Genomic DNA, 40710 nt, shown 5'->3' with positions numbered 1-40710 from the left:
GAATAACTACACTCGCTAAAATGGCGTGTCTAGCGTTCTTTGCAGAAACCCTTTATACAACAACACTTACGGCCTAGTCAAGCTATGCCGACGACCTTGACTTGGGATAGGCTTCCAGCCTGTCACCAGCCCTCCCCGCATCAATCTTCCCCCGTAGCGAAGCTCGCCAAGAGTTTCGTCCGCGCCAAGTGGGATAGGCTTCCAGCCTGTCACCAGCCCTCCCAACATCAATCTTCCCTCGTAGCGAAACTCGCCAAGAGTTTCGTCCGCACCAAGTGGGATAGGCTTCCAGCCTGTCACCAGCCCTCCCCGCATCAATCTTCCACCGTAGCGAAACTCGCCAAGAGTTTCGTCTGCACCAAGTGGGATAGGTTTCCAACCTGTCGTCAGTCCCCCTGTCATCTGCTCTCCCCCCGCCTTCCACGCCCCTTTAGCGTCAGTCCGCATCGCTTCGCCCCCTCTCCTCAAAACCGCAAAGTCTATAGGCTGCGACGGGCACGCCATTTGCTCGACGCGAATACAGCGGATGAATTTTTGATCGGATCTGGATGAATTTGTGGTGAGCCGAGCATTTTATTGCGAGCTGTCCCCGTGAAACGCGAGCTAGAGCCTCGTTCGGTGGAAGCACACCATCGCCGCTGAATTCCCGCATCGTGCTCATTAATTGAGCCTCGATGAGGCAGCGGTGGTTAATTTGCATGCAATCAGACGACTGTGAAGTTCGGGGGGGGGATACGTTCGGAATGCTGTTTACGAAAAACGCCAGATCGAATAAGACATCGGCCGATAACGTTAACATCGCGACTTTTGCAACGCGAAAGGAGCGTGTAGCGTGATTTTCGCCGAGCGAGAAGCGAAGAAACGCTACAGGTTTTTCCGGCAGCGATACGATACGAAAAAAAACATGCGGCGATCGACTTAGCAATTCCTTCCTCATTCGTCCCAAACAACGTGAGTTCAGAACACGTGCGAAAAGAGACATCCGTCATGGGCACTAACCACGGTCCTTCCTGGACGCGACGACACACGATTCCCAGCGACACGCGGGTTGGCAGCGACTTGGTCGAAGAACTGATTCAAGAGATGAGCCAGCGTGAGTGGCCTGCGACGGATCTATTTCGCGTCCAGTTGGCGTACGAAGAGGCGATCGTCAATGCGGTGCGTCACGGCAACCGCAACGCTCGCGACAAAACGGTCGAAGTCGAGATGACGTGCTGTAGCGAGCGAGTGATGATTCGGATCCGTGACCAAGGCGAAGGGTTTGACCCCGAAAAAGTCCCCGATCCACGCCAAGAGAGCCTGCTGGATGTCCCTGGCGGCCGCGGGGTACTGCTGATCAGCGAAGTGATGAGCGAGGTGTACTACAATGACATCGGCAACGAAGTGACGATGATCAAGATCAAGGGCGACAACCCGCTCGAAGACGAATCACAAGCCTAACCGCAGCTCGCCCCGTAGCGAAACTCGTCAAGAGTTTCGTCCGCACCAAGTGAGATAGGTTTCCAACCTGTCGTCAGTCCCCCTGTAAGCCGCCCACCCCGACGTCCGCAACTTTTGCATTTGTGCTATTGTCGTTTTTGCGGAAAATCATAACCCGACGCGTCAGCGGGGTGACCGAACCAAGATCCATTTTCCCTCGCATCCTCGTCGGGTTGTGAAAAACCGCAACTTCAAGACATCAGCCCCCGGCTCTCCACGCCTCTCAGAATCTCTCACTCCAGGACTCACAACCGGCGCATCCGCCCGAACCTTGCCGGGATCAGCTGGTTCCCTTGAAACGGGAAGGCTGAAACGGGAAGCCAGTGGAGTCGAATCGCCCCAAGTTGGTGTGATTTACCGCAAGAGTCGGTGTCGGGTGATTGGGGAGCAGTATTTGCGTGAATCAGATGCGACGAACCGGCGAATGAATTGCCAGAATCGGCGGCGATCATGAAAAAATCCCAGATGAATCAAAATCTGAGCTCCCCCGCCCTTGCCACGGCAGGGGAGTTTCAGTAAATTTTCGGCAAATTAAGAGAGACGACGGCAAGGAATTGCCGAGAAAGAAAGTCTAAGTGATTTGTAAAGAATCACGCTTAAAAATCCCCTGTAGCTCAGTCGGTAGAGCAGCGGACTGTTAATCCGCTTGTCACAGGTTCGAGTCCTGTCGGGGGAGCTGTTCTAAATCGTGGTTGATACTCAACTTAGAGTAACCGGCAATGTGCCGTGCAACCCGTCTCACAGAGAGTTATCCGGTAGTCCCATACCGGATAACCCAAAACGAGAGGGTTATCTTCAATGCCACGTCCCAAAAAGGCGATGCCGGATTATCGGTATCACGTCTCGGGTCAAGCCGTCGTTACACTCGATGGCAGCGACTTCTATCTAGGCGAATACGACTCCCCCGAGTCCCGCGCCAAATACTTCGCGCTGCTCTCGGAGTACAACAGCAACGGTTTGAAAGCGCCCGACAAGCCCAAGAGGCAAATCGAACAGACGCTTACGGTCCGATGCGTCACTGGTGAGTTTCGCCAGCACATGAAAACGAAGTACGCAAACAACGTTAAAGAGCTTCGGCGTTATCGCGGTCTTTGTGACCTGATTGAGCTTGAATACGGTGAAGAGCCCGCTTCCGACTTCGGACCTCGCAAGCTTTCACGTCTTCGCGAAGTCTTCATCGCGTCCGGCAACAGTCGGAACTACGTCAATCGCCAAGTTCGCAACATCGTCCTCATCTTCAAGCATGCAGTTAGCTGCGAAATTGTGAAGCCGGATCAATTGGTATCGCTCAACTCGCTTGAACCTCTCCGCTACGGCCAAACTGAGGCACCTGAACCGGATCCGGTAACGTTCGTTGAAATCGATATCGTTAAAGCCACTGCTAAACACCTCTCCCCTACTGTCAAAGCGATGGTGAGAGTGCAAGCAGCAACGGGAATGCGACCGGGTGAAGTCTGCAAGATGCGACCATGCGACATTGATCGAAGTCGTGAAGACTGGATCTATCGTCCCGCAAAGCACAAAACTGCCCATCGTGGGAAAACCAAGGCTGTGCCGATCGTCGGTGATGCGCGGGAAGCTATCGTCCCGCTCCTCTTTCGCGATCCCGAGGCTTTTTGCTTCTCGCCACAAGAGTCATCGCAGTGGTACCGTGATCAGCGCTCTGCGAATCGTGTTACGCCCGATGGGCCGGGCAGGAACAAGCCAGGAACTAACGTAAAGGCCAATCCGAAGTCACGCGCCGGTGATATGTTCAGCACTAACGGTTATCACCAAGCAATCAAACGGGCCGCGAAGAAAGCCAAAGTCGATCACTGGTTTCCCTACCAGCTGCGCCATCTTGCTGGAACTGTCGTTCGCGATGCCCTGGGTGTCGAAGCAGCACAAGCGCTTCTTGGTCATTCAAAGGCGGCAATGACCGAACATTACGCCAAGCAGACCGAAGAAAAAGCGATCCAAGCAGCCAAAGCCGGACCCTCGATAGCCTAACGTTCGTCTGACTTGCAATTGCAATTTCATGTGCAACGCTCCTCGTTGACTTGCATCCGTCGTATCGGATTGCATTAAACAACGAGGAGCATTTTTTATGTCAAAGCTGAATCTACTCACCGAAGACCTCATCACGTTGAACGAGGCCGTTAAAGAAATCCCTACTCACCCACACCTCTCCACCGTCTGGCGATGGCACAAGCGAGGAATCAACGGCATCAAGCTGGAAACGATCAAGATCGGATCGAACATCCTCACCACCAAGCAGGCCATCACGCGATTCTTTGCTGCGACTCAATGACGATTGCCGATTGCGAGACTGGAAAACGACTTGGCGGCGATCACGCGACCGTGATATGCTGCCCCCATCGCCTGCTCAGTGGCGTCGTAACTGAGACTGTGTTAGGGTAGAAACGCCTGGTCAGGGGCTTGGTTACTGACACACCGAGTAAACCAACCGGCTGGCCATGTCAGACCAATCAATCCGGCCATCGGTGCAAGTTGCCAGGTGAACGCCAGCTTGACGCAATGGATGGATCCATCGACCGGCCTCGATCATATCGAACCTGCCAAAGCGGTCTTGGTCCCAGCAGAGAATCGCCTCGAACTCCCCCGAGGCTCCCGCCCCGATCATCCGCTGAAAGTCGATACGCTTGTCCGTGTTGTCGCCACTTACGCCTAGATCCTCGTACCAGCGAATGACTTTGTAGCCGTTCTGGGCTGCGTACTTGCCGATTTCGTCTCGTTGCTGCTCTGGAGACGCCTCTTGGTCGTCCGTCGACATGCGGACGTACGCGACCGCGTTTTTGGTTGCCATGCTAGACACTCGCTTTCTCGTTAGCGGTGGGTGGATTCTCGAAAGTAAAAATCGGGCAATCAGTCGAGAAACTGACTTTCAGCTCGGGTAATTAGTCCGCACCTAGCCCGCCGTAGAATAGCACACCGGCGCCAAGAGTCGCCACCCAAATCAGATAGTGGGATGTCGCCACCGAGGTGAGACCCCGACATGCCGGATAGATCGCCCGCTCAGTGGCCTGGTAACTGAGACCTCCACGCCTACCCTAGCCCCGGCCGGTACAAAATCAGGCGTGAAATCCATCTTCGGGAATGCCCGTTCTTGCCGATTTCGGGCGATTTTGACCGAGTCGTCGGCAGCCAGAAATTGGCGAAAGTGCCGTAAATTGCGGGCTAAATCGAGGCGGATGTGTTTTCGGGAGGACAAGTTGTCCACCCGAAAATCTGGTGGCGAAAATCACCCTAGCGACTCACATCGGTCGCGACGCCCTGTAAGCAGCGTCTGGGCACCCGAGACTTTGTTCATGGTTCTGGCCAAATGGCATTTTACCGCACCTAAGAGCCAACCACGAAGTGAGTTCGCCCTTCGTAGTCTTTGCACTTTGTCGGCGAAAACGGCCCTTCACTGCCTTCACGGATCACTTTTTTCCATACGCTGTGATCATCGGACGAGTTGTTGCGGTTGCAGAACTCCAGTATTTCCTCATCCGTTGCATCGTCTACCGCGCAAACCTGCATATGGACTATCCCGAGAATCGCTTTGGTAATCCTTACCCTCTGAAGCTCTTTCATTGACTGCATTTCACTTCCTGATGGTTGTTAGCTTGGACGCACGTTTAATCATAGCGACAACTCCAAGCAGTAGTGATATAGCAATTTTGACCCCCAGTTTGAGGGCTTCGCAGCTATCCACAGCCATGAGTTTCGCCACCACGTATCTGCGAATAAGAGTGCCCTCTGATTCTTCCAGTAGCACGTCCTCTGGCATGTTCCACGCCCCGTAAGCTCGGCGCAGTTCGGTGATCAGACGGTCACGTTCGGAAGCCGGTGCGTTGCCTTTTGCCTTACCCACTTTTCCTTCTCCTAATGGCTTTCAGCTTGTTCGCGGGATTATATCACTCGCCGACAAACATTTGAATCGCAGTTAGGGCAATAACGCACACGACCGCCCCAGACGCCCCCAGGAACGCTCCGAGCACAAACGGCACTCCCCGGTCAAGAATTCTCGCCAAACGTCTCAAATCGCACGACAGGCAGCATACGCGGCCTCTATACGCTACTGACGGACTGCGGCACTCGCTGCACGCGGTGCAGGTTGTCTCGGGACACTGCACGCTCTCGCTGAGGACACCCATGATTGCTCTCATCTTTAGGTGGAAGAAACACCGAAGGCTCTCTCTTCGGATGCAATCATCATTGGTGGTCGCGAGGGCAACTTCAAATGCCGTTTTGAGTGCGCCATCGTTTCCACTGGTCACTCTGGACGGTGGTGAGTACACTGGGATGCGTGACACGAAAGTGATCACAAACAATACAGCCGAAGTTGATTCGGCGATGGCGGATTGCACCGCCCAAAGCGAGAAAAGCTGCGGACTACGAGAGCCGCGTAGCACTCGCTACTACCTTTGTTTTCAACTCAGCGACCGATGGAAATGAAGGTAGATGCAAAGGGCAGCCCTTGCCTTCCAGCAACATTTTGACCAGCTGCTTTGGATTCTTCAGCAGTTTGCAGCCATCGCCATCGCATCGGTCGCACCCAAAGTGCCCGCACCGATTCGTCCTGCAGATTGGTAAGCATTGTTTGAGATGGATCCGGTTCGGTTTGCAGATCTTGCACTCTGCTTCGCCAGTCGCCTTGTAGGTTCTCCGGCAACTGATGCACGTGAACTCGACTACGGGTGCCATAGTTCGGCCTCGGTGTCAGCGATCAATGTCGTCGCATGAGTCTTGTGAAGAGCGACGTAGTCGACATCCCAGTACGCATACATCTGGTTCCAACCAGATCGTTTCTCGATGTGGCTAAAGTGGAACGTGACAGGAAAGTAAGCAACGTCACCGATGTAATTGCTCGGATTGAAGGTCCCTCCTACGATCTCAGCGAATTGCGGTGCCGACGTGTCTACAACCACGTCACTTGGCGTGCTTCTCCACCGGGGCAGTGTGATCGGGGACCTGCCCGATGATCCAGCTAGGAATCTCACCGCCGCGAGCCTTCGATTGCTGCCGCTGTGGTAGTGCGGGTCACCTTTTTGGGATGATGGTCTTACCGTGCCCATTGTGTCGCCCGGTTGGTACGAGACCGAAACACGGAATTGCTTGTTTGTGTGGAAGTCAGAATCGACGTACACACCAGGGCTTTGGAGGACCTTATGGGTCCATGCCAGCTCCATCTGCAATTCAATCTCGTATTCAACATCCCACTCGCACGGATCGGAATCACTCGGATAGAGCCACACCGTTGCCTTTGCGTTTCGCCTTGGCTTTGGTGATGCAATCTCGGTCACGATCGGAGACCAGTTGGCCGGATCGTTGATGTCACCACCGTTAAAAACCAAGTCGAACTCGTTGTTTGCATCCTCGATCGTTCGTGTGGCTGTCAGGTGCTCTTGCGACTCCATGAACAGATAGTTGTAGGCCTGGGCACCAAGTGAATCGACTTGCCCTTTGTAGACTCGTTTCCATCTCGATGCCGGGAAGTCTCCCTGCATCAGAATGCCATCGACTGTTGAGTCATCGACCATCGTGATCGGCAACTCGATGTCATCGAACCGCCAACGAGGCATCGCGTAAAAGGGAAACGATACCGGGTGTGGCGTGATCTCTTCACACGCCGCGTTCACCTCCGGTTGATCCTCACACATCGCGTAGGGATCCTCTTCGGTGACGGTGATCGACTCTTGGTGGATTCGCCGGGCAACGAACGAAAGCTTCGGCCAATTGCTTACGCTGCCAGCTGTGGCATGAGACCATCCTGGGGTGAATCGGTAAGCGATTCGGTAGTTGGTCGCATCACCTAGGTCGCGAGTGGGAATCACGCATGATCGATAGCCAGCGTATCGGCTGTAGACGTTGAGCGTCTCCGGTTCGGCCCCAGGGTCACCAGGATCGTATGCCGGGTTCGGGTAAGTGTGCTCGATATGCTTGACGTGATCGAAATCCCCCGCGGCCGTTGCGCTGTAAAAGTCCGATGGCTTTTCGAACGTGTTCACCGACGAACTCATGCCATCATCCCAATTGATCGGCAGAATCGCCGCGGTGTCCTCGCGAACGACCAAGATATGGCCCCACGTCTCCCATCTCGCATCAACGCTTGTGTACGCCTTTTGGTTCGTGAGCGTCTTTGTCTCGCCACCGTACGTCACCTCATACGTGCGAGTCACGAGCTTGGTATAGCTACCGCTTGAGATGTCCTCGACCGAATTACTGATCGACCAGCGCAAGTAGACGTTGTCATCCTGATCCAACAACGCGTACTCAATCGCCTTGCCGTCGTAGATCAGCTCCGCTTCAAGATCGATCGCAAAATACGTCTTCGGAAGCGTCTTCTTTACCGCCCGCCATTCAGTGCTGTCACTATCGATCACGGTCTCAAACTTGGTCTCGTCATTCGGTGGATCGAATCCACCGGCCGGCCCCGTTTTTACCTCGAAGATGTCACAGCTAATGCAGCACCCACAATTGCCTCTCGGCCCGTACCATCCCATCAATTAGCTCCCGCAGTGCGCTTGGGTGATGTAATACTTGCCACCCTGCATGACCGCCAAGCCTTTGTCTCCGCTGCTTAGCTCGGTAAAGATGCCTTCGGGGTCTTCGATGCTGCCGGTCCGAATTGTGTCACCGGTCATTGTCTTGATCGTTGCGGTTGCAGCACCGCTCGTCCAACCCGATGTCATTGCGAACCGAACCAGCACTGGAACGTCCACGCCAAACACCACGATGCCGCGGCTGCTGTTCACCGTATCGATGATGCGAGCGGGCCCATAGGGCGAACTGGTCAGCCTTCGGGGCGATGATGGATCAGGGATCGCGTACTGGTGTGCCACGTTCGTAACGACCAGATTCACATGCGCCACACCGATGATGACGACGTATCCCGGTTGCCCGGCCGCGATCGGCGCCAAGCAGACGCCGAGAGTTTGCGTTTCGGATGGGTCCGGCTCTTCGATCAGAAACTCAACAGCTTGCTGCGTGTCATAGATCTTGTCGGTCGGTCCCTGGTAGTCCAACACTGCGACCACGTCAGCTTCTTCGAAGTCGTCTTCACTATCGTTCTGCACGGGAACCCAGTTGTGGCTCATCCCCCCAACGATTGCAGGCTTACCGGCCTTACTGCTGGGCAAACGATCGACGATTTGGTTGTGTAGCGCCGCCGTGATGTCGTCGCCGGGCGAGACTTTTAGATTCGCCATTGCTTACACCTCACCGATTTTCAGAACCGACAGATCGGCGAATCCATAGATGCGACCAACGTTGGCTTGCCGTACCGAGGTGATCGGCATCTTCGTTGTCGGGTGCTTCGCCCGTTTGAAGTCGTACCACAGATAGTCATGGCCAAGCTTTGTCACCCCAACGACGTCGCCGATCGTTTGGTTCGTGATGTTCTTCGACGACAAGAATGCAAAGTCGAGTGTCGGGTCTTCGCCGATGATGTCTCCAGTTGCGCCCATAAACAGCAACTCGCCCTGTGCATGCTTGAGGAACGTCCCTGATGCCATGTGGCCAGTGCAGCTTGCGATCAAAAACGCGTAGTCCATCGCGTCCTCTTCGTCGGTGTAATCGCCGGAGATGCGGGCGCGAACGTTGATCTTCAGTGCCGGGATGATGCGTTCCACGCCCTGGGGCGATCCGTCTTGGACATCGATTGCCTTGCCGTAATCGATCGCCGTCTCTCCCGTGGCGGGATAAGCCACCTGAGCCAACGCCGTTGTTTGAAGAATCGAGCCTCCCGTGGTATCGATCGATACGGTGTAGCGTCCCGGCGCTGGCGTGAAGCTGTATTTCACCGTCAGCAACCACGAGTCGTACGATTCGCCTTGCTCCCACTCGATGATGTCGCGATACATCCCGTCGAAGGTATCAATCAGCACCGGCCCATCGATCAACGCCGTTCTCGCTGCCACCGGATCGGTCGTTCCCGATGCCAAAAACGTTCGCTGGGCCGTCGCTGCACCGCTAGCCGATTCGGTACCACTTCGACCGGAAATCTCTCGAATTGAGATGCCGTTGTGGACGCCCACGCTGCCGTAGAGTCCGTTGGCGAGTTCACTCGCATGCACTAAGTCAGTAGCCATTACTTGAACTTGCCCCCTTTGTCCTTCTTCGCCTCTTTGGCGATGATTTTCGTGTGCTTGGCCACGTCTCTTGTAGCCTTCAATTGGTCACGTTCAAAGTTGTTGCCAGATCCTCCGATGATCGCCGCCGCAAATCCACTGAACGTCGCCGACGGACCAACCCGTCGCTGTTCCTGCTCAATCCCTTCGAATTGCTGATTGGCCTTCTCTTCGTTCTTGGCAGTCGCGTCGGCAAACTCGCGACGTGCTTTGTCTTCAGCCCTGAGCGCGGTCTTTTCGTCAATGAACCCACGGTCTTGTAGGTCTGTGATTCGTTTCAGCTCCGCACCTAGCTTTTCTTGTGGCGTTCTGAGAGCCTCAGCCATTGCCCGGCCTTGATCTCGTAATTGCCCCATCGCGTCGTCCAGGTTGCCGCGGGCCCGTCCTCGTGCGTCTTTGGCTTGGTCGTCGTTGATCCGTCCCGCTTTCTGGTCGGTGTCGATCTGTTTCATGACCGCCTTGAAGATCGCGTCGGGCGATGCTCCGTCCTTCCGTAGCTCATCGGCCTTCCGGAACACGGCATCAACTCGCTGTTGTCCGGCATCCTTCTCGGCTTGCTGGGCTTCTTCGAGTGCCTTCTTCTTGGCCTTCAACGCTTGGATCATCTTGATCTGGGTTGCCGTAAGCCCTTCGTCGGCAAGTCGCTTTCGCTCGGCCGCATCTTCGCCGTGTTCCAATGCAATGATTTCGAGATTGATCGCGCGAAGCTTGTCTTTGAACGCATCCGCCTCGTGGGTACTGCCTTTGGCCTGTTGATCGATTGCAGCCCGAGCCTTATCGGCTTCCTGCTTGGTCAGGGCTCCGTCTTTCTCAAGTCGATCGATCGTGGCTTTCTTCTCAGCTGCCACTTCCTCAGGGGACTTCGATTCGTCACGGATCAAATCTGCTTCCCGCTTTTTCTCCGCATCGGTCTTAGCCGCTTCGATCTTCGCCAGCAGGTCCCGTAGCTCTTGGCGGGCAGCATCTGCATTGGCTGAGATGTCGAACGAGATGCTTGAATCTGCAATCGATGCGAGTTGGCCAAACACGAGCGCCGCGGCCATCGTCGGATTCGCGATCGCCTGAGCGAGCGTCATCATCGAGCTGGCAGTGAACTCAAGCAACTTAGTGAAGAACGACTTGGTCATTTCCCACGCTTCAGAAAAGAACCACTTGAACGCCTCGATCGCTCCTTCCAGTCCCGACCAGAACGCTAGCTGAACGCCAGCCCACAATGCTTGTGCGGCCATGCCGTATTCGCCAATCGATAGAGCACCCATGATGGTCGATGAAATCAGCTTCACGATCGCAACGACCTCGCTGATGGCTCCCTTGGCTTTGGTCCACGCCCCACCGAAGTCGATTGTCGAAATCGCTAACGCTGCGAGTCCACCGGCCATGACACCGATCATCGCCACCACTGCAGCACCCGCCACGAGGAACGGGGTAATTGGGGCCAAGATAATTGCCCAAGCTGTCGACCATGCAGCACTGGCGACACCGGCCGCGGCGCTCCATGCGGTCGAAACAACGAACGATGCCGCCGTCATCAATGCCGCTGGGGTCAACGCCGATGCCAAGACGGCCGTGAATCCACTCCAGGCCAGCGATGCCAATGCCGCTGCTGCACTCCACGCTGTGGCGATGACTGCGCTCGAGATGCTGGACTCAACAGCCAATGCCGCCATGACGACACCGAGGGCACTCCACGCGGCCGAAGCGAGCCCCGCCGCTGTTACGCCTGCGAGTCCTGAGGCTGCAAACGCCCCTGTGAGTGCCGTCCACGCCGTTCCAACCAATCCCGCCCCTGCGGTCCATGCCGCCGTTGCGATCGTTGCCAAGCCAGCCAGGATGCCAGCAGGGCCACTCAGTGCGGTGAGGACAAACGACACGCCAGCCCAACCGGCCGACACCAACGCCGCTCCGGCTGCCCATGCCCCCGAAGTTGCCACCGACAACGTTGCGAGCAAGCCGCTTACCGCAGTCCAGATCGTGCCGATCGTCCCGGCCGCTCCGCCCCATGCTGCTGTAGCTGCCGCCGCGGTTGTGAGTAACACGGCATCGAGTCCGAAGATTGCTACCGCGATCGCCCCGGCGCTTGCGACCCACGCCGCTGTCGTGACCGCTGCCCCTGCGATCCAGGTCGCCGAACTGAAGGCCGTCGATAACGTGGACACCAATGCCGACCATGCACTCGATACGATTCCAGCGCTGGCCTTCCAGACCATCGAGACAACGGCCGCCCCAATGGATGCTTTGTACTGAAGGGCCGACATCACGAGTCCTACACCCGCCCACGCGGTGCCGATCACCGTCGCCCCAACCGTGGCGGCCGTTACGAACACACCAAGGCCGGTTGCCGCCAACTTGGTTGCTACTCCGAATCCAACGAGCCCCGCCCCAGCCAATCCAACCGCCACCGCTGAGGCTGTAGCAACCGTCACTAGATCGCGATTGTTCTCCACGAACGTGCGAACAGTCGATCCAGCGTTGACTGCCAGGCCAACGAACGAGGCAAAGCCATCGACCAGCGTTCCACCGACTACACCCGAAACGTCTTCGACGACTGCCCACAATCGCTTCATCTGGTTGGCGAATCCATCAGCAGTCCGAATCGCGTCGCCTTGCGCGGCTGTCGTTCCTCGCATGATGATGTTCAAACGAGCCTGGGCTTTCGTCGCGTTGTCGGCCGTCTTTGGATCCAGACCCATGTTCAGGATCTCTTGTTTGACCGCTGTTTCCGACAGGATGACGCCGTACTTCTTCATTACCTCACCCGAACCGGTCATAGCCGCCATCAGGTCAGTAAACGCTTTGTCGGTCGAAACGTTGTTGAACGACCCTAAGTCGACTGCTAGCTGGCTGAGCGTTGCCGACATGTTTGCCGCGTGATCGGGAACGACACCCATCGGCACGAGCAGGTCTTGCATGCCGCTGAGCATGTCTTCCATTTCACGCTTGGACGTTCCCAACGCATCGGCCGCGATAGTCGACCACTTACGCATCTCGCCCGACGAATCGCCGAACACTGTATCGAACTTGCTCATCGTCTCTTGTAGACGTGATGCCGCCATCACCGGCGCTGTGAGGATCGCTGCCGACGTTGCCGAGACCAACGCCCCAAGCTTCGCCGTTTGCGTGCCGATCTTGTCCAGGCTTGCCTGTACGCCTCGGGCGCCTTGATCGATCCTGTTTCGAAGGCCAATCGAGATATAGCCTTCACCCATCTGAACTGCACTAGCCATTTGTTACCACGTTTTGCCACGGGGATAGGGTGTTACCGGACTGGACCTCAGCGTTGAACGCTGGGCCAATCGCTGGACGTGCTGCCATGCGAACACGCCGCTTTCTTCTTTTCTGACCGGGTTTCGCTCTCCGACGCCGGGTTTCCGTGAACCACCGCTCGCCATCCCACGACACCTCGGGAACCGTGATCCAGCCACCGCCTTCCAAAAGCCCTGGTAGCGGTTGATCGGTTTCGACCAAAGAGCGTTGGCCGCTGAGCAGTGCCGGGCCCACATAGCCGGTCTTCTTGCGAGCGTTGTATTCAACCTGCACGTTTTGGAGAGACATTCGCCCGAATGAATGCACACTTGGTGATTCGCCTGGGCGACTCGGACGACTGCGAGCCTTGTAGTTGCCCTGGATCCGTCGCCTCATTGAATCGAGCGACTTCGGCATCGCCTTATCAATTCCCCGATCCACAGAAGCAGTCAACGCCTTACGGTCGACGACTGCTTTGCTCATATTGGCGGTGAAAGTGATCATCTGGCACGAATGAGGCTGGTGGTTACAATGTCGACATAGCCTGCTCGGTGGCTTAGTTTCCGAGACTGCAGGGACATCCGGCCGGAAAAATGCCTGCTCAGGGGCCTCGTTTCTGAGACTCCAGCGCGATAAGCCGGTCATACTCAGCCCCGGGATCATCAAGGTCGTGCTGTGGCGTTGGTGGCAACTCTCGATACGGGTGGAAGTGATCCCGCTGATACTGCTTGCCCGCGTGGATCGTCGCGTACAACGCCATCAGGTCGGCCGTATGATCCCAAGCAGCCATCTGTTTCGCCTTGGCTGCTGCAACCAACTCCCGCAGCGTTAATGGCTGCCAGTCGACTCCTGCGATGGCTGAGAGTTCGAAGACCCACTCCCAACGCTGGGCGGCAACAACGCATCCATCTCGTCTTGGGCTTTCTGAAGGAGCGAATCGAACTGCCCACTCGCAATCATCTCGTCGACTTTCGCCTTGCCCGACTTCATCGACTCGATCGATTTCCTCGCGATCGCTGCCAGGGCTTTCTGCCCTAACTTCAGGAAAAAATCCTCGGTCTCCTGAATGAACGCTAGGCTCGCCTCCGTTGAGACGCCGTCTCGTTGTGGGCTGTCGTAAAGTCGTTCCTCGAACTGATCAGCATCGACTTTCATGGCTGTCGCCTTCTCTTCACAAAGAAGGAAAACGAACGCCATGCGATCAGTCAGGCTGTTCAGAATCTGCAGGTAGTGATTCGGATTCAGCAGGTCCAGCCCCAGGGCTTCCCGCATCTTTCGAGTCTTCTGCAAGCTCAGACTCAACGTCCAGATCTCGCCCTTGTTGTCGCTGAAGGTCTTCATTCTTTTTGCTCTCTCGTTTCTTGGACTTGGTTTTGGTTTTGCTCTCTTGTTTCAAAGGCGAAATCGCTGCTTGACGACAATCAGAGAGCACTTGATTGCCGACATAAACAACATCAGTGGGCATGCCGGAATTTGCCACTGAAGCGCACCAGTCGTAGAGCTTGCCTTGCGGCAGTCGTGCGGCCAGAGCAGCGATTTCGCCGCGGGTCGTTTTCGTAGCCATGATTACGCTGGGTCCGTGCCACTGTAGGGTTCGTAGTTCACAGCACTGCCATCGGAGATTTTGTGAGCATCCGCTTTGCTGAACGGGATCGTGTCGACGACTCCATCGTTGCCGTTGGCCGAGCCCGAGGTCTCGCCAAGCAAGACGGGGCAACGCCAGCCTTTGCTTGCCGTTTCGGTGACTGGGCCATTCAAATGGCAGATGTCGACGATGTCGCCAGCATCACGAGCAGCTTCCAACGCAGCCCACACGGTGTCGGTTCCCTTCAGACGGGCATATTCAAAACTGCCCTTCATCGCGCGGTATCCGGGTACAGCTCCCGTCTCAGCTGCGCCGTGCATTTCTACGTCGCTTAGGTTCGGGCCACGGTTGCGTTGAACGTTGCGGGCGCGAGTGACTTCCACCCACGTCGGCTCGGCATAAGTGCCGCCGATGTTCACGTACAGTTTGGTTTCTTTGCCCGCGTAAGCTCCGCGTTGCAGATCACTTGGTCCAGCCATGTTTGTCGACTCCTATTCGTCGATTGAATCTCGGTAAGTAAGTTGGACGAGCAACACGAAGTTGTTGTTGTCCTTGAGTTCTTTTTCATCCAACACGAAAGGCTGAGTGATCGATACGAACCAATGCTCAGCCATGTAACAACGCGACAGGGGACCGTTGGGCGTCCAGAGTGCGATTACTTGTTCCATGAGTGCGTCCACTGCATCAAATGCGGCGACTTCCTCGACTCGGTAGGAACTTCCCGTTCCTTGGTTTGGCGGCATGACATCGACCACACCGACGTGTATCACGACGTCCCGTTCATCGGGGCCTTGATCAACACGAAGATCACGACGCGCAAACCGCACCGCGATGCGTGGACCGCTCTCAACCAGCTCCTCTTTCGTGAACCTGGGAAGAACGAACGCCTCGACTGTCTCGGTAGGCATCTGCTCTTTGATCGCTGCAATCACAGCGTCTCGAACGTCACTAGCACGACTCATTGCCGCTCCTCACTGTGTGAACCACGACGAACGTCTTGTTTGCCGCATCCGACCATTCCCAAACGGAATCGCTTGAACCCTGGCAGGTGTCGTGGATCTCTCCCGATTTACGTGTGATCTGGTCTCCTCGCTTTGGCTCCCTGATCCCGATGCGTTTGAGTTCCGACGGTTCAATGAGGAAGTCAATTGTTTTGACCTCGATCATCGCTTCGCCGTCCCCCTGCTCGAACGTAGATTCACCGACCACCGCTTTGACACGACCTCGTGTGAGACCGCTGCGATATTCGACGAACTCACCCGCCGCTCTATGCAGGGCAGCCGCGTGAATCTTCAGTCCGAGTTGCATCAAGTTCATTGGGCTTAGGCCGTGGCTGCGACGATTGCTTCAGTGCTGCTGATCTGGTCGGTGACCACGATCGGCACGTTGTGGCTTTCCGAAGGCAACGGGGCAGGTGCTCCCGTCTCATTGGTTGCCGTTCGCGACTGCTGCAATTGCTTTTGGCTTTGGCGATTCATCACCAAGTGCGTAGGACCACGACCCGCAGGGAACTTGCTGATCAACTCGATGATCAAGTCATCCGTCAAGGTCTTGCCCGATTGGGCAGTCAGGTTGACGATGCGGCCCAAATCCAAGCTGGTCGCGATTTGAACACCGCCCCAGAACAGGATCGGGGTACGCATCGCGTCGTAGGTACCGGTGGACGATCCTTCCAAGACGGTTTGGTACTCTTCACCGATCTCGATGGTCGCGCCCTTGCCGTAAACGGCCGAAACCGCTTCTTCGCCGACACGAACGGCCCAGACACTGGTTGCCGCTCCGACGCTCGTACCGGTCGCATCAACGACCATCGCGTCATCTTTCTTGTCGACCGTCGCTTCGTTGGCGAAGCCTGCGAATCCGTCCGAGTCAGCACCCGTTCCGTAGAAGACCTGTGCTTCCATGGCAGCGAATGACGCCATCAGGTGGTCCTTGGCCTCGCGACGTCGCAACGCATCGCCGCTGGGCAACATCGCCACCGCCAAGTCGATTGCGAACGACGCGTCAAACAGCTTGAGAGCCTGCGTCACCTTGGTGTACGTCGCCTTCGTGTTCTCCCGGCCGTCGTTGACAGCACGGAAGCCAGCACCCGGTGCAGCGGTCTTTTTCAGCCACTCGTGGCTGGTCTCGTGACTCGCTTCGATTGCCGAAAGCACCTTCAAGAACGGCGCTTCCTCCAACAACTCGCTAACGTCGATGTCGCTGATGTTCCCATCACCGAGTTGCAACAGTTCAGCGGTACCTACAAATGCATTAGCCATCTTTCAAACTTCCTTCTATGTTGCACCGCCATTCGGCTGATGCGGGTGATTTTGGATTATGTAAATCGCGTGCGGTTCGCAGCGATGCTTAGTTAGCTTTTTTGACCTTTGGTGTATTGCGCGAAGGTCTTCTTTTCCTTCGTGCTGTCGCTATCGCTGGCACCCGTCGAAACAGGCTCCGTTTCGCCCAGCTGCAGCGAAGAAAGCTTCTCTTCAGCTTCGGTGCGGGCTTCCTTTTCAGCGGTCAGGTCGGCACTCAGGGCTTCACAATGAAGCTCCAAAGCTTCGGCAAAACTCTTGCCTTCGGTGAACCACTTGCTGCCGTTCTCGGCACCAAACTTCGCATTGAACTTGTTCAGCTCGGCCGCGAAGTCTTCACGGGTTGGAGCCACTGTGGGCTCACTCTTTTCAGTTGCCACGGTTGGCTCCTTCGAGGTAATAGAAAGGCCGTTACTTTCAAGGAAACGACCCAGGAATTGCTTTGCGCGATCGGCATCAACACCGAACGAGGTTGTGTTTGGTTTGTCTTCGCTGAGCCCCGCCACGTAAGACAGAAACTCGCTGGCTTCTCGGGCTAAGCCCTGTCGATCGAACATGCCGTCAGGGTTTGCGGCCGGATCATCGACCACGTCGGCTGCATTCAGCTGCGACAGGCGAACGTGTGGATAGTTGTGGACGTTGTTGGGATCGGGCGACTTAAAACGCATCCCGGTGACGATGTCGCCTCGATAGTTCTCGTACGAATGCTCTTCTTGGTTTTCCTCCATGAACTTCGCTTCAGCTTCAAAGTCGTGGTGGAACACGATCGATAGCCCGGCTGCCCGGGGATCCTCTTCACAGAGGTTCATCACGTAATCAGCAAGGTCACCGTCTGGCGTGTCATGCGCAAGCTTTGCAAGGTGCAGGTCGCCCGTTGCTCGATCGTCGCTCACCTGGACGTCGTGGATGCGTCCAAGCAATCGACCCATGCCGTCTGAACTCATCCCGGGATGTGTGAAGCGGCACTTCACGCCTGCTTCGCTGTTAGCCTGCGCGAACTCAGCCACTTGGGCCAACGTGACTTCATCAATCCAGAGTTCATGACCGAGTGCTTCACCGACTGCGATCAGCGAGACGTTCTTGATCAGTCCGGCTTCAAACCGCCCGCCTTCTCGATCGACGTCCAGCTTCGAAGCATCGACGTTAGCGCGTCCAGCTCGGAACAATGTCTCTTTGACTGGCGTTTGGGGTGCTGCAGGTCGGGTTGCTGTTTGAGTCATCTTTTGAATGGTCCTATTGAGTGGTTAAGCGTCCGTGGTGGTCGCGTAGGGAAGCACAATGCCTTTGCTCTTGGCGTACTCGGCTGCTTCGGCAATGGCATCGATGTTGTCCTGGTAGACCATGCCCAGCTCGGCACAGACTCGTTGTGGCGTGTCGAGACCGGCGCCGATGGCTGCTACATGCCCCTTGGTCTCCTTACCCTTGTCCCACCACGCGTTGGTGCTGGTCGGGATCCAATCGAAATCGATGTCGCCGACCATCCAGCCACGTGGCAGAACCAGACGGCCATCACGAATCCACTGGCGAAGCTTCCACACGGTGAACTGGCGTCGCATTTCCAATTGGTCGCAACGCTTGTCCTTGCATGCTGCTACGTAATGCAGCCACTCAGCACGGCCGCCGTAGAACGTCGATGCAGAGCCATCAAACAGGCTGTAGGGGATGTCCAATGCTTTGAGCGCGAGTTGAATAACCAACACACTGAAGGCCTGGAACTCGGTGCTCGGGGTGCGAGATTCGAGAAACTCGGCTTTGTCGCCCGGCTGCAGGTTCAAGAGCATCGGATCGTTCAGATCCAACGCGTAGTTTGGATCTTCGGTTTCGTCGTCGTCCCCATGGTCCTCGGGGGCATCTCGACTGATCGCCATGGCAAACAGCTGGGCTACCTTGCTTCTCGCCTGGGCCAGAGTGATCGCGTCTTTCAAATCCCGTAGGGGATCCAGTGCTGCGGTCAGCGGTGAAACGCCCCGAACCTGATCGGCTGCGTATCGATCGCCAAAGAATCCGTAGTGAATCGCGTTTGCTGCCTTAATCCGGCGATGCTCGACCGTTCCGATGTAGCCTTCTCGTTTGTGGATGCCGAATTCCATCGCCCGGCCGGTGCCAGTGACACGAACGCCGTTGATCCACTCCTCATCGAGCTGCTTGTCGGCTGGGTCTTTGATCAAGTCAGCCTGAATGCCCTGCGTCCGGCCATCGTTCATCTGGACCAAGAGCGTATCGCCGTCCACAACACGACGTGCCTCGGCAATCCGAAACATCTTTTCACGGCCGAACTTGCCCGCCACGTCGAAACGTTCAGGACGAGAGTCCTCAGTCATCAGCCGCTCGATCTGGGCGTTCACTTCCGGCCGCGGTGTCCGAGTGTTGAACGAAAAGTTGGCGACGTAATCGAGATGTCGACGAACAGCCCAAGCACAGACCGCCATGTTGCGGACGAGGTCGCCTGCATTCGCCTGCAGTGCTCGATGCTTTGACCCACGTGTGTGGTTGTCCTCACGCGTGATCGTTCGAGAGACGGCTTTGCGTCGGCCCTTGGGGGTCAACGCGTCGTACGTGAACGCACTCTTCACTCGGCTGATGGCTCGATTCATCGCACCCATGCCTATACTCCCGATGTGTGGATGGGAGTGAACAGGCTGTTGCGATTGCCTCGAACCTGTTGGCGAAGCTGAGCACGCTCTTTGCGCAGAGAGTCTGCATTGATCTTCGTTGTCGTGCCTGCAGTCGTGACCGACTCGACACCCGATGCCAAGATCTCATCGATCTGCTGGATGCGAGCCCTGATCTCGTCTTGGGACGTCGTTCGTCTGTTTGCTTTAGCCATGCCCAGAAATTAGGGCTGGCTGGGACGCGTTCCAACCGAAAAGGGCCTACCTTGCGGAAACGTCCGTTTGGCTCGGTAAATCACGCACTTCGATGCGTCCTGAGCCACGTCCAGGCATCAAAATACCGGCACGCTCGTACGCTCGCTCGGTCCTTCCTTGGTTGCAGGAGAGGCATTTGGTGCGACGCCACACGATATGGTCATACGTCTGTCCGTTTCTCAGGACACCGCTGATCTGCCGTGTGATCACCCGGTGATACTTGGTTCGCTTGATGCTGAGGCATTTCGGGCATCGGGTTTGCGTTCCCTCAACATTCATCGACTTGGTCATTACTCGTCGTTTCGCCATTGCTCTGCTCTCCCCTAACAATTCAACTTGGACGTGCCGTACTTCGGCTTTTGCTTCTTCGTGGTGTCGGACTGTCCGGTGTTCGACTTCTTCGCCTTGGCAAAAACGCCAAGAGTTGACGCCAGTGCCATGCACCCTGTCATCTCGTCCCATTTTTCATTTTCACAAGGCCGGTTTCTAGCTTTCCACACGATGCATCGGTCGCCATTCTTGGCTTCTTCGAAGTAGGGTTGCTCCGCTTCGCAATGCTCACCAAGCAGTAAGTGATTCTCTTGCGTGTCGTCGAACAGGCTGATGGCCGTCTGTGACGTCATCGGTACCGATAAGCCGGATGCGAGTTGGCACTTCCAATAGTTGGTATCGACGTGTAACTCCGGAACGCCTTTGACTCCCTTTGGTGGATCCTGAAAAGCGACGTTCACCCCGCGTGTGCGTCTCACCTTGCCGCCACTTAGCTTTTGCCAGTGCCTGGTGTTGGCGCCGATGAACCGCCCCAGCATCGGGACCAAACGACTGCGATGCATATGCTCAAGTACAAACGCTCTCACATCGTTTGCCACCAACGCAAAGCGATTGTCGATCCCAAGTTTGTCGATCGAGTAAACGCGTTGATCCTGAATGAACTCACGCCCAAGCAAGTCTTCCACCAACGCATCGAGTCCGGACGTGATCAAATCAGCGAGAGGGCGTTCACCGAACTCATCAAGTAGCGAGTTAGAGATATTTCGTTTCTGGTAATAGCGGGTTGGCTGCTCAGGGAACGTTCCGTAATCGATGACATGCCCGCGGCCACCAAGATCGAACGCCATCACGGTGTACGAAAGGAAGCTTTCCTGGATGTCGATGAAGCCGGTAACGATCTCGCCACGATCGGGCATCTCGTTTCGCCCGAAAGGCCTGATCCGTCTGGCGACCTCATCAGACTGCAGATCCCACAGTTCGGTCGTTCCACCGTCCTTGTCCGATGTCGGTTTGAGTTGCAGCTCGGCATTGAACGAATCCAGATCTTTGGCCCGCTCGATCATCGCCCTGTGAAGGGCTGAAACCTCCGTTTTGCGATCGTAGTTGGCATCCCAAAACAGCTCCGCGCCTTCATGCATCGCATCGAAATTGGTCTGGACGTACTTTTTGCTGCCCGAGTGCGGTGCGTCCAACTCCAATTCGGCTTCGTACTGTTCCTGGAACTCGGCCCATAACTCCATCGCCGCTTCGCTGGGGAACTTCTTGACGCAGGGGACCTTTTCGCCCCGCCAGTACGGTGAAATCTTCCGATCGGTCAGCTGATCGGCCATGTCACCTCTGCGGATGATCGTCACCGCCGCAAACGCTGCGATGTTCACCGCCCCGCCCGCCATCTTCAAAACGTCTGCGTTCGCGATCTCTACCCGGTTTCGCGAAGCGGGCTTTGATTTGGCCGATGCTTTGGTCTGTGGGTCATCGAGCAACGCACAGTCAGGCCGGATCGTTTCACCGGTCGTCGTGATGTATTGCTGGCCTCGGACGTCACCAAGAATCGAAACGCAGCTGATGACGAATTCGGACGTCTTAACGCCTTCGATGTAGCCGGATGCGATCATCCCGGCTTCCCACAGAACACCGGTCCGAACACCTTCGACATGCTGCCCAGCTGCGAGAGTCGATCGATTCCCCAGGCTGATCATGCAATGAAGCTCGGCCGCGTAATCAGCGTGAAGCAATCGATTCGTGAGAATCGTCTTCTTCATCGCTCGCATCAGCTTGCGGGCACTCGTCGAACTTGCCGCGATCAAACACACGAACCGGCGGCGCCCGGTGATGGCTGCCCACAGAACCGCGATGCGAAGAATCGACGACTTACCCGCCCCTCGCATCAACGCGATCGCCTTTTGCCCACCGTTTTCTAGCGTGTCCTGGATCTGCTTGATCAACCGCAGATGGTCTGGAGAGAACTCCAAGCAGAACGTTTTCGCGTGGTACGTCTTCAGATGGTAGAGGAGCGACCCATCAGACTGCTTTCGACGATCGTCGTCACCGAGGCCCTCGGGGGGACGTCCGATGTCCTGGGCATCGTGCACCGCTGATCGCTGGGCCTTGGCCGATGCGGCTCGCATCTTCTCGGCGCGAGTAAGCTTTTGCTCTGGCTCGGCGTATAGAGTCTCTTCGCATTCCTGCAGCAGCTCTTCGAATGCAGCAAGGTCATCAGGATCACTGATCTCATCCAGCATGGCGAGCAGAGAGGAGCGATCAGGAACCTTGATCATCGTCGCTCCCAGTGAGTCCCTCGATCCGTCGCCTCAAATCCTTTTTCCTCTCGCTCAATTCCAGATTGAGATTCACGTTCGTTCGTGTCTTGGGCTTTTCATCCACGTTCAAACGATCGAAGGCCGCCAGTGCACGCGATGCTGCGATCTTTTCCCGGTTCTTGGCACTTGGGTCGGCAATGATCGCCACGAGCTGAGAAACGACATTGCTGCGTTGATCGTCGCTCATTTCCCACCGTTCTCGCGCGGCTTTTTCTGCGAGTTGCATGTCGGAGCGATTTACGATGTCCATCTGGTCCATTTCCTCAATATGCGTCGGTCAATCTCGTGCTCCGGCAAAATTCCCCCTACCCCCGTGCACCTGTGTAGCGCTTCGTCTGTTTAACGAGTTAGCCGTTCCTTGTGAGGGTTCGAGTTTTCAGACCTCCAGAAAGGACCCGCGTTGTTTCGATGTGATTCATTCCAGGTATTCATGGCAATAATGACTCCACGCGACGCTCCCACGCGGTTTCCTCCCTCTACTTTCTGATCTTGCCCAAGTAACTGGTTTGCGTCTTCGCTTCCTTCTCGGTCGATGGCTCTCGCTCCTCTTTGCCTTCGCTGGCGCTTGGCTCTTCTACGAATTGGATGCTGGTCATCGTGTTGGACGCGATCGTGATCACTTCACGGGCCTTTGCTAACGCTTTCATGCCCTCCACTTCGTTGCCGCTTTCGAGATATGCGTGGGCTTCGGTGACTAATGGGGCCAGGGTGGCGTAAATGGCCGCTGCGTCCATCGGCATGAATTGGACGCGTCCGATCGGTTTTGGGTCGTTTTGCATCGTTTTTGCTCTCTAAAATGGGGTAATTCGTTCTTCTTCTGCTGACGCATCGCCTACTCTTGGTGGCTCACAAGAGCCTCTGCAACCGCCTTTGCACAATCCAGCGTGACCTCCATCTCATATCCATCCTGATAAAGGATCTCCCCGCAATCGCGATGTGGCGGTCCGCCTGCAGGGTTCTTCTGGGAACATTTGACTGACCGGATGCCGTCAAGACATATGGCCCACGAAACACAGCCGCTTTTGTGCTGGACATAACGTGCTCTCGCATTCCCATGCGGCATAGCTACTGGTTGCTGCTGATTCGCTAGTTCACTCTCGTGAATCGCCATCTGATTGCTCTCTCTAACTCGGGTCTGCGTCGTCCCACTCCGCATGGGACAGGTCTCCAGCCACCACTTGCTCGATGGCGCTGAGTTTTTGGTTGGCCCAAAGAACGTACTGGGCCATCAATCGTTGATCGTCGGCCGTCCAAACATGCTCGTGGGGCGATGCGGTAATCCAATATGCCGCTGCGATGGCCTGCATCCGCTCCGCTGGATCGATGGTTACTCGTGCAACCTCGGGCGATAGATGAACGATCGGCGTGAATTCGGCGTCGTTCGTGCTGGTACCGGTGATCAAAATGGGGCGTCCGTGCTTGCGAGTTCGTGCAGGTGCCGAAGCAACCGGATTTCCTCAGTGACTTGCTCCGTTTCGACGTCGCGACCCTGGAAGTATTCAGTTTTGGGCACCAACCCCACACCGTGCTTCACTTGCAGCGATGCGGTAATCACTTGGCAGACCACATAAAGCTTCGAATGAGCTTCCTTGCTGTTGCGGGCTTCCATTTCGGCGTCCCGCTTGAAGCTTCGGCTCTTATTCTCCTCGGTATTCAAGGCCTCTTTGAGTCTCGCGATCTCGTTGTCCCGGTCGCTTAATAACTCGATCAACTCTGCTCTCGTTGTCGCCATTGGTTTGCTCTCCAAGATAGGCTGCTCTCTCACTTAAAATGCCACTACCACGAATCAATCTCATCAAGGGTGGCGGTTAACTTCTCGGGCATGGTCGCGTGTCTGCTCCAAATCAATTCACCGTCCTTCCACGCTTCGATTCGATACTCACCGACTAGAACGCCGTCCTCATCCTTGCTGTAAGGGTTTCGAAACGTGTCTGGCCTAAGCAGTTTCAACTCGCAGAATCCGTTTTCGTCGGTCGTCGCTTCGGTGACTGTCCCGCCGTAGGCCGTTCCACCGGCTGCATGATCTTTTCGAAGCAACGTTGCACTCACTTCGGCGGCCTCGATCAGCACGCCAGATGAATCCCTGATGAAGCATTGAACAGCGCAGATGCTTGGGTCGGTCTGCTCCGCCGCTACTGGCGATGCCACACTGATCGGTACCTCTACGTCCTCTCCATCGACTTCGATCTCGACCGGATTGGGAGTCAAATACATCCCGGGGGGCAATACGATGATCGAATAGGTCTCTTCATCGCTGACGTATAGCGTTGCGATGCCGTTTGTGTTGGTCGTTTCGCTTGTTGATGTGCCCGACACAGCCACACGGGCACCGGCGATCCCCAGCCCCGTGCCGGTGCCCGTAACTGTGACTGTGATCTTGATCAGCCCAACGCCACCGAGGATGCCAAGCGAGTCGGCAAGAGCCTCTCGTGACTCGTGCGCGGCCTCAAGTGAATGAACCGTTGGGTCAAACGTTCCACCGCCGGTGTTGATCTCGGCAAGTGCCGTTGCGCTGCCTGCATCGCCTCTCATCGCGATACGCAACCAGGAACTCAATAGAGAGATCCCTGCGAATACGCTCCGAATGCCGTCCAGCATGCCGCCGGGACGTTCGAAAATTGCGGCTACATCATTAGCCAGATGCTGGGCAGTCGTGTCTGCCAGAACGATCCATCCGTATTGGATCACGGATCCCGCTTGGACCACCGTGTATCGATACGTTCCAGCCAATGCCTCTGTCACAACCGCATCGAACACGCCGTTCGCGGCTGCTGTTTCGGTCAACGTGTCCCCGACGCCGTTTACGATCGTGTCACCATCGGTCGCGAACAGCTCCAGCGTCAAACCGGACTGGCCTGCATGCGTGGGAATGACAAATCGGATAGGTGTGGAGGCCATGGATACTCTCGAATGTATGGAGTAGCCACCATCGACCCGGGATTACAAATCGATGGTGGCACGTAGCGTCGCTCGCTGCGTTCCACGATCATCCGGCTGAAAAGGGCCGATTTCAACGGAACGACGTCCTGAAGCCTCTCAGGGAGCCGGAAAGTTAAGGTTTTCTATCTGCCCAGATGCTCTCGCAGCCTCGTCATACGCCCTCGCTGCGTCCTCCACAGAGGCGAAATTGCCAATGTGCTTTTTTTTGTAATTCACTCGGAACCGGGTCTGATCGTGTCGAGCAATGACACCGATGTACTGCTGTGCGATGGGGTGATTTCGTTCGTACCACTCACGCTGCAATCGCTGACGCTGATCGGCAGGCATATGAACATTGGGCAATGGATCCTGAGCATCGTCAGCGTCGTTGGCTGCATGTCGATCGGCGGCTTTCGGAAAGTTCAGCCGTCGATACGCCCCGGCCGCTCTCGCAAAATCATCATGCGCTCTCGCTGCACCGTACGGATCGCTGAATGTCCCCAATGTGCGACCTCGGAACTTCGCCACAAACTGGGGAGTGCCATCAGCCACTGCTGAAATCACGCCTATGAATTTCGCTGCGATGTGCCGGTTTGCTTCTCGGATGTCGGCCGTCCGACGGATGTCGCTGATTGCCCTTTCGGTTCGACTTTCCTTTTTTTTTTCGGTTGCGGCGATCCGTCCGCGCTCACTGCATCGGCATAGGCTCTCGCTGCCTCCTCTGGCGTTGCGAAAATGCCCAGGTGGTCCCCCTTGTAGGTCGACTGGAAGTTGCCGCCGGTGGTTCGAGCGAACACACCGGTGTATTGGGCTGCGATGAGCTTGTTCTTTTGATATAGCTCTTTGTCGAGCCTTCGTTTTTCCTCACGTTTTGCTTTCCGTTCGGCCTCATACCGCTCGTTGTCGGCCGCTACGAGCCGTAAACGCTCCTCCTCGTCCTCGATCGATGCATGATTGATGCGGTAGGCCCCCGCTGCCAACGCTGCGTTGTCATATGCGATGGCCGCATCACGCTCGTCGGAGAATCGCCCTAGAATCGTTGGTCCGAAGCTCGCTTCGAACTTTTTTGATCGCGTTTTTAATGGCGAGATTAAGCAAACGCCTCGAAATCTCGACGTCGTCTTTCGCTTAGGTTTGGGTCGCAGCTCATTTTTGAGTTCCTGGACTTCAGCGTCGGTAGGGAAGTTCAGTTTTTTTATTTTCCCAGACGCTCTCGCAGCCTCGTCATTGAGTTCCTGGACTTCAGCGTCGGTGGGGAAGTTCAGTTTTTTTATTTTCCCAGACGCTCTTGCGGCCTCGTCGTAGGCCCTCGCTGCGTCCTCTGGTTCGTCGAATGAACCTAGATGCACCCTGCGATAACTCGCGACGAATTGGCGGGCCTTGCGGTTCGCGCTTACCCCGCTGAACCCAACGGACCGATGACCAACCGCCTCGAACCACGCATCGTCCTCCCGCTTTCGCTTTGCTGCTTTTTCGAAACGCTCGGCTGCAAGCTCCTCTTTGCGTTTTACTCGCTCGGATGCGGCTATACGCAACCTCTCAGCTTTACGAGCAAGTCGTTCGTGCTTTCGCTGCTCGACTCCATGGCGATGCTCCTCCTTGGCTTTCTGACGCTCGGTTTTCGATTCCTCTGCTTGGCGTTTTCGTTGCTCTTCCTCCTCGCGACGTCGTTGCTCTTTCTCTTCCTGGACCTGCTGTAGGAGCCTCGCATTGTCCTCTCTTGCTTGCCGTTGCCCCTCCCTGAACACCGCCCGTCGGGCCTCGTAATCAATCTCATCCGGACGCTCCAGATCAGGCAGCAGATCGCTAGACCAGTCGGATTCAGCATCGTGATCATCGATATCGCCGTTCACCAGCGTGCTGCCAACGTACGATCGATCGCGGCCGACCTCGGTCAGCGATCGGTGCCACGAAAACGTAGAGAACCCCGACGAATCAACACGGTCGACCAATGCCGTGTGCTCTTTGCCTCGCAGCTCGGCGAGAGTCCACTGCAAACGCAGATAAGGTTTACTCTGCTTGGCGCTCGAAAGAACAACCTCACCCGGCCCCCGACGAAACTCATCGAGCTGTCGCATGTTGGAGGACCCGACGTCCAGCTTGATTTTTCGAAGCAAAGACGGATCAACAGACTCGTATACGCGAGTGATCTGGAGCGTCATTCGTGGCTCTCTTGTTCGGCTTTCGCTTTCGCTTCGGCCTCTTTCTTCAAGATGGCCCGCTGCGACTTCACGTAAGACTTCGACACGTGCAGTCGATCGACAATCGATTGCACCTCGGTACCGAGCCTCAGAAGGTCCCGTACTCTCTGCACCACTTCTGGCGGGTGTTTGCCTCGTAATCCACTCATGCCCGAATCTGTATCGATTTAGGACGCGTTTCAATTGAGAGGGGCCGTTCGGGGCTCGTTTGCCGTTATGAAATCGAGTGAAAACCGACTCGAAAACGTTTCGCTTTTTCGGTTGGCGCAAGAAAAAGCCGCTGACACCTGATGATGCCAGCGGCCCCAACACGTACACCGATGAGAGGTGATCATCGATTCGAGATTAATATGGTCCACGCGATGACCGGATTCAATGATCCGGCATCACACCGTCACTGTCGCGTCGCCGCTGGCTGCATCGGGGACCGTGTAGGTGATCTCTTGCTCCTCGTCGCCGAAACGAACCGTGATCACGATCGTAACGCCGCGGGCCAGCTCCAGTACCGCGATACCGTTTGCATTTGTCGTGGTCGGATCGTGAACGCCATCGAGAACGAGCGATGATTGGGCAATGGTCTTGCAATTCGCGCGTCGGGTCGTGACTCTCGCGCCTACGATCACGCTGCCGGTGATGCTGATCACCCGAAGCGACACTTTGCACTTGGTTGGATCCGTCGAAGCGGGCAACGTCGTAGCAGTAAGCACGATATCGGTCTCTGCATCGTCTCCATCGACGGTAACGGAAACCGGATCCGGCACTTCGAATCCCGTCGGGGGAATCGTCACGAGCGAGTACGTGCCGCTGTTGGCCGGGATGATCGCCACGCCACCGACTTTGCTCACTCGGCTGTAGGACGTCCCAGCGATGCCCACTCGAGCGCCCTGGATCAATTTGCCGTCTTCGTCCTTCACGGTGGCGGTGATGAGGTACAGCCCGTTGTCCTCTGTATGATCTGGCGCCCCGATCGGGTAGTCATCCGTGGCGTCATCGATCACAACAACTCGCGATCCCAGGTACCCGGCCGCGGACCCAAGAGCCACCGACCAATAGCCGGGGAAGATGTCCTCCCTGGGCACTGTAACCCAATAGGACGTAGAGCCACTGGGGCCGATCTCCGTCAATGGGTAGCCTTCCTCTTTGATGGAAAAGCCATCAGGAGGATACAAGGGCACCATCCACGCGTTGGTCTCGCCGGGGTACGACCGTACCATGATTTTGATGTTTGTCATGGCCCCAATTTGCCGGATGACCAGACGCAAAAAAAGGATCACGCTACCGCGAAGGTCCCAATCGCTTGCGAAACGTCGCGTCGTCGGCTCGCGCTGAGCCGTAATTGAAACCGCTGGATACGATCGCGCCGCTGGCGTACTGGGCCTCGCTTGCTCGATACAATCGCTGGGCCTCGCGGATCATCTCGATGGTCGACATCATCGGCGATGGCCCGTAATTGTCTTTCGGTGGGGTCGGATCAATCATGGGCATGGGTGAACGATGCAACCACGCGGCAAACCTGCTCCATCAGCACCAGAGCTGATTCGCGATTCGCGCATCGAAGGTAGATCTCGCCCGGTTCTGGCTGGTGATCTGTCGCGTGATCACTACCCGTGGGTTCGCCAATGTCGTGAGGCTCTCCCGAATCTCGGAAGATCAATCCGTGTGCACCGTCGCTGTCGGTGAATGGATCGATTGCGACTCGGCCTCGCCCGAGGTTGATCTGTATTGGTGCTGCTTGGGACGTCGTCATGGGCTCTCTCCATGGGGCTGTGGTGAAAGCCGGATCATCCATCAGATAAGGCGCGAAATCCACCGTCGCGAGAGCCCACTTTTCCGATTCTGGGCCGATTTTGACCGAGTCGTCGGCAGCCAAAAACTGGCGAAAACACCGTAAATTGCGGGCTAAATCGAGGCGGATGTGTTTTCGGGTGGTCAAGTTGACCACCCGAAACTTTTGGTTCGTGATACCGCTGTTTTTTGGCGAATGATTACCGTCACTTGATCAACCAAAACAGACGCGAAATTCATCGTCACGGGTGCCCGCTTTTCCGATTTTCGGCCAAAATCGACGCCCCCCTCTCTCGGGAGGTAAGCGTTAAAAAAGACCGTTAATTGCCGAGCGAATCGAGATGGCTAATTTTCGGGTGTTCAAGTTGAGCACCCGAAACTTTCGGGTCGAAATCACACTAACTTTTGGCGTCACTGGCGTCACTGGCGTCACTCGATTGCCCGGCCGTCTGGTCTTCGCTCTCCTCGCGGATAACGAACTTGACGTCTGCAAATTTGAGCGGTTTGTCAGCGAAATCTTTCAGCTGCGACATAAACCGAGTCATCTTATGGATCTCAGAAGCTTCGTTCTTGATGTCGCCGCCAAACAACTTTGTGTCGTGACAGATTCGGCAATTGCAGTTTGCGAATTCGAGGTTGAATTGCGAGACGTTAATTTCAACCGTCGTACCACATCCGTTGCAGATGACTGCAATTCGATTCAATTCGTTCAAGCCAATCTTTGTTTCGCACTCTTTCATTTCGCTCTCCGGTGTTAATTAAGGATCTTCCTATCAACACAGGCACAAAATCGAGCGATACATGTCGCAAAAAGCGTATAGAGCCGCTCGATGCGGGGATTCCCGTATCGATGACTCGCAAATGCACTGGCGACTACGCCGCGGCTTCGGCGGCTGCTGCTGCCTTGGCTCTTGCATCGCGGGCCTCCCGTAGCTCTCGCATTCGCCGTGGCAGGGCTCCCTCGCCCGTCGAGTACTCCACCTCCACGCGTCGATCGATAGGCATGCATGGATCCTGGATGCAGTGCCTCCACGTAGCATCCGACTCCAGGAATCGCATATTTTTTAGCCACGTGGCAGGCTCGGGGATTACTCCGCTTCGACCCTCCTTCGACTTGGCGAATGCCTCGAGGCGCGACAGCACGAACTCAAGAGCGAGCGTCTGTGTCGACACGTCGATTGGATCGCTGCCCTCCTCGATAGTGACGGTACGACTGCGGACGAGGTACCTGATTGATGCGTTCAGCGCGTCCTTGACCCTCCCGCGACTCTTGCGCATTCGCTCCGGATAGGCAAACCAGACGCGACTCACCGGATCGGCCGACGTGGCAGCGGGTTGCGCTTTCTGTTTTGGCGTTGGCGCCGTCCGTGTCTGTGATGAGGCTACTCTGGTTTGTTGTTTTTCTTTCTTTGACCTAATCAAATTCAAAATCTCGATACCATCACGTGTGATGGCATTAGGTTCATTCTCTTTAGAGCAAGAAAAAGTAAAATCTTTAGAGTAAGAGCAAACCTCATTTTTGACACTTACCCCCCGTGACCCAAACCTCATTTTTGACACACCCAAACCTCGTTTTTTACACATAGGGCCACCAATCAGCAGGTCGCCCATCTCGGTCACATCGATTACCGGCACCAGCGAGATATATCCAGGTCGGTCGTCACTGTCGTCCCCATTGATGACGCCAGCGTCCACCAGCGACTGGCGTGCATTTTTAACCGACTTGCGAGATATGCCAGTCGCCTGCATCAAGGTGGAGATTCGCCAGGTGTACTCGGTAGCCAGACTGCCGATCGACTCGCGAATCAGCCGGGTTCCCTCCTCGATACCCTCGCGAGCATGAGTCTTGCCGCGTACGGCCGACCACATTTTTGCTACTAGCACGAGAGCAGAGAGGGATAGCCCGCTATCTAATGCCCATGTGGGCAGCACGAGGCTAAGGTCTCTGTCGTGCCGCTGGAATTTCGGTGTAAGTCGCCTCGTTGGGGTTCGTCGGCCGGTACCCTTTCGCGATCCCTTTTCCATCCACCCAGACTCAATCAGCTTACGCAAATGCCGATCGATGGTCGCGCCGCCGAATCCCGTGATCTCGACCAATCCGAGAGTCTCGATGCTGCGAAAGTTCCATTTTGAACCTCCGGTTGAAAAATAAACCGCCAGCGTGATAGCCGGACCGATGCCGCACTCGCGGACGCACTCGCTGGACAGTCGCAGATAGGGGACATCGTGCGGATGGGCTGGTCCAAGATCGATGTCGTCGGCTGTGTCGATGGTCGCTGTCATGGTTGGTCTCCGCTGCAGAGACTCCCATGTCGACATGTATCAGCTTGACCAGGAGGGTCATCGCCGCGATACTATCAGCAATGGGATACGGCCGCGGGCCAGATACTGATGCCAATCAAATCACTGGCCCGCGGTCGCTCTGCTTTCTTTCTTTGGTAAGTGGTTGTTGTTTTAACGGCCCCCGTGGCCGCTGAAGCCATCCTAGTGCTCTCAGGCACTCACAATCCAGCCCTCGACGGGGTATCGCGTGCTTTTCTGGCACGTCAACGCTAGCTCTTCTGTCTAGCGGTACGCGCCAACGAACCGTCCCAAAACACGACGCTTTTGCCGTTTATTTCGGCGTTCAAAGTGTCCACCTCACGTTCGCCGATAGCGCAAAAAAAAACGCGACTCACTGGGAATCGCGGTGGACAGTCGTTCGGGCGAACAAATTCCAGAAATCTATTCACTCACTCCTATTAATCAACTCTTGGCACGCGTCACAGAACGTGCCATTAGATAGATGCCTTATGTTGTTGCATCGCATGCACTCTCCAGTCCGAGCCGCCGATCGAGTGTCATTCGCTTGCCCAGTAAATTGCAGGTGGTCAATGTCCATATCTTCCATTGAACTTCTGAGTTGCTGGTCAAGAAACTGATTGCGTCTTCGTTTTGCCATTCTGCTGTTTCGCGGTGTTTTATGCCGCGTCCTTTTGGTCATTGCGGTCTGGAACGCCAATCACGGTGCAGGCAAGCTGCATCAGGATGCGTTTGTTAATCTTACACCGGAGGAATCTCCCTGTTGCTTGATTGGTTTTCGAAACTGCGCCGAAAAGCGATTGTGACCAAGCAGAGTGGCTTCTGGTTTTCCGGTACAGATACCGGATAACCCCCTCTTTTTGGCAGTTTCCCGGTATCGAATACCGAATAACCCGCCATTACTTGCAAAACTGTTTGCACATCGATATGTTGAAAAACGTCGTGACTGACGGGTCTTTTTCGCAAAGACCACCTTTTAGCAATGGGAAAAAAAGCCCCCTGTTAATCCGCTTGTCACAGGTTCGAGTCCTGTCGGGGGAGCCTTTTCCACCACTCGACGCAACTTTGCGTCAGTGGTTAACGGAGCTGGCGATTCTGGGCCTTCTGGCCCCACTGCAAGAGGCCGCTGATTGAGGCCTCCCAACTCAGGGTAGAGATGCAGCGTGTAATCCGCTCGCTTCTTTTCCTTGTCATGGAACCGAAGCTCCAACGCAGCCACGTAGCAGCGAATAATCTCCTTTTGTTCAGCTGGCTCCGCAGCCTGAAGGAGGTCTCCGACATCTGTCCAATTTTCCACGAACTGGTGTGCGGCATCGGTGACTTGATTGACCGGCTCTGCCGCTTTAGCGAGTTTATCGAGCTTGTCACGAAGTGCCGACTGTTCCGCCTCAAGATTGGTCAGCTTTTCCTGGATGCTCTGCAAACAGGTTGCTCCCAACCGAGCAACGACATCCACAAGATTTCCAATCTCGGTAGTTACAGTAGTTAGCCGCTTTCGAACTGCATCCATTTCAGCACGCACTTTCTGGCTGTCGTCATCGAGTTGGCGGAATGCCTCTTCACGGATTCGCTGCCGATCCTCCACATTCAGGTTCATGGATCGCAATCTGTCGATCGTTTCCTCGTCAAGAGCTCTGGCCGGCATCTGAGGGGCGTTGCATTTCGTGGTACCTCGAAAGTGAACTTGGTTAGTGCAGACGTAGTACGGGTATTCAATACCCTTCGATCGAGACGCCTTTGGGGCCATCTTCGCACCGCATCCACAAACCACTAGCCCCGCGAGTCGGTACACGTACTTTCGATGAGTGTGTTTGGGATTCGTTCTGGTCTTTCGGGCCCGGCAAAGTTTTGCCTGGACCCGTGCAAACTGCTGTTCGCTGATGATCGCGGGATGAGCGTTTTCAACAAACACATCTCCCCAATCGACGTGACCAACATAGGCAGGATTCGTCAACAATCGACGAAGTTGTTCAATTGAATAGCCGCTTTGCCCTCCCCGTCGCTTGCCCGACTGCGCGACTGGTGGTCGTATTCCGAGGGACGCAAGTTGACGCTGCAGTGCCCGAAGTGAACCGAGATCCTCATAGGCATCGAAGAATTGACGTTTAACTATTTCGCTGGACTCAGAATCGATTGTTAGCTTTCTTGATCCGTCACTAGCTTTCACGTAACCGAAGGGAGCCTTGCCAGGCCAGCAGCCTTCAGAGGCGATATGGTCCATAGCTGTCTTCGTCCGTGTTTGAATCATGCGTCTTTCGTGCTGAGCGAAACTCAGGTGCATGTTTGTCATGATCTCTCGATCCATAGACTGATGATTTCCATTTCCATCCAGCGTCATGAAGCTGATGCCATGTGAAGTGAAAAAGTCGATCAGGTCGTTGCCGTCGTGGACTGACCGAGACAGTCGATCGAGATGTTTGCATAACACCAGATCCACGAATCCTGAAGCCACTCGTTCACGCAATCGCTGAAGTTCAGGACGGTTCTGGTCTTTTCCGCTGCGTCCCTCGTCCACGAAGTAGTCGATGCTTTCAACGTCAAAACCGCCCGAGCGAATGAACTGGTTGATCTGGGCCTTTTGCGCAGCCAGGCTCTCGCCTTCTTCGGCCTGTTTTGACGTAGAAACTCTCAGATAGGCTGCTATCCTCAGACGACGATTTGCGATGCTCTTCAGCTTTGGTTGAGCGGATTGCTTCTTCTTTCGACGATGTGGAAACTCGCTCATTTCGTCTCTCCCTGAACTTCAGCGTTTTGCCCCATTGATGCGTTCGCTGTTTTTGCGAGAACTTTCGCTAGTACACCAATCCGCTCTTTTGAACGGTTCGAATCGCCCGCCTTGTTGTTAGAATTTTGAATGCTCGGCGTCATTGTCAATTTCCATTGACCTCGCTGACGCTGCTTTGGACTTGATGAATTGCCCACGGGTTGTAACCATCCCATCGCGATCTTCGGAACGCGAACGGAACGACGGGCAGCAGGCGACAAGAGAGCTGTCCTCTTGCTGGCGTTTGCCTCATCGATCGAGATGATTTGGTTATCATTTCCATGTTCTCTAGCTCTATTTTGAGAATTCCGAACCGACATTGGTTGCGGATGGACTATCTACCCTGATGAACATCGTATTTCACTTCAACATCGAGCGATCGATTACTGGTCTCATCAGGGGCTGTCGATCGTCATTCCAAACCGACGTAGGCATTTTTTGGGGATGTAAGACCTCGGTCAAGACTTCCCCAGCGAGCAATGACGCACTGCATCCACGCAAGTCGACCTGAAGGAAGATCGAGAATCGCTCAGTTGGCTTATTACGCCTGTACGTCCTGAAAACGGTGCGGCGACTCCACGACAAACAAAAATTTTTTTATCGGTTGACCGTGAATTAGCTTGGTCAGTCATCCGGCTCGTCGGTCTCTGTCTCGACCTGGGATCGCAGCGTTTCAAGAAAACGATCAAGCGATCGAGCAAATGCTTCACCGTGTTCGATCAGTTCGGTAGCAGTTGCTTGAAAGTCACTGGGTGCATTAGCAGGTGCATCAATCTTCTTTTCCTCAAAGATCGGCTGCTCCACAAGCGGAAACCGAAACCCCTCCCGGACTCGATAGGCGCGTACCTTCTCGTCGAAGTGCCAGGGGACACCAGCCATACTGAGAGTTGCCAACATTCGATGAACGGTTCGTTGAGAACATTCAAGCTCTTCGGCGAGTGCCTTCGCATCCCATCGGCCTCGCCCCGAGATCAAATGTAGCGTCCTCATTAAGTTGGCTAGCCGCGCGCACTGACGAGCCCGCCTTTCCGCGTCACTTCGTTCCCTGATTTTCTTCGGTTCGTCTTCTTTCTTCGCCATCCCAGATCCGTCGATCACAACTCGCAGTTTGGAAGTTGATGATCATCGCAGGCCCCTGCGACTCCCCCGGGTCAATCTGAATGACCAGCAGTTGGCAAACGGCTTCTCAATATTGCCCGTGATTCATTGACAAAACTGATTTCATCACGAGCTTTGAACTGACAATTCCGGTTTTTCACAGACTGACCCACCGTTGGCGATTGTGGCTGACACAATCCGCCTCGAAATGGACCGTCGCTCTGTAATTGCGGGTTCTTCGTGACCCAATTGGCTGATTGGAATCTTTGATGTCGTTATTTGATGGCTGCTCTGAAATTGTTGACCGACATCTTGGCATCACAGACGAATGGGTCGGACAATCACCACGGTACGCTTCCGCAACATCCCTGTTGAGGATGACCGAGGAAAACCTGCCAAACGGCCACGACCTAGTCAGTGAACTCTTCGGACAGATGATGCGAAATTGGGGAATTGCAGGCTGCCCGGCAACCACTTCAAAAGAGAATTGGCGATTCACGAAGCACGTCATCTTCGATGACAAAAATCGCTCGCCCGAAGTGCTTCTAGAACGGACCATCGCCAAGGTGACGGGAGACCAATGGGCCAACCAAATACCGGTTGATTCAGGATTGCTCGACAAGAGTGGCAAAACCTTGGATCTTGCCTGCCACAACGGCGATTTCGTCGACTTGATCGAACTGAAGGTTGCCGCGAATACACCACTTTCTGCTGCGATCCAGGTGCTGAACTACGGACTCGCAAACGTCTTCTTCCAAATCAATCACCACCGTGTTCTGCCATCAGGCTCAGAGAATCAGTTGCTCAATGCCAAGCAACTTCGCCTTCATGTTCTTGCGCCAACAGAGTTTTACCAACGGTTTGAAAAGGTGTCCGCTTGGCTGAGGGAATTTGAAGCGTCCATCCGGAGGGGTGTCGTTCTTTATTCAGCCCAGTTTCTAAATTCAGAGTATCCGCGCGTCAGTCAGTTTTGCTTCCAGGCATTTCCCGCTGGTTTTCACTGGGATCCCTCTCGTCACAACGATGGCTATCACCAGCAAGCGGTAAAAGACGCACTTGAGCAACGATTCTGTTACTTTTCATGATCGTCAGTATTACGTTTGAAGTACGGCTGTTCATAATTTCTTACCTGACGTGAACAGGGTGCGTCCCAGCCATGTCAGCCTGCTGTGGTATTGGTATGGCTTTCACAATCCGGGAGATCATTGTTGCTGAAGAAGAAATGGCGAAGCGTTTGGCGGGAAGGCATTGATCCGGCTACTCAGTCGGCTGTGGTGGCGGACCATCAAAAACACCGACATCATTTGGCTTTGAAACGAGGCCTTCCGTTCACCGGCGCCTACTACTGGATTCCCTCCAAGGCCAACCAATGGTCAATCTTAGTTTTCCCCAACGCCTTTTATGAAGATGGGGAAGCCGGCCATGTGGATGTTTGGCAAGATGTGGTTCGCATCCTTTCGTGCCTGCATCACCTGAATGTCAATGATCTTGTCACCCAAATTAGCAATTGCCCGTATGGGTTGCCACGTGGTCGCGTTGTCCGGATGGGGACTGGGCAATGGGGAGTCGCTCATGGTGGTGATCAACCGACAAGAACTAATCTCGAATCAACGGTCTCCGATGCCTTCTGCTTAAAAGGTGTTCATCCGAACTTCTTCTTTGATGAGCATGAGCAAATGCTGCCTGAGGACTGGGAGCAAACCAGGCTTGCTCTGTCTCTTTGAGAACGATCATGGACGGCTAGATCTCGATTGTTTCCCCATCGGTGGAAATGGTCACATTGTTGAAATGTTCTTTGAACGCTTCCGGTTCAAAACTGTGGACCGGGATAATTGTTCTTGCATCGATTGCCTGGGTAAACTCCACAAGGTCGGACGATAGAGCGTGGCCGCTGGTGTGAACGTGAGTGATCTTGCCCGCGACTCCATCCAGAGCCTTCTGTACTTCCTGCCAGTCCAGTCGCTGGCTGTAACCGTGCCAAGTTGAGTAGAGGCAAAGCGTTTTGGAGGGAATGCGACCATCAAAGTCACTCAGCATTGTTGACCGAAAAACCATCACGTATTTCTCCGGTGCCTGCATGATTTCTGCCATGTCAATTTCCGACTCCCGGAATAGTTCGTTTGCTCGGTTCGTTCCCCGCCGCTGAATTTTCTCCTTCAAAGAATCTGGAAAATAGACTCGCCCATTTCCAGTTTTGAGCGGATTTTCTAACTTGGCATCGGAACCAACCAAATGAAGAACGAAGGCGGTGTAGGCGTCTGCTACGAACGTTCGTCCCGTTTCACTAGAAGCACGGATGAATGACCGGAGCCGGTCGATGTTTTGTGGTGAGAAGGAAGCGAGGACTAGACTCGAAGCAGATTTGACGTGTTGGATGATCTCCGCTTCCAGCCCATCCTCTGTGACTTCATTTCCGTTTTCAAAACCGAAGTGTGTTCCTTCCACGATCAGGGCATTCAGCTTGGTGCCGCCGAGTTCCGTGACAATTTGCTTGTGGTCATCTTGTCGTCTGCCGTGTAGTCGTAGATCTCCGGTGTAGAGAATGCGTTTTCCCTCGGCTTCGATCAGAAAGGCTAGACAACCATGAATGGAATGGTCGACTGGGAATGCCGTCACCGTCATGTCACCGATCACGACAGTTTGCTTCGGTTCGATCTCCTTGAAACGATCTCTGGGAAGTTGTTGTTGGTTCGCGTACACGCTCCCGGCCAGCATCATCTTGCTGGTTCCCTTGCTGGCATAGACGGGAATCGAATGCTTGGTGTGCCGCAGAAGTCCAACATGGTCTAGGTGAGCATGGGAAAGAAGAATGGCATCGGGCGATTGGTCGCCAGAAAAAAGCCCAGGAACTTTGGGGATGATGCCGTTGGCTTCAAGCTCCACAGTCGTCATCCGGCCCAAGGTGAATCCGTCGTGTGCCTGCCCCTGCTGATCGAACAACGGCATCCCAACATCCAGGATTATTCTTGTGTTACCGCTTTGAACTTCAATGCAATTTCCGCCGACTTCTTTGCTTCCCCGGAAGATGGTCAATTGCATTGGTGAGTTTTCTCGAATGTTTCGACGTTGATGATTTTGATTTTGGAAAAGGACTCCCGGAGAACCTGTGGTTGTTTCTCGCTTGACGCTGGCCGTCACCCCTTGGATTGTCAGTCTGGACAGTTTAGTAGCGGCGGCCTGATTGAAATCAGTGTGTCACTACGTCTGTCAGCTGACGGGATTGCACCAACAAGCTTCCCTAGGTGGGAACAGCCTGTCTCCGGGAGTCTTGGTCCACACTATCAGAGGCCACAGTCACGGTTGGGTCAGCGGTGCAAGGTTTTGAGGAATTTCCTTTGGTAGTTCATCCCTGCCGACCGGGGATCGTCTTGAAGCAGAACAGATAGAGACTCAACAGAAACGCGATTCCACCACAGACCGGAATTGGGTGTTCTCCTTGAATTAAAGTGTCCAGCCCCACCCCTAGCATGCCCACGAAGCAGCTTAACCAGAACATGAAGATCAGGTAGAGCAGTAAAAGTGCACAGCCCATCATGGCGATGGCCTCGTAAAAGGAAGGATGGCATCTAAGCTATAGATCAATTCTGCAACGTCTCTCGGATAAACGGTTCGATCTCGGCTGGCTCGACCCCGTGGGACTTGAGCCAGACTCGCAGTTCGGTATCCCGTGCTAGGAAAGCCCTCTGGTTCTTCCATGGGCAATCTCGAACTGAAGGTGGTTCGTGTCCTTCATAGATCTTTGGCAAGATTTCTAATTGGCAGACTCCCATCACACGATGGAAATTCTCGATTGCACCGTTTTGAAGCCCGAGTTCCCGAAAACATCTTTCAGCGGACTTGTCTATAGGTTCGTCGAAAAAGAGAGTTTCAAACATGATCCGAGTTACGAAAACGACCTCTTCGGTTCTCAGAGGTAAACGATCTTCCATCGCGTTTGCCATAAATTGAAGGTGTCTGCTGAACTATCTACCCCAATGACAAGGCCAACTTGATCATTCGGTTCCGATTCACTTTGAATTTGCGTCGATTCCTTTTCGCAACCTTTCGATGATTGCCACTCTCAACTCCGCTGGGCTCACAATTTTCACATCCCCGGTCCATCCGAGAATCCAACGTTGGATTTCTTCTAACCCATCGACGGTAAACTTTAGTGTCACACTGCCGTCGCGATGTTGCTTCTCGGTTTGGGTATGGTGCCAATTGGTTTCCACGACCGTGCGAGCAACGGAAGCATCGAACCGAAGTTCAACGTCGTAGCTCACTGCCCCTCGGTATACGGACCAAGCATTGCCAAAGTGCTTTCGCAGATCAAACTTTTCAGGACGCTGAGCCATTGCTTCGGTCTGTCGCAGGCTCTTGAATCTTGCCGCTCGGAAGGTCTTTGCTTCCGTCTCTCCGTCAATGTGTCCAATCACGTACCAAGCCTGCTTCACTAAGCAAAGCCGATAGGGATGCAGTGTCAGCTTGACGGGCGACTCTTCATAAGGTGACAAGTACACCCCGGTGACCTGATTTGCACCCAGCAACGCCAGTTGGACGGTCTTCAGAATTTCGCCATGTCGGCTATGGTCGACCAACTTCAAGTCGAAGACTTCAATCAGACTCATCGCATCAGCGATTGTCTGTTTGATTTCATCATTTGATGCTGATGCTAGTCGAGTGGTCGTGGGACCGGCTCCCAAACCAATGTTCAATCCAGGCGTCTTGGTTATGGAAGTCGCAATCGCTTGACCCAGTGCTTCTTCGCTATTGAGCATCAGGGTTGGGAACCGAAAGTCTGATCGAACTCGATAGCATTGCTCCTCTTCGCTGAAGTAGAACGGAACCCCACAAAACTCCAATACGTTCAGGTCACGATGTACTGTGCGAGCAGAGCAGTCCAGTTCCTTGGCGATGGCAGCAACATTCCAGCGTCCTCGCGACTGAATCAGGTTTAGGACATGAAGAACCCTTGCGATGCGGAGACTTTGCCGAACCCTTCGATCCGCATCGGGGCGTTCGGGGATATTTTTCTTTGGTCCTAACTTCTTTGTCATTCCCGTCTTTCAAAGGAGATCTTCATAATTGGAGACATTCGTCTTCCGCGTTGCCAATTGGAAAGCAAAAGGCTGCCAGAGGTGGGGCACGACTTCAAATTTCAGGCGAAATCTAAGCTGGCAGATTCTCTCTTGAAACCACGTGATTTTTCTCGGATTTGTTGTGATTTCAAATCCAGATATCCTCCGAGTTGTGTCGCAATTTTTCGCTCAATGACTGACATGAAGCGAGAATTCTTGGCTAGCACCTGGCTAATGCCACGGTAGCTTGATGCTCCGATGATGGGACTCTCAGGGAGGTCAATCAGTTCGCTTCCTCTTGGAATAGATCGGAGTAAATGGATTCGGTCTCGGTATTGATCCACAAGCGGATGCCCGGGTTTTGGTGAAACCAGGATCAGTCCGAATCGTCTCTTACCTGAGTCAA

At 54.9% G+C, this 40710-nt stretch carries 43 protein-coding genes and 1 tRNA gene; 7 read left to right on the top strand and 37 right to left on the bottom strand.

The window, feature by feature from the left end:
• Positions 1-987: 987 nt before the first annotated feature.
• The 4 genes from ABD971_RS26415 (at position 988) to ABD971_RS26400 (ending at position 3769) form a co-directional block, all read left to right on the top strand.
• The gene (locus ABD971_RS26415; RefSeq protein ID WP_339946754.1) at positions 988-1440 is read left to right on the top strand and encodes an ATP-binding protein; all 453 of its coding nucleotides are present in this window, start codon (positions 988-990) and stop codon (positions 1438-1440) included.
• A gap of 642 nt (positions 1441-2082) precedes the next feature.
• Positions 2083-2155 (top strand) — tRNA-Asn (locus tag ABD971_RS26410).
• Positions 2156-2277: 122 nt separating this feature from the next.
• Complete coding sequence (locus tag ABD971_RS26405) at positions 2278-3468, top strand: tyrosine-type recombinase/integrase (RefSeq protein ID WP_345326852.1); 1191 nt, start codon at positions 2278-2280, stop codon at positions 3466-3468.
• Between the two features lie 97 nt (positions 3469-3565).
• Entirely contained in the window at positions 3566-3769 is a 204-nt protein-coding gene (locus ABD971_RS26400; protein WP_345326851.1) for a DUF1580 domain-containing protein, read from the top strand.
• A 132-nt stretch (positions 3770-3901) separates the two neighbouring features.
• On the opposite strand, the gene ABD971_RS26395 is transcribed toward ABD971_RS26400, so the two are convergent.
• The 25 genes from ABD971_RS26395 to ABD971_RS26275 form a co-directional block, all read right to left on the bottom strand.
• Complete coding sequence (locus ABD971_RS26395; protein ID WP_345326850.1) at positions 3902-4285, bottom strand: recombinase family protein; 384 nt, start codon at positions 4283-4285, stop codon at positions 3902-3904.
• A 533-nt stretch (positions 4286-4818) separates the two neighbouring features.
• Positions 4819-5064 carry a hypothetical protein gene (locus ABD971_RS26390; protein ID WP_345326849.1) on the bottom strand — a complete coding sequence of 82 codons (246 nt, stop codon included), beginning with the start codon at positions 5062-5064 and terminating at the stop codon, positions 4819-4821.
• Position 5065: 1 nt separating this feature from the next.
• Entirely contained in the window at positions 5066-5335 is a 270-nt protein-coding gene (locus tag ABD971_RS26385) for a hypothetical protein (protein WP_345326848.1), read from the bottom strand.
• 820 nt (positions 5336-6155) lie between these two features.
• Positions 6156-7847, bottom strand: a complete 1692-nt coding sequence (locus ABD971_RS26380; RefSeq protein WP_345326847.1) for a hypothetical protein — start codon at positions 7845-7847, stop codon at positions 6156-6158.
• Positions 7848-7970: 123 nt separating this feature from the next.
• A complete protein-coding gene (locus ABD971_RS26375; protein ID WP_345326846.1) occupies positions 7971-8672 on the bottom strand; it encodes a hypothetical protein in 702 nt (233 codons plus the stop codon).
• Between the two features lie 3 nt (positions 8673-8675).
• A complete protein-coding gene (locus tag ABD971_RS26370; RefSeq protein WP_345326845.1) occupies positions 8676-9554 on the bottom strand; it encodes a hypothetical protein in 879 nt (292 codons plus the stop codon).
• The gene (locus ABD971_RS26365) at positions 9554-12817 is read right to left on the bottom strand and encodes a hypothetical protein (protein ID WP_345326844.1); all 3264 of its coding nucleotides are present in this window, start codon (positions 12815-12817) and stop codon (positions 9554-9556) included. The genes ABD971_RS26370 and ABD971_RS26365 overlap by 1 nt, the downstream gene beginning before the upstream one ends.
• Entirely contained in the window at positions 12810-13319 is a 510-nt protein-coding gene (locus ABD971_RS26360) for a hypothetical protein (protein ID WP_345326843.1), read from the bottom strand. The genes ABD971_RS26365 and ABD971_RS26360 overlap by 8 nt, the downstream gene beginning before the upstream one ends.
• A 118-nt stretch (positions 13320-13437) precedes the next feature.
• Positions 13438-13626, bottom strand: coding sequence for a hypothetical protein (locus ABD971_RS26355; RefSeq protein ID WP_345326842.1), 189 nt, complete (start codon positions 13624-13626; stop codon positions 13438-13440).
• A gap of 38 nt (positions 13627-13664) precedes the next feature.
• Entirely contained in the window at positions 13665-13991 is a 327-nt protein-coding gene (locus tag ABD971_RS26350; RefSeq protein WP_345326841.1) for a hypothetical protein, read from the bottom strand.
• A 46-nt stretch (positions 13992-14037) separates the two neighbouring features.
• Positions 14038-14400 carry a hypothetical protein gene (locus ABD971_RS26345; protein WP_345326840.1) on the bottom strand — a complete coding sequence of 121 codons (363 nt, stop codon included), beginning with the start codon at positions 14398-14400 and terminating at the stop codon, positions 14038-14040.
• Between the two features lie 2 nt (positions 14401-14402).
• Positions 14403-14900 (bottom strand): hypothetical protein, encoded by a 498-nt coding sequence (locus ABD971_RS26340; protein ID WP_345326839.1) that lies wholly within the window; start codon positions 14898-14900, stop codon positions 14403-14405.
• Positions 14901-14912: 12 nt separating this feature from the next.
• Positions 14913-15383 (bottom strand): hypothetical protein, encoded by a 471-nt coding sequence (locus ABD971_RS26335; RefSeq protein ID WP_345326838.1) that lies wholly within the window; start codon positions 15381-15383, stop codon positions 14913-14915.
• Positions 15370-15738, bottom strand: coding sequence for a hypothetical protein (locus ABD971_RS26330; protein WP_345326837.1), 369 nt, complete (start codon positions 15736-15738; stop codon positions 15370-15372). Before ABD971_RS26330 ends, ABD971_RS26335 begins: the two co-directional genes overlap by 14 nt.
• Positions 15739-15743: 5 nt before the next feature.
• Complete coding sequence (locus ABD971_RS26325; RefSeq protein WP_345326836.1) at positions 15744-16682, bottom strand: major capsid protein; 939 nt, start codon at positions 16680-16682, stop codon at positions 15744-15746.
• A 92-nt stretch (positions 16683-16774) separates the two neighbouring features.
• Positions 16775-17737 (bottom strand): Rossmann-fold NAD(P)-binding domain-containing protein, encoded by a 963-nt coding sequence (locus ABD971_RS26320; protein ID WP_345326835.1) that lies wholly within the window; start codon positions 17735-17737, stop codon positions 16775-16777.
• A gap of 228 nt (positions 17738-17965) precedes the next feature.
• Positions 17966-19315 (bottom strand): phage portal protein, encoded by a 1350-nt coding sequence (locus ABD971_RS26315; RefSeq protein ID WP_345326834.1) that lies wholly within the window; start codon positions 19313-19315, stop codon positions 17966-17968.
• An 11-nt stretch (positions 19316-19326) separates the two neighbouring features.
• The gene (locus ABD971_RS26310) at positions 19327-19548 is read right to left on the bottom strand and encodes a hypothetical protein (protein ID WP_345326833.1); all 222 of its coding nucleotides are present in this window, start codon (positions 19546-19548) and stop codon (positions 19327-19329) included.
• Between the two features lie 46 nt (positions 19549-19594).
• Positions 19595-19897, bottom strand: coding sequence for a hypothetical protein (locus ABD971_RS26305; RefSeq protein ID WP_345326832.1), 303 nt, complete (start codon positions 19895-19897; stop codon positions 19595-19597).
• Between the two features lie 14 nt (positions 19898-19911).
• The gene (locus ABD971_RS26300) at positions 19912-22137 is read right to left on the bottom strand and encodes a terminase gpA endonuclease subunit (RefSeq protein WP_345326831.1); all 2226 of its coding nucleotides are present in this window, start codon (positions 22135-22137) and stop codon (positions 19912-19914) included.
• A complete protein-coding gene (locus tag ABD971_RS26295) occupies positions 22121-22429 on the bottom strand; it encodes a hypothetical protein (RefSeq protein ID WP_345326830.1) in 309 nt (102 codons plus the stop codon). The genes ABD971_RS26300 and ABD971_RS26295 overlap by 17 nt, the downstream gene beginning before the upstream one ends.
• A gap of 226 nt (positions 22430-22655) precedes the next feature.
• Positions 22656-22958, bottom strand: coding sequence for a hypothetical protein (locus tag ABD971_RS26290; protein WP_345326829.1), 303 nt, complete (start codon positions 22956-22958; stop codon positions 22656-22658).
• Between the two features lie 345 nt (positions 22959-23303).
• Positions 23304-23582 carry a hypothetical protein gene (locus ABD971_RS26285; protein WP_345326828.1) on the bottom strand — a complete coding sequence of 93 codons (279 nt, stop codon included), beginning with the start codon at positions 23580-23582 and terminating at the stop codon, positions 23304-23306.
• Complete coding sequence (locus tag ABD971_RS26280; protein WP_345326827.1) at positions 23579-23911, bottom strand: hypothetical protein; 333 nt, start codon at positions 23909-23911, stop codon at positions 23579-23581. The genes ABD971_RS26285 and ABD971_RS26280 overlap by 4 nt, the downstream gene beginning before the upstream one ends.
• 44 nt (positions 23912-23955) lie before the next feature.
• Positions 23956-25077 carry a hypothetical protein gene (locus ABD971_RS26275; protein ID WP_345326826.1) on the bottom strand — a complete coding sequence of 374 codons (1122 nt, stop codon included), beginning with the start codon at positions 25075-25077 and terminating at the stop codon, positions 23956-23958.
• A 237-nt stretch (positions 25078-25314) separates the two neighbouring features.
• Here ABD971_RS26275 and ABD971_RS26270 point away from each other — a divergent pair, with 237 nt between their 5' ends.
• The gene (locus ABD971_RS26270; RefSeq protein WP_345326825.1) at positions 25315-25656 is read left to right on the top strand and encodes a hypothetical protein; all 342 of its coding nucleotides are present in this window, start codon (positions 25315-25317) and stop codon (positions 25654-25656) included.
• Between the two features lie 8 nt (positions 25657-25664).
• On the opposite strand, the gene ABD971_RS26265 is transcribed toward ABD971_RS26270, so the two are convergent.
• The 9 genes from ABD971_RS26265 to ABD971_RS26225 form a co-directional block, all read right to left on the bottom strand.
• Complete coding sequence (locus tag ABD971_RS26265; RefSeq protein ID WP_345326824.1) at positions 25665-27260, bottom strand: AP2 domain-containing protein; 1596 nt, start codon at positions 27258-27260, stop codon at positions 25665-25667.
• On the bottom strand, positions 27257-27448 hold the full coding sequence (locus ABD971_RS26260) for a hypothetical protein (protein ID WP_345326823.1): 192 nt from the start codon (positions 27446-27448) through the stop codon (positions 27257-27259). Before ABD971_RS26260 ends, ABD971_RS26265 begins: the two co-directional genes overlap by 4 nt.
• A gap of 237 nt (positions 27449-27685) precedes the next feature.
• Complete coding sequence (locus tag ABD971_RS26255) at positions 27686-28531, bottom strand: hypothetical protein (protein WP_345326822.1); 846 nt, start codon at positions 28529-28531, stop codon at positions 27686-27688.
• 43 nt (positions 28532-28574) lie between these two features.
• Positions 28575-28778, bottom strand: coding sequence for a hypothetical protein (locus tag ABD971_RS26250; protein ID WP_345326821.1), 204 nt, complete (start codon positions 28776-28778; stop codon positions 28575-28577).
• Positions 28771-29046, bottom strand: coding sequence for a hypothetical protein (locus tag ABD971_RS26245; protein WP_345326820.1), 276 nt, complete (start codon positions 29044-29046; stop codon positions 28771-28773). The genes ABD971_RS26250 and ABD971_RS26245 overlap by 8 nt, the downstream gene beginning before the upstream one ends.
• Positions 29047-29482: 436 nt before the next feature.
• On the bottom strand, positions 29483-29824 hold the full coding sequence (locus ABD971_RS26240) for a hypothetical protein (RefSeq protein ID WP_345326819.1): 342 nt from the start codon (positions 29822-29824) through the stop codon (positions 29483-29485).
• A gap of 133 nt (positions 29825-29957) precedes the next feature.
• Positions 29958-31367 carry a hypothetical protein gene (locus ABD971_RS26235; RefSeq protein WP_345326818.1) on the bottom strand — a complete coding sequence of 470 codons (1410 nt, stop codon included), beginning with the start codon at positions 31365-31367 and terminating at the stop codon, positions 29958-29960.
• 994 nt (positions 31368-32361) lie between these two features.
• Entirely contained in the window at positions 32362-34110 is a 1749-nt protein-coding gene (locus tag ABD971_RS26230; RefSeq protein ID WP_345326817.1) for a recombinase family protein, read from the bottom strand.
• 663 nt (positions 34111-34773) lie between these two features.
• The gene (locus tag ABD971_RS26225) at positions 34774-35139 is read right to left on the bottom strand and encodes an HTH domain-containing protein (RefSeq protein ID WP_345326816.1); all 366 of its coding nucleotides are present in this window, start codon (positions 35137-35139) and stop codon (positions 34774-34776) included.
• A 377-nt stretch (positions 35140-35516) separates the two neighbouring features.
• On the opposite strand from ABD971_RS26225, the gene ABD971_RS26220 reads away from it, so the two are divergent.
• Positions 35517-36332: a hypothetical protein gene (locus tag ABD971_RS26220; RefSeq protein WP_345326815.1), complete on the top strand. Its 816-nt coding sequence runs from the start codon at positions 35517-35519 to the stop codon at positions 36330-36332.
• A gap of 123 nt (positions 36333-36455) precedes the next feature.
• Positions 36456-36971: a hypothetical protein gene (locus ABD971_RS26215; protein ID WP_345326814.1), complete on the top strand. Its 516-nt coding sequence runs from the start codon at positions 36456-36458 to the stop codon at positions 36969-36971.
• Between the two features lie 16 nt (positions 36972-36987).
• Here the strand turns inward: ABD971_RS26215 and ABD971_RS26210 are convergent, their stop codons facing one another.
• The 3 genes from ABD971_RS26210 to ABD971_RS26200 all read right to left on the bottom strand — a co-directional run.
• Entirely contained in the window at positions 36988-38286 is a 1299-nt protein-coding gene (locus ABD971_RS26210) for an MBL fold metallo-hydrolase (protein ID WP_345326813.1), read from the bottom strand.
• Positions 38287-39254: 968 nt separating this feature from the next.
• Positions 39255-40283 carry a helix-turn-helix transcriptional regulator gene (locus ABD971_RS26205; protein WP_345326812.1) on the bottom strand — a complete coding sequence of 343 codons (1029 nt, stop codon included), beginning with the start codon at positions 40281-40283 and terminating at the stop codon, positions 39255-39257.
• Positions 40284-40384: 101 nt separating this feature from the next.
• On the bottom strand, positions 40385-40710 hold a 326-nt coding region (locus tag ABD971_RS26200; protein WP_345326811.1), incomplete at its 5' end, for a hypothetical protein.

It is taken from the genome of Novipirellula rosea (assembly GCF_039541335.1).
GTDB lineage: Bacteria > Planctomycetota > Planctomycetia > Pirellulales > Pirellulaceae > Novipirellula > Novipirellula rosea.
Note: the sequence above shows the minus strand (reverse complement) of the source record. Positions and strands in the feature narration are given on the sequence as shown.

Excerpts from the sequence above, each read along its gene's own strand:
- ABD971_RS26305 (WP_345326832.1), bottom strand. The coding sequence starts at position 19,897 with ATGGCGAAACGACGAGTAATGACCAAGTCGATGAATGTTGAGGGAACG.
- ABD971_RS26405 (WP_345326852.1), top strand. The coding sequence starts at position 2,278 with ATGCCACGTCCCAAAAAGGCGATGCCGGATTATCGGTATCACGTCTCG.
- ABD971_RS26225 (WP_345326816.1), bottom strand. The coding sequence starts at position 35,139 with ATGAGGACGCTACATTTGATCTCGGGGCGAGGCCGATGGGATGCGAAG.
- ABD971_RS26245 (WP_345326820.1), bottom strand. The coding sequence starts at position 29,046 with ATGACGACGTCCCAAGCAGCACCAATACAGATCAACCTCGGGCGAGGC.
- ABD971_RS26295 (WP_345326830.1), bottom strand. The coding sequence starts at position 22,429 with ATGGACATCGTAAATCGCTCCGACATGCAACTCGCAGAAAAAGCCGCG.
- ABD971_RS26315 (WP_345326834.1), bottom strand. The coding sequence starts at position 19,315 with ATGAATCGAGCCATCAGCCGAGTGAAGAGTGCGTTCACGTACGACGCG.
- ABD971_RS26355 (WP_345326842.1), bottom strand. The coding sequence starts at position 13,626 with ATGGCTGCTTGGGATCATACGGCCGACCTGATGGCGTTGTACGCGACG.
- ABD971_RS26395 (WP_345326850.1), bottom strand. The coding sequence starts at position 4,285 with ATGGCAACCAAAAACGCGGTCGCGTACGTCCGCATGTCGACGGACGAC.
- ABD971_RS26290 (WP_345326829.1), bottom strand. The coding sequence starts at position 22,958 with ATGCAAAACGACCCAAAACCGATCGGACGCGTCCAATTCATGCCGATG.
- ABD971_RS26255 (WP_345326822.1), bottom strand. The coding sequence starts at position 28,531 with ATGACAAACATCAAAATCATGGTACGGTCGTACCCCGGCGAGACCAAC.
- ABD971_RS26390 (WP_345326849.1), bottom strand. The coding sequence starts at position 5,064 with ATGCAGTCAATGAAAGAGCTTCAGAGGGTAAGGATTACCAAAGCGATT.
- ABD971_RS26400 (WP_345326851.1), top strand. The coding sequence starts at position 3,566 with ATGTCAAAGCTGAATCTACTCACCGAAGACCTCATCACGTTGAACGAG.
- ABD971_RS26345 (WP_345326840.1), bottom strand. The coding sequence starts at position 14,400 with ATGGCTACGAAAACGACCCGCGGCGAAATCGCTGCTCTGGCCGCACGA.
- ABD971_RS26360 (WP_345326843.1), bottom strand. The coding sequence starts at position 13,319 with ATGAGCAAAGCAGTCGTCGACCGTAAGGCGTTGACTGCTTCTGTGGAT.
- ABD971_RS26340 (WP_345326839.1), bottom strand. The coding sequence starts at position 14,900 with ATGGCTGGACCAAGTGATCTGCAACGCGGAGCTTACGCGGGCAAAGAA.
- ABD971_RS26280 (WP_345326827.1), bottom strand. The coding sequence starts at position 23,911 with ATGGCGACAACGAGAGCAGAGTTGATCGAGTTATTAAGCGACCGGGAC.
- ABD971_RS26235 (WP_345326818.1), bottom strand. The coding sequence starts at position 31,367 with ATGACAGCGACCATCGACACAGCCGACGACATCGATCTTGGACCAGCC.
- ABD971_RS26275 (WP_345326826.1), bottom strand. The coding sequence starts at position 25,077 with ATGGCCTCCACACCTATCCGATTTGTCATTCCCACGCATGCAGGCCAG.
- ABD971_RS26375 (WP_345326846.1), bottom strand. The coding sequence starts at position 8,672 with ATGGCGAATCTAAAAGTCTCGCCCGGCGACGACATCACGGCGGCGCTA.
- ABD971_RS26330 (WP_345326837.1), bottom strand. The coding sequence starts at position 15,738 with ATGAACTTGATGCAACTCGGACTGAAGATTCACGCGGCTGCCCTGCAT.
- ABD971_RS26310 (WP_345326833.1), bottom strand. The coding sequence starts at position 19,548 with ATGGCTAAAGCAAACAGACGAACGACGTCCCAAGACGAGATCAGGGCT.
- ABD971_RS26415 (WP_339946754.1), top strand. The coding sequence starts at position 988 with ATGGGCACTAACCACGGTCCTTCCTGGACGCGACGACACACGATTCCC.
- ABD971_RS26365 (WP_345326844.1), bottom strand. The coding sequence starts at position 12,817 with ATGGCTAGTGCAGTTCAGATGGGTGAAGGCTATATCTCGATTGGCCTT.
- ABD971_RS26370 (WP_345326845.1), bottom strand. The coding sequence starts at position 9,554 with ATGGCTACTGACTTAGTGCATGCGAGTGAACTCGCCAACGGACTCTAC.
- ABD971_RS26250 (WP_345326821.1), bottom strand. The coding sequence starts at position 28,778 with ATGATTGATCCGACCCCACCGAAAGACAATTACGGGCCATCGCCGATG.
- ABD971_RS26350 (WP_345326841.1), bottom strand. The coding sequence starts at position 13,991 with ATGAAAGTCGATGCTGATCAGTTCGAGGAACGACTTTACGACAGCCCA.
- ABD971_RS26205 (WP_345326812.1), bottom strand. The coding sequence starts at position 40,283 with ATGACAAAGAAGTTAGGACCAAAGAAAAATATCCCCGAACGCCCCGAT.
- ABD971_RS26230 (WP_345326817.1), bottom strand. The coding sequence starts at position 34,110 with ATGAGCGAGTTTCCACATCGTCGAAAGAAGAAGCAATCCGCTCAACCA.
- ABD971_RS26240 (WP_345326819.1), bottom strand. The coding sequence starts at position 29,824 with ATGAAAGAGTGCGAAACAAAGATTGGCTTGAACGAATTGAATCGAATT.
- ABD971_RS26325 (WP_345326836.1), bottom strand. The coding sequence starts at position 16,682 with ATGGCTAATGCATTTGTAGGTACCGCTGAACTGTTGCAACTCGGTGAT.
- ABD971_RS26265 (WP_345326824.1), bottom strand. The coding sequence starts at position 27,260 with ATGACGCTCCAGATCACTCGCGTATACGAGTCTGTTGATCCGTCTTTG.
- ABD971_RS26300 (WP_345326831.1), bottom strand. The coding sequence starts at position 22,137 with ATGATCAAGGTTCCTGATCGCTCCTCTCTGCTCGCCATGCTGGATGAG.
- ABD971_RS26335 (WP_345326838.1), bottom strand. The coding sequence starts at position 15,383 with ATGAGTCGTGCTAGTGACGTTCGAGACGCTGTGATTGCAGCGATCAAA.
- ABD971_RS26210 (WP_345326813.1), bottom strand. The coding sequence starts at position 38,286 with ATGCAATTGACCATCTTCCGGGGAAGCAAAGAAGTCGGCGGAAATTGC.
- ABD971_RS26260 (WP_345326823.1), bottom strand. The coding sequence starts at position 27,448 with ATGAGTGGATTACGAGGCAAACACCCGCCAGAAGTGGTGCAGAGAGTA.
- ABD971_RS26220 (WP_345326815.1), top strand. The coding sequence starts at position 35,517 with ATGTCGTTATTTGATGGCTGCTCTGAAATTGTTGACCGACATCTTGGC.